This is a genomic window from Paenibacillus piri (assembly GCF_004354045.1).
In the GTDB taxonomy this organism is placed as follows: Bacteria; Bacillota; Bacilli; order Paenibacillales; family NBRC-103111; genus Paenibacillus_S; species Paenibacillus_S piri.
Genome location: NZ_SMRT01000022.1, coordinates 1 through 57,671, shown reverse-complemented (window position 1 = coordinate 57,671; position 57,671 = coordinate 1). Strand labels below are relative to the sequence as shown.

The following is a 57,671-nucleotide window of genomic DNA, read 5'->3' as shown; positions in this document are numbered from 1 at the left end:
ATAACGAACAGCATAGCACAAACCAACAATCTGACAAAAAATATAACGAACAATATTAATCAAAATTTGACGAATATCACCAATAATTTGACGGAAGTATTTGACATGTCAAATACGTATATCAAAAACAATTTCAATACAATAAACCAGCAGGTGATCCAGTTCGTCAAAGTTACGGAAGCCGCGGCGAAGGATGCGGCGGACAGTACAAATCAAACAACCACAAAATTTATGGAGCTAGGAAAAAAACTTTCTGGCGTTACAAGTGCAGTCATTTCAGGTGTTTCTTCCTCATTGATCGCTGTTGGAAAAGCAAGCTGGGGCGCAGCCGAACAAGCGCAAAAATCAATGAATATTATTCGTTCGGGGACCGGAGCGACAGGCGCACAGCTGGAAGGCCTCATGTCCACCTATGCGAATGTCGGCGCCTCTGTACCTGACAGTTTAGATTCGGTTGCCACGGTTATCGCGGACGTTCATCAGAAGACAGGAGCTACCGGACCAAGTCTGGAAGATATGGCGAAAAAAATAATGGACCTCGGTTCGTTAACCGGAGTAAGTTCTTCCACCATGTCGTCCTCGCTTATGGGAGCTATGCAAAGCTGGTCCATTAGCGCCGATCAAGGCGGACAGATGTTTGATAAAATGTTTTATTTATCGCAACAAACTGGTATCGGTGTCAACTCTTTAGCGGATAAGCTGACTAAATTCGGCGGACCGATGCGGGAGCTTGGCTTTGACTTTGATACTTCTGCTGCGCTTGTTGGTCAATGGACCAAGCAAGGGCTGGATGCAGACATGGTATTGGGATCATTCACGAACGCTCTCGGCAACATGTCGAAGGTCGGTGTAAAAGATACGAATCAAGCACTTACGATTGCTATCAATAAAATAAAACAAGCCGGATCAACCGCAGATGCTACCAAGCTTGGAATAGAGGCATTCGGCGAAGCATCGGGACCGGCCATGGCTGCTGCTATCCGTGAAGGACGCCTGGAATTAGGATCGCTGCTGCAGGAAATGTCCAGTAACTCTGCCGGAATTATTGATCAGACATCGGCAGCAACAGAAACTATTAGCGACAAGTATGGTACCCTGAAAAATAATATCAGCATGGCCCTCGCCCCATTGGGCCAACAATTAATGAGCATCGTAGAAAAGGCTTTTCCAGGTATTGAGAAAATCGTTAACTTATTGAAGGAAGGCCTCAGTAGCGCAATGCCTTACATTACAAGCTTCGCTAGTGTGCTGGGGGACGTTTTGCTGAGCACCTTAAATGCTGTCGCCGATGGGATCGCTTTCTTTATGGTGCATATCGATGTCCTGGGACCCGCATTAATCGGGTTGGCTGTCGGCATATTTGCCGGACTTGTTCCATCTCTATGGGCCATGGCAGTTGCAGGGTGGGCCGCAATTACACCGTTACTGCCGTTTATTGCGATTGGGCTTGCTTTGGCGGCGGTTATTGCCGGCATCATTCTGGTCGTTAAAAATTGGGGCAATATAATGAATTGGTTATCCAGTTTGTGGAAAGGGTTTTTGGATATTCTTCCCGATTCCGTAAAAAAGTTTTTTGGTATCCAGTCTACCTCCAATAGCAGCACAGGGGCCGCATCGCAGCCTCAACAAGCAGTGACCCAGAGTGCAACCAATTCGCCCGCTGCTACAATCACGCATTCTTCTTCACGAGGCTCTTTTCTGGTTCCAAATGCAAGCGCCGGTTCCACACAACCGATTACCAACTCGCCCGCTGTCACGGCTGCGCCTGCATCTTCGCTAAGCTCAGCCCTTCCGCCAAACGCAGCCGCTTTTGGCAGCGCTGGACCTGCGCAGAGCAGCAATATTTTGGGCGGCAATATAGCTATGCCAGCCGCTACTGCCCCAACTCCTGTGCCGAACTATACCGCACCGCCGCTTTCGGCTCCCAAATCTTCGGCGCCGCAGGCTCCTCCCGTTGCCACACCGGCAGCCAATGCTGCCGGCTCCAACGCATCGTTCAATCCGGTCATCAACATCACCATGAACGGCGACAGTCCGACAGCAGCTCAGGATATCGCGGATCGGGTAAAGCTGGCGATTCAGGATGTGTTCGAAAGCGCATCGCGAAGACAAGGAATAGCGAGGGTGTAGACGATGGCAACTATAAACGATAACTATATCACAGTCGAGTCGGAAGAGCCGTCACACGAAATCGATGTTACCGAGCAGCCGATCGAAGACGGTATCGACATTATGGATCATGTTAGGGCCAAGGCGAAAACCATGAGCATCAGTGGTTTCATCGTTGGGGACGACGCTGCACAGATCCGTCAAAACATTTTAAACCTGCACCAGGCGGGTTCTATCATAGAGTATATCGGACGCAACTATTTTGTCGGAATTATTACCAGCTTCCAAAGCACGCATAACCATCAGGTTGCCAACGGCTTGTCCTTCAGCGCGACGTTGAAGGAAGTGAGAGTGGCCAAAAGCTCCTATCTCGAAACGCTGCCTCCGTTCGTCCGGGCACAAGCCGCTCCTGTTATTCACGTAGGCCGAAAACAGCCTGCCCAAAAACCAAAACCCGAGGAGGAGAGCGTATTTGTCGACGCAGCTGGTAAATATCACTAAGGAGAAAATTCCGTACCGGTTCGAAATCCCCTTGGCCGATGTGCTGTATGAAATGGAAGTAAACTATAATACCGGGGCGGATTTTTTCACAATCGATCTGTACCGGAACAAAGAGCCGCTCGTATATGGAGAAAAATTGGTGTATGGCGTGCCACTTTTTCGGGATGTCGCCGACCGCAGATTTCCCGCCGTTACCATTACCCCGCTCGATGAGTCGGGACAAGATCAAGTCGTGAACTGGCAGACGCTCGACGAAACGGTATTTCTTTTTGTGGATGGTGATGTATGAGCATGAACAACTTCGGACGCGTAGCTGAAATCCAGACCGGTACGAAGTCTTTTTCCAGCAAAGATTTTACGATCGAATTTACAGTGCCTTTCGACAACGATTTGCTACCGAACGAGAGCGAGATCAAAATATATAATTTGTCCGACTCCACCTTGGCAAAAATCGAACTGAATCAGACACTGCTGATCAACGCCGGATATGAGGGCGATACCGGGATGATTTTGCACGGATATATTTCGGAGGTCAAAACCGCCTGGAACGGCGTAGACAAAGAAACGACGATCCATGTGCTCGACTCCGACGATCTGTCCAGCCGCAAGCTGGAGGATGTCGCCTATGCCGAGGGCACGCGGGCCAGCTTTATTTTACAAGAAATGGCCGGCCAGCTCGGGCTTCCGCTCGCCCAGTTTTATTTGAATCAGGATGTCCAATATGACGGCGGATACACGGCCAGCGGAGATGTCACGGACATTATCAAAAAAATCGCGGCTGACTGCGGAACAAGCGCCTACATCAACAAAGGGCAGCTGTATATCCGAAATCTACGGCACGGCGCGGACGATGTCATCGAGCTCTCACAGGATACCGGCTTGATCGGTCGGCCCGAGCCCTTTAAAGAGGAGAGTTTCAGCGGCATGAAACTGAAATCTCAGCTGCAGCACCGGATTACGACCGCTTCTGTCATCCGCCTGCTTTCTCGTCAAAAAGAAGCGACGCTCCATATCCGCAAAGGCTCCCACAAAATGACAAGCTCCGATTTCGTTACGGAAATGGAGGGGATTTATCCATGAGCACAGTCGATGCGGCGGGCACTTTAAATTCATTTGTTGCAGGGATGCTGGCAAAGGCATTGGATGATTTGTATGTATGCTTTTCCTGCAGAATCGTTTCTTTCCATGCCGAGAGCGGTACAGCCGTTATCCAGCCTCTGCTTCGGACAACGGACAAAGAGCCCGCTTTGATCCAGAACGTTCCCGTTCTCGGGCACAAATACATCGTCAAAGAGCATGAACAAACGGTCATCGATCAAGAAACGGAGCGGACGATTACAGTGAAGGAGCATGAGCAAATTCACGTTCCGAATTTACAGCCCGGAGACATCGCGCTGGCGGTTTGCGCCGACAAGGAAATCCGAAATACACTTTCAGGACAAGTCGCAACTCCGCTTAGTAAACGAACGCACAGCAAAAATGACGCGGTCATTGTGGGGGTGATGCCATGCAGTCTTTTAAGCTTGTAGACGGCGATCTGGTTCTGGAACACGGAGAACTGCAGATGATAGATGGAGCGGACGAGCTTGCCCAATGTGTAAAAAGCGCACTCGGTACCAATAAAGGGGAATGGTTTATGCAGCCTGAGCTTGGCATCAAATTTCGCGCTTTTGAGGGCAAGCAATGGAATGAAGAGGAAATGCGCGAGCAAATTCGGCAAGGATTGTTTCAGGAGACGCGCATCCAGACGGTGGATACGATTCACTTTGACTATGACCTGCCGAACCGGGCGATGAAGGTCCATTTTACCGCCACCGCCAAAGACGGCGCAACCATTGAAAGCGAGGTGACCCGGCATGTTGGATGAAAAAGGCTTTAAGCGCAAACGGTATGCCGATCTGATTACCGAGATGGAGGCCAAGGCGCGCGAGGTTTACGGAGAAACCGTTAATACGTCCGAGCGGTCGCCTCTCGGCATTATTCTGCGGATTTTTGCCTGGTTTCTGAGCAAGCCTTGGGAAAAAGCCGAGGATGTGTATTATTCGGCCTACATCAATACCGCCCAGGGGGTCCAACAGGACCGGCTTGGCCCTTATGTAGGAATTTCGCGCATACCGGAGCAATTTTCGACCGGTTTAGTCACCATTACAGGTACTCCCGGATACACCGTTGCCGCCGGATTTTCAGTCCGAGCCCGGACCGGGGTTTATTTTGCAACCATTATTCCGGTAACGCTGGATGAAAATGGGCGCGGGAATGTAGGCGTGCGGGCTACGAGCGCCGGAGTGCGCGGCAATGTCGCCGCCGGAATGATTTCTGAAATCGTGAATCCAAATCCAAATGTATCTGCCGTAATGAATGCATCACCCACCCTCGGAGGCCGGGAAAAAGAAACTGACGCCGAATTCCGCGAACGTTTTCAGCTCTCGGTGTCGGGCGGCGGCGCAGCAACATTGGACTCGATCCGCAGCGCTTTGCTGCGCACACCCGGCGTCAGGGCGGCAACGGTTATTGAAAACATATCGCTGGTTACGGATGCCGATGGCCGGCCGGGCAAAAGCTTTCAGGCGTATTTGCTGGGAGGCGATGCCGACGATATCGCTCGGGCGATTTTGGAAACGAAAGCCGTCGGGATCGAAACCTATGGGGACGTTTCCCGCACCGTTCAGGACCTGTCGGGTACGCCTCATGTGATCAAATTCAGTTATGCCGAAGAGATTCGGTTGAAGCTGAACATAGATCTGACCAAAAACGAGCAGTATCCGACCGACGGCGACGCTCAGGTACGAACGGCCATTATCCGCTATATTGGCGGTCAGGATGCGGATGGCTCGCTTTACAGCGGTTTAGGTATGGGAGACGACGTCATCTACACCAAGCTGATCAGCGCCATTTACAAAGTTCCCGGCGTCGAGGATATCGACGTTCAAATTGCCGTTGAGGACGAGTTCAGAGCCGGCAATGTTGAAATCCCCAGCAATAAAGTTGCCCAGATTCAGCACAGCGACATTGAGGTGACCAGTCATGCTTAATGTCCGCGACATGTTAAAAACATTGACCGATCATTATACGAAACGCCCGCAGAGCAACATCGGAAAGCTGCTGTCCATCTTAAGCGGCCAGTTGAACGACCTCGACCAAACGCTGGAAACGATGCTGCTTTGGCGGGATATCGATCTGGCGCGCGGCGCAACTTTGGATAACATCGGACAAAATGTGGTGCAGCCGCGCGGAGCGGCTACCGACGAGGTTTATCGGGTTTTAATTAAATCCAAGATTGCCCGCAATTTTTCGACCGGCGATATCAACACGGTTATTCAGGTTTTGGCGATCGCCGTTAGTGCCGATTATTCGGAGATTGAGATTAAAGAAAAGTTTACCCATCCGATAGCCCCGGAGCCGGCAGCGATCTCTTTGATACGCCTTCCGCTTAGCCGGCTTAGCGCTTCCGAAATCGATATCCGCCAATTTGCCCGGATTTTGCAAAAGACCGTGCCCGCAGGCGTACTTGTCGATGCGGTTGAACTGCAGGGTACCTTCGCCTTCGCCAGTGGCGAGGTGCCGGAAATGGACGCGGAGATCGGATTTGCCGATGTGGATCAAACGAGCGGCGGGCTGTTAGGTACTGTATTTACACCTGCCAAAAACATCGATTTGCCTATTTAAGAAAGGAGCTTGAACCATATGGCATTTAAAAAGGAACTTCCCGAATGGCGCTCACCTGGCGTCGAGCCTTCGGCATCGAAGAAAACCGAGGGCTGGAAGCCGGGAGAAAAGCCTCCGGCGGATTGGCTCAACTGGTCACAAAATCGCACATACGAAGCACTGAAGGAACTGCAAAGCCATCGACACAGCGGAGAAGACGGCGATGCGGAAAAGATTGACAGCAGCGGCCTTGCCGAGGGAGCGGCCACGGATGCAGCGATCGGGAACCGTACTGTCGACGATACCAAGGTGCCTGCCGGAAATTCAGGGTCGCCGACAAGCTTGTTTTCCTGGTTGGCTCATATGGTCAAATCGGTGACCGGTAAAAGTAATTGGTCTACGCCCCCCGCAACAACATTGGAAGCGGCGAATACGCATATGAATGCAACTGCAGGCGTCCATGGTTCTACTGCTGCTGCGACGGCTAATACGCTCATACAGCGAGATGCGAACAGTCAAGCGAGCGTTGGCGCGCCAACCGCAGCAAGTCATATCGCGCGTAAGCAAGATGTGGATGCGATAAGCGGGCGTGTCAATGGCGCGCTACCGAAAGATGGCAGCGAGGCAATGACGGGGAACTTGACTATGCGGAATAACTACCCCATTTTTGAAATGGACAATACCAACCAAACGCATAAATTTAAAATTATCAATGATGGTAATGGATTTTGGCTGGAGGGAACACGTAAAAGTGATAACGTGGTTACATCCCGCATGAGGTTCGACCTAACAACTGGAAATCTATTTGTCGGGAATAACAACTTAAAAGTATGGCATGAAGGCAACGATGGTGTAGGTAGCGGGCTTGATGCTGATTTACTGGCTGGAAAAACATTAGGACTTGGCGCTAATCAAATACCTTATAGGGATGGCAGTGGGAAATTAGGCGCTGATATTTTCCAGATTGTCGATACACGCAACATCAATGCAGCGCCTAATCAATATACGATTGGAAGATACAGCGAATTTAAATCTGGCAGCGTGATCGGATTAGCTGCCGAGTACTGGGTATTATTGGAAACCAACAGGCCATGGACGGATGACAGTGCTGGATTGACTTTTCAAAGAGCTTACGGGCTATCTACTGGCAAAACGTACACAAGACGCGGGGAAACTACAGCATGGCACCCTTGGGGAGAAGAATGGGCAGGCGGGTATACTCCAGCAAACAAAGCAGGAGACACGTTTACAGGAACTATAACCATGGATAACAACAAATGGATTGTTATGAAGGGAAACGATTATAAACTAATTGATTTTTATAACGCTGCTGGAGCGAGACTTGGATATATTGGTATGAGCGATAATAACGATGTCATTATGTACAATGTTATAACAGGAAAAGGCTTCAGTCTGGCTAATGACGGTCATTTATATTACAGTGCGTATAGAGTTTGGCATGGCGGAGTAGATAATACCGCACCTGCAAGCTCCTCTTACGGTTCGCGTGTAGTTAGAAATACAATCATTTCAACAGCAGGCCCTAGCGGTGGGCAAAACGGTGACATATGGGTCCAATATATATAAGGGGGATTCGCTATGGCACAAAGACAGATTTTATATGCAAGTGTTAGTGGCGGTGCCTCTGCTCTAACCGACTACAAACAATATACTGGGGCAATGAGGGGAAAGTATCGTTTTTTTAGTGGCGGGAGTTTCCAAAATGGTGGGGTTTGCCGCGCTAACTATAATGGTATGGAGGTATACCGCGCGAATATTGGAAACGGAACAGGCTCAGATAACCCTTCGAAGGATTTCATTGCGACTGCAGACGGTACATTTGATTGCTGGGTTGAAAGAAACAGCGGGCTAGGAGCTGCGGAACTAATCCTGTATCAATATCATGAATGGGTTAACGTTGATGGTGCTTGGAAGATGACTCCCGGAAAATGGGTAAAGATGGACGGCACTTGGAGGCAGGCCATTAATGCTTGGGTTAATGTTGACGGCATCTGGAGACAAACCTATTAGGGAGGAATTTAATTGAAGTTATAAAAATTGCGTCAAATGGCGATGGTTGTAACATCACATTCAAGTTACCATAACAGCTGGTAGTATAGTCGGCTAGGTTTGTGGAAGCATTTTCCAAAGGAACCGCTATAGCTCATATGCCGTCTATCCTTCCTAAAAAGGAAATAGATCCAATAAACAGGTATACAAGCTACTAAGGACGCTGTTTTGACTATTATGGATATTTAAAGGTGGTGATTGTGTATGTACTTTATTCTAACTATCAGAGGGGGAAAACCATATGCCACGTGATGACGATACAGGTGAAATCCTGCAGCGTTTGACCAGAGTAGAAACCAAACTGGACGCCATGGTTTCAGCCAGAGACACGGCTTATGAGGCGTTGCAATCTACGAAAGCTGCACATAAACGGTTAGACCAGCTTGAAGAAAATCAAACATGGCTCTGGCGCACCACCATTGCGGCTTTAATCGTCGGGGCCATCGGATTGTTATGGAAAGGGTTGTGACACTGGATGGATGGACAATTTTTTACATGGGAGGCTCTCTCCGCAATGGGGGGAGCTTCTTTGTTGACGTTTTTCATCGTCCAATATACGAAAATAACGGTAGAGCGATGGTTGCGGCTGCCAACCGACATCTTTGCATGCATGGTCGCATACGTTGTGCTGCTGGCCTCACAATTGGCCGCCGGCGCTGACGGTTCGGATTGGCGCTTATACGGGATTACTTTTGCGAATGCTTTTTTAGTAGCTGCGGCAGCAGGGCATCTTCAAGCCAAGTCGATCCACCCTCCTACACCTAAAAAGAAAGGGGATCTGTAACCTTGCTCCCAAAATCTTTTATCGAAGCGATAGCCCCGCTTGCGGTTGCCGAAATGCATCGCACCGGGATTCTCGCCAGCATCACGATAGCGCAAGGCGCGCTTGAAAGCGGCTGGGGAGCCTACGCTCCCGGCAACAACCTGTTCGGCATCAAAGGCTCCGGACAGCTGCAGACGACGCAGGAATTCATCAACGGTCGCTGGATTCGCGTCGTGAATGGATTTCGCGTGTACGATGATTGGACTGGCAGCGTCATGGACCATTCGCAGTTTTTAATCGAAAACAGCCGTTACACGAAAGCCGGTTTTTTCGACCGGTGCAAGGAAAAAGACGCCCAAGGTGCAGCCTATTCGCTGCAGCAGGCTGGATATGCGACGGACCCTGGATATGCTTCCAAATTGATTCGTATCATGGAAGATTGGAATTTGGAACAGTACGACATAACCGCAGCCGAGGTACACGAGGAGCCAGCCGAGGAGCTAGCCCCCTTCATGATCAACGCGGAAGATGCCAATAAAATGATCGGCTTTTTGAAAGCCTCGTATGAAGCATCCGCCTCCCAGGAGGCAAGAGATGATTTTCACCGGTTGGCCAACCAATTGCGCAAAGCATCCGGACAGCCCGAGGAATAAACGGACTCACCTTGTTTAATTTTCCCCTGCATGCAGTCCTTGGGACGCCATTTGCTTGCTTCCTCCAAGGGCTGCTTTACCATAGACGCCTGACTGTACATAAAATTACTTTGAACCGGAAGCAGCATGAAAATCACGATAGTTCCGCCAACCGCTTACTCTTTTTCAATTCGATTGAGCACCGGCGGATTTCTATATATCGTTCGATTGACGACCTCTGCCAACATAAAGAGAAGCACAATAGAACCATATACGCCGGCCATATAGCTTGTTGAATACGACAACCCCATTCCCTCATGGAAAGCAGCCGTGAGCATATGGATAAACATATTGGTGAAGCAGAACGCATAGCTGCGAACCATCCATTTGCGGTGATGATGGATCTGCTTCTTTTTAATTTTCACGATTGCTGCAGCCGTCAAGCACAGCCAAACGATATTTAACAGGTTGAATGCTATACTTACAGGCTTCCCTCCTGTCGCATACGGGGCCATATAACCGGAAGACACTATGACAATGACGACCGATATCAAATACGCATAGCCGTTAAATTTGTGAAACGTCCGGTGGTTTCTGTATACCGTGCTTGAAAAATTAGCCGCCCCCGAAACCATCGCCAAGGAGGCGAATGCCAGATGAACCTTCATTACGCTTAACCAAACGGGAAGCTGGATGGGGCGCTTGAGATTTAGCTTGTGACTCAAAAAGTCAACTGCTTGCGGATCGCGTATGTAATTCGTATACATGACATAGACGATAAACACGGTCATCACTACGAGCATGAAAAAATATGGCAGCTTCGTTCTCGACATTCATCTTACCTCACTCCAACGGTTATTTTGTGCTATGATTTATAGCAGATAAGTCATACATCCCAGACAACGGATGATCTACGAAAGGATTGTCGCCATGCGCAAAGGAGAACAAACCAGAATTCATATCATTATGAAGTCGGCGGAGCTGTTCAACCAAAAGGGATATGCCGCAACGACGATGCAGGATATTATGGATGCCACGGGACTGACCAAAGGCGGGCTGTACCGAAGCTTCCCCAGCAAGGACGACATTGCCATAGAAGCGTTCAAATATGCGGGGGAAGTGCTTTGGCGTCATTTTTCCGCAGCGATGGAGAACTGTCAGACGGCAACCGAAAAAATCGTAGCCATGTGCGATGTGTATAGCGATACCGTGCACAACCCTCCGATGAAGGGAGGCTGTCCTTTCCTCAATACGGCTGTCGAGAGCGATCACTCCTTCCCTGTGCTTCGCGATTATGCTTTGGCGGCTCACGGACAGATGCTTGCGCTTATTCAAGGTGTTCTTCAGCAAGGGGTTGCTGCTCGAGAATTCCGGTCAGATATGGACACCGAAGCGACAGCCTCCTTCATTTTTTCATCGATAGAAGGAGGCATTATGACGAGCAGATTGACCCGGGATAACAAGCATGTCCGCTACACGACTCGTCAAATCGAGCAATGGCTTGAGATATTAAAAAGCACCTGACTTTCGACCTGGACTCACAGCGCGCACGCTTGAAACTTTTGAAGCCGGGAGCATTCCGGCTTTTGCGCTGCCGCTCATCTCGTTGCCGCGAACGGCTACCTCGAACTTCAAATTCAGCCGCATCGGCTTCGACGCGCTGAGACCAAGACAACCGGGCGTCTTGAACGACTGGATCGACAAACTCGACTGCTTCATCACCCTGAACGGCTGTTCCTTGTGAGGCATCCAATAAATCAAATCCATCGTACAGCACAATTTGGGCTAACATAAACTGAAACACTCCTTTCATTTTCATTTTAAAAAACCGGACCGTCCGGTCTCTTTTTATGCTACTCTAAAATGATTGTCCGCGCAAACTAATTTTGTGTGTCACCGGATACCCGAAGATAAAATGCGCGCCGAATGAGAACGCAACATTTCAAATGTCGCTCTGTGCTATAACTGAAAGTGAAAAAAAACAGAGGAGATGAATATATGGGTACATTAGCTGGAAAAGTTGCATTGGTTACGGGTGCAAGCCGGGGAATCGGCCGCGGCATTGCGCTGCGGCTGGCACAAGACGGTGCTGTCGTTGCGGTTCATTACAAAAACAACCGTGAAGCCGCGGAGGAAGTCGTTCGCAAGATACAGCTCGACGGCGGGACGGCATTCAAAATCGGGGCCGACTTAACTTCTGCGGATGGAGTGAGCGCTTTGTTCGCCAACCTCGATGCATCGCTTGAACAATTAACCGGAAATAGCCGATTTCATATTCTCGTTAACAACGCGGGCATCGGGCAAGCAGCGACGATTGAGGAAACGACCGAACAATCATTGGACGAAGTTCTGGGCATCCACGTCAAATCTCCGATCTTTGTCATTCAGCAAGCTTTAACCCGTTTGAACGATGGAGGAAGAATTATCAATATTTCATCGGCCGTTACACGAATTGCATTCCCGAATCTGCTCGGGTACAGCGTTTCGAAGGGCGCAGTCAATACGCTAACCTATGTATTGGCCCAGCATCTTGGGAACCGGAGCATTACGGTAAATGCAATTTTGCCTGGATTTATCGATACCGATATGAATGCCGAGACGCTGCAAAACCCGGATGGCCAGAAATTCGCTGCCGGACTTTCCACTTTCGGCAGATGGGGGCAGCCTGAAGACGTCGCTGATATCGCCGCTTTTCTCGCCTCCGCAGAGAGCCGCTGGATTACAGGCCAATTGATCGATGCCAGCGGCGGATCACGCCTGTAAATTTTAATCGAATAGCAGATACGGTACTTTATCAGCATTAATTCAACATGCTTAAACGTTCAATCCGCATCCGCATGCCGCCGCAGCTCGGGCGGCTTTTAATGTATCAAGCATCCTAAAACAAAAATGCAAATGTTACGTATGCATTCCTTTCCCATTCAGTTCCATATAATCAACCCATGTATGACCATCCCGAAATTGCTTCACCAAAGCGGTTTTAAGCCATTCCTTAGCTTGTGGCGTTAACGAAGGAAAAACGGTTAAAAAATCATGATGATCTTTTTCCCTGATTGCGGAGCTTCCGCCTTTATAAAGAAGCTGTATTTCCGGTTTTAAATAAGGAATCCCTTTTTCCGTTCTTATCATTATCTCTTTCAATGATCTGCGGATACGCTTTTCCCTGTGATAAACCCAGGATTCCTGGTTTGTATCAATCAGCATGATTTGAAAAGCCCAGGGCGCCCCGCTGTCTCTACTGACCCATACGTCCTTGATAGAAGTGAGAAACTCGCCTTCTTCCCATAAATCAAGCTTCCCGTTCTCAGCCTTGTATAACTGCCAACCCCCATTTATTAGAGATGTGAGCAGGGTCGATTGTTCCTCGCGTAGTACGATAACGTCGATGTCTGCATGTTCTCTCGACTGTTTGCCTAAATGCAGATCCAAAGCCCATCCGCCTGCAATACACCACGTAATGGGGATTTCTGAAAAAATCGCGCAAATTTCAGATACGGACACAGGCTTCCAATTATAAATATCGGTTCTCAAAAAAATCATTCCTCCTCGGTTCCACGTGACCCGTTCAATCCTGCTTCCCTTCACACCTCGCGGATTTTCTATTTTGCAAGGCCGCCATTTATACGTACTGAACCCCAGAATTGCTCCCCCATTTCATTAAAAGAAAGCCCATTCCGGTAAAAATCAATATCGCATATTTTAGTTACATCGTTTCTGAAATCATACAAAATGCTGCCGTCATAAAAATCTACAGCAATATATCCTATTGATTTTACATGTTCATGAAAAGAAAAGATAGCTTCCAAAGATTCCAATCGTTTGTTTACCGGCAGAAGCTTGTACCGATAATATGGCGAATCCCGAATCCGAATGATTGTATTTGGCTGGGGGCGGAAAAGACCAGTGTGAGTGTAAACATTCGCCATCAAACCATTCGAATAGTGCCGCATATCCATTACCGAAAGCAAAGTGATCGACAAGCTTTATTAAATGAGGGTGTTCCAGCGACGTATATAACGGTAACTGGAAACCACGGTATACTAATGGTATAACATTGTTCATCCACATAGCGATGGACCAGTAGCGGTCCACATGTCGGGAGAGAGATCCTACTTCTGGAAAGACAGCCTGGATGATAAGCGCAATTGAGAGGCGGCAAAACAGCCTGGAGCATGAGGCTCCAGGCTGTTTCTTATTCATTCTTTTCAGCCATTATTGGCTTATGGTATACAAGTAGAAGCCAAAATCTGTCGGTGTACCGGGATGTCCAATCTGCCTGAGCATAGCCGTTACATTCCCGCGGTGATATGTCCCGTGATTCACAAGATGCTGAATAAAGTCGATATAGCGGGCTTTAAACTCCCCGGACGGACACAACGCTTCAATATCCTCGTGCTTCGCGATGTACTCCCTAAAACGATCACTCAACTCGATCATCATTTGATCAAGCTCTTCAATACGTTTGCCTTCGGTTTTGGCCACCAAACGATCTGTCGATTCCTTTAATTCCTGAAAATATTCGGATGACATGTCAGTGACTCCGCCTCTGGATAGGAACGTAAACCAATTGCAATCAATCACATAGATGTGTGTCATTGCATCGTAGATCGTTGGAAACGCGCTAATCATTTCCTTGCGATACACTTCCTCGGAAACTTCTTGTAAATGTGTGCATACCTTCTTGTTAGCCCAAACATGGTAATCATACTGCTGTAATGCATACTGCTTCACTTGTTTTTCCCCTCTCGATGGGGAATCACGCAGTTTATGGGCAATTATGCGCTAAGCCCCTCATGAGTTTGCCCGTGAATACTGTTTGTGTTCATATCAAACGCCTCCCGTTCTTGACCTAAGCATTATTCTATCATAAAGAATAGAACTTCGGGGCTACTACAACAATTTTGCAAGCTGTTGAACGAAAAGCCCGGGGAGGGCTGCAATTGAGATTTTCGGGGAATTGGAACACTTGATCGCATTACAGATATACAATAAAATAATCTTGTACAATTGAACCTTGGGTGGGCATGGGTTCCCTTCGAAAGGAGGTGAAGCCATGGATATAAAAGATGCAATTACGATCATGATTCTTTTTGGCACATTTATTATTGCTCTTTTAACATACATTGCAACTAACAACAGGAGAAAGTAAAAACCCACCCAAAGGTTGACCGCCGAAGGTGGGTTTTTGTCGCTCGTTAACTTGAAGGGACATCCCATCCAAGCCAGTTGTATAGGCCGAGTGTTACCAGCACTCGGTCTTTCTGACGTTATTTTAGCATATGCACTACGGGTTGAACAAGTGAATTGAAGATTGAAGATACTGTCACCCTCTACCGTCAAAGATGATCAGAAAACACTTTCCTCGGCTTCTTGTTTGCAAGTTGTTGAACGAAAAGCCGTAAAAGGGCTGCAGCAACCTTCCCATCTGCAATCTGTCGCAGCCCCCAAACCCGCGCCCCACACGGCTTCTCAGCCCTTACTCCCGACCCGTCGCGACCGGATTGTCCTTATACGAAACCCAATCGCTCCAGCTTCTTATCCCCCCACGACCCCCTATGTTTGAGGGGTTCCAACGTCAGAAAGTAGGGGGTCGGAGCAGCGCGGTGGGAATGTCTCGTAGGGTATGCCAGCGTTTATGTGCAACGACCTCCCTTGGCTACGCTTGGGAGGACTTGTGGAGCAAGAAGCCCGTGGACGACGGGGCTGGCAGAACAATATGGCTTGAGCCAAGGCGAGTCATCCACCTGTGGCTGGGTTAAGCCGAACGGAACGCCAACAAAAGGCCAAGTGAAGCAAGGGTAGCACCCGGAAGGATGGAAGGGGTGGGGTGTTATTGTTTGCAGTCTGTTGGTGGTTGTTTGCAAGCAATCCATCACAATAGAACTACCATACCTTTAGTTGAACTATATCCGATTTCTTAACCTTGCTTTTTGCTCACGCCGATCTCCCGGTATTCCTTACGTCTCTTTACAAGACGATGAAGACCTTGTTTTTGTTCTTTCCGCCAGCGTAGTAATCGACTCAATATCTTGATCGGTTAATTGATCCAAAAAATGCTTGCGTATGGCCTTTGAGACTATGGGAAGGGCTTCATCCAAGGCTGACTTTCCGCCGGGAGTAATAATAACTTCAACACCACGTTCTCTGTCCAATGGCTTTCTCAATACAAGTCCGCGTTTTTCCATCCGCGTTAGGTGATGTGACAATCGGCTCTTATCCCAGTCCATCAAGTCGGCTAATTCCTGTTGGCGAAGCTTACCGTTCCCAAATTGGACTAATCGATCTAATACTCCAAAATCCCCCTCTGATAGTCCTGTGTTTTCGGACATGTCTTTTACAACACGACCGAAGATTCTCTTAAAGGAACCTTTCCACATATTCCATATTCGCATTTCCTCTTCGTTCAGTTCGTTCTTATCCATAGGTACATTATAACACAGTTGACGTGTCAACTTAAAGGTGGTAAAGTGTTCACTGGTTGACACATCAACCCAATTGAGTGACAGTTGACCCGAGGTTAATGTGCCAGCCAGAGGCCGTATTACAAAGGTCGCAGTGGATACAAGAAAGAAAGGAGGGGTATTACTATGCAAGATAAACCCGTCGCCTTGGTCACCGGGGCCAATAAAGGAATCGGTCTTCAAATCGCGAAAGATCTCGCGGCGCACGGCTCACTGTGCTCGTCGGCTCGCGCAATCTCGAGAAAGGGGAGACGGCCGCGAAGAGCATCGGAGCGGATGCCCGTGCTCTCCAGCTCGACGTTACAAATCAGGATTCCATCTCCGCCGCGGCAGAACGCATCCGCAACGAGCTCGGCCGTCTCGACGTGCTCGTGAACAACGCGGGCATATCGCACGCGAGTCAGCCGGGCAGGCCTCTCGAGGAGGTCGGGAAGTCGGGGCGCCCAAGCGTCGCTTTTCTAGACGAGGTGCGAGCGGTGTTCGAGACGAACGTGTTCGGCGTCATCGCCGTCACGCAAGCGATGCTGCCGCTCCTTCGTAAAGCGCCGGCCGCACGTATCGTCAACGTGTCGAGCGGCTCGGGCTCACTGACGTTAAACGTGGACCGGACTAATTCGCATCGCGAGATGTTCAGCGCCGTTTACAGCCCGTCGAAGACGGCTCTCAACGCGATTACGCTCGCTTTTGCCATCGAACTCGAGTCGACAGGCATCAAAGTCAATGCGGTATGCCCGGGCTTCACCGCGACAGACCTCAACAACTTTGAAGGCACGGGCACCGTCGAGCAGGCTGCTCTTCATCCCGTACGCCTTGCAATGCTCGGCGAGGACGGTCCGACGGGAACATTCTCAAACGAGAGACGCCAGCTCCCTTGGTGATTTAATCTCGAGCACTGGCTCGCCAGAAAATGCGTGAACAACCTGAAGGCGTGATGCCTTCCCTATATAAACTTAAGGAGTGTGTCTTATCATATGGAATATGTAAAACTTGGACGCAGCGGATTGGAAGTTTCAAAGTTAAGCCTTGGAACCATGAGCTTCGGAGTACCTGAACGTGGCAATACCCCGTGGTCGTTAAATGAGGAGCAAAGCAGACCGATCATTAAAAAAGCACTGGAATTGGGCATCAACTTTTTCAGTACCGCCAATATGTATTCCGATGGAACAAGCGAAGAAATTCTCGGACGTGCCTTAAAGGAATTCGCTCGTCGTGACGAAGTCGTCATTGCTACAAAGGTATTTGTTCCGATGCGTAAAGGTCCGAATGCTATGGGACTTTCCCTTAAAGCCATCATGACCGAAATTGATAACAGTCTAAAACGGCTTGGAACGGACTACATCGATTTGTACCAGATCCATCGTTGGGATCCAAAAACGCCAATTGAGGAGACAATGGAGGCTCTTTACGATTTAGTTAAGGCGGGCAAGGCCAGATACATCGGAGCATCCTCCATGCTGGCATGGCAGTTTGCGAAAGCTCAGCATGTCGCGGAACGCAATGGCTGGACACGGTTCGTTTCCATGGAAAATAGACTTAACTTGCTCTATCGGGAAGAAGAAAGAGAAATGCTCCCCCTTTGCAAAGATGAGGGAGTTGGCGTCACTCCTTACCTGCCTTTGGCTGCAGGCCGGTTAACCCGGGATTGGAATGAGCAGACCTCGCGATCCGAGAATGACCAGGTAGCAAAGGCGTTGTTTTCAAGAACGGAAGAAGCTGATCGCAAAGTTGTGGCAAGAGTTGCGGAAGTTGCCGTTAACCGAGGCCTTCCACGCGCACAGATTGCACTTGCGTGGTTGTTGCAAAAGGAAGAAGTCACAGCACCGATTATCGGTTCGACCAAGATCAGCCATCTCGAAGATGCGGTTTCGGCGTTGTCGGTTAAATTGACTTCTGAAGAAATCACGAGTTTAGAAGAACTTTATGTACCGCATCCACTGGTATAACTTGGTATAAATGCACAACTGCTCTTCGGGCGGACACTCCTAAGGTGTTCGCTCTTTTATGTGGTTGTTTTTCTTAATGGTTTAAGGGGAAGCGGAGTCCTAGTTGAACAGGGCTCTTTTCGCCTTTTAAGGCGTGAACCGTATCATAGTTTCAAATCGAGTGGTCAAGTTATGCTGCCCGTTAGTTCAGCGTTCTTGCTTTAAGTAATATGTAGATACCTTGTCCGCTTGGATTTCCAATTTTTATAATTATTATAGATGACCAGGATTAATGCCGCCACAGCTTTGGCGGCTTTTTTGCATCCATTTTGAGAGGAGCGATTCATATGCCGACAACAACCGCAACACGCGAACGCTTGACTTCTGCTGAGGTCTCTTTGCATCATCCGCTCGATTATTACTATGGCTTGTTCCTTCGAGCCAAGGAAACAGAAGGATTAAAGCCCCGGACACTGAACGACCACAAAAGCCACTACCGCTACCTGCAACGCTGGCTGACCAAACAGTATCCTACACTCAAACTGGAACAACTGACCGCTGACCACGTTCGCCAGTACGTCGGGTACATGCTGACAGAACAAACCTTGTACACCGGACACCCAACGTTACAACATCGCCAAAGGCTTGTCTCCTGCGACCGTAAACATACGTACCAGGACGCTCAAGTGCTTCCTTCGGTTCCTCCACGACGAAGGCTACCTGCAAACCGACCTTGCGTCCCGCATCAAGCTGCAAAAGGTTGCAGAGGACACCATCGGCGCTTTCGAGAATGAACAAGTGCTGCAACTGCTTGCTGCACCGAATCAACGAGAGTACACAGGCTTCCGTGATTATGTGTTGCTCACCATGCTTTTCGACACCGGACTTCGGATCAATGAAGCGCTGAACCTGACCGTGGACGACTTGAACCTGACCGGCAAAACGATCACCGTTCGCGCCAGCGTTGCCAAGAAAGGTAGCTCGCGGGTTGTCCCTATAACCAAACGTACAGCGGAACTTCTTGCCGCGCTGGTCAAAGAGAACCGAAAGCAATTCGCCGGCCGGAGGGGATGGGCAAGGTATGGGCAAGGGGGTGGACAAGTATGCTCCCGACCGTTCTGGACGGCTCTGCTTCCTATGGACAAGATGGACAAGTATCTAAATATACCCCAAGAGGAACAAAATGCCGACCCCTGCAACCAAACCCAAAGGTATAGTCGTCTGACCTTGCCCATCTTGCCCATTATTATCGCCGCCGCTCCCTACGGCTCAGGTTTACCTTGCCCATACCTTGCCAGAACCTCGTCCACCTTGCCCACTATTAACCTCAAAACAGCAACAAAAGCGCTGCCTTGCAGGGGGAGTGGCTGAATAATAACTCAAGAGCAAGCAAGAGAAGCCAAGCGAGTCCCCATGCTCTGGCTGAATCTATGCTTGCTCTGGCTGTTCCTGTACTCTATGCTGGCGGGTGTTCGACTGTTGGGCAACTTGACCCGACTGCTGGGCTATGGTTGGTTCCGGGCCGCTTGCAACTGCTTTCTTCAATTTCTTGTTTGCAAGCTGTTGAACGGAAAACCCAAAGAGGGCCGCAACAGGTCACTTGCTCCCAACCTGTCACAACCCCCAAACCCGCGCCCCACGCGGCCTCAGCCCTTACTCCCGACCCGTCGCGACCGGATTGTCCTTATACGAAACCCAATCGCTCCAGCTGCCGGAGTACAGCTTCACATTCGGGAAGCCCGCTTCCTGCAGCGCAAGCACGTTCGGGCAGGCGGTCACGCCGGAACCGCAGTACACAATAATTTCATCGGCATCCCGCAGTTCCGCGAATCGCTCTCGCAGTTCCGCCTCGTTTTTCCAGTTGTTGCCCTGCTCATCCAGGCCGCCCTTCCAGAAATACGACTTCGCGCCCGGAATATGACCTGCTATCGGATCAATCGCTTCTTCCAGCCCCATATAACGGCGCTCCTCGCGCGAATCGATCAGGACGGTGCCCGGGCGACCGATTCGGCTTTTGACATCCTCCATACCGACCACGATATGCTCCAGCGGCTTCGGCTCGAACAAGGTCGGGTGCTCGTTCGCCGGCCCGTCGCTTACCGGATAGCCGGACTCCTTCCACCGGGCGTAGCCTCCGTCCAATACAAAAACCCGCTTGTGGCCGAGATAATACAGCATCCACCACAATCGCGATGCCATCGCGCCGCCTTGATCGTCGTAAGCGATTACAGTCGTTTCGTTATGAATGCCTGCCTCGCCGAGCTTGATCACGAAATCATTCCAATCCGGCAGCGGATGCCGGCCTCCGTGCTCGCTCTTGGGTCCGGACAGATCGCGTTCCAAATCGAAATAAACGGCGCCCGGAATATGATCGACAGCATAGGCCTCCTGGCCTGCGGCCGGGTTTCCTAATTGAAAACGGCAGTCCGCTATGACGACATCTTCGTCCGTTCCGTGCTCGAACAGCCAGCTTTGACTTACAATATGCCGCATGAATTTCACTTCCTTCTCTATGGTAGGTATATGTACTTAGTATACAACGGAATGTCCGCCTGGCAAAATGATAAAAACGTTCAAATGGGAAAACGAATCGACAAAATCATTCCATGCAGGTACAATGAGGGTGAAAATGAGCTGAACAAACCGTGCATGCGACAAGGGAGTTGTTTGACAATGCTGAACGCGACATCTTTGAGGATCGTCCCTTTAATCGAAGACCACTGCCGCGACATTTGCACCTGGTCCTACCCGCCCCCTTACGACGTTTACAATTGGCGTCCATGGGAGACGATGTTGTCCGAGCAGGAGGAATTTGCCGACCCTGAGCTGAGGGAGAAACAGTACCGCGCAGTTGTGGACGAGCAAGGATTTCTATTGGGGTTCGCCCAGTTTTTTCCGATGCAGGGTGTGACACGGCTTGGCTTGGGCATGCGCCCGGACTTGTGCGGGCAAGGGCTCGGAGTTGAATTTGTACGCGCAATAGCAGCCGAAGCCAAACAAAAAGCACCTGCCAACGAAATCGATCTGGAGGTGCTCAGCTGGAATATTCGCGCCTTCCGCGTTTATCGGAAAGCGGGGTTCGTGCATACCGACACGTACGACCGGATGACACCGACCGGCCGGAATTTATTTTACTGCATGGTATGGCGTCCGAAATATGCAGCCAGGTAAGCGTTTGCCGTGACGGACAAGCATATGTGAATGAGCGCTGCCGTCCGAGCGATTTACGCAGCTCATAATCCTTCATCCCGCAGCATTAAATCCAACGAACGGCCAGCCGAATCGATAAGAGGCAGGAGGATTGGCCTGCCCCTGTGCCAGCATCCCTGACCGTCCAAGCGTTCCGCAAGCGGCAGCTTACATGAAAAAGGATGCCCTGCTTTTTCCCGCTAGCCGTTCCATACTTCATCGAAACGGGCCGCCGCTTCAAAATCAAGCGCGGTCAATCCGCCGGCATGCCATGAGGTAAGCCGCAGCGTCACCAGCTTATAATCGATGCTGATCATCGGGTGATGATTCAACTCGAGCTCGGCGATTCGCGCCGCGCGTTCCACGAATGCGATACCTGCCAAATAATCGGAGAACCGGTATTTTTTGACGATCCATTTACCGTCCGCTTCCCGGCTCCAGCCCTGCAGCTTCTCCAGCCCCGATACGATCTCCTCTTCCGTCAGCTTCCCTTTCATCGCGCTCATACCAAATAAATAACGCTGATCAGCTTTTCCTTATGGTAAATCACAATGACGTGCTTATCCTTATCATGACTGATCGTACAGGTGCCGACCAACATTTTCGGATCGCTGCCCAGCCCGTAAAACAAATCGTCCGCCAACGTTTTAATACACTCCTGCTGCTCCTCGCGTCCCAGCCCGTTCCATTCCTCCGGGGTCATCTCCAAAAAAGAGTAGCATTCGTCAATACTGTGCAAAGCATCCGTGAAATCGTTAATAATGTCAGGATATTCCCGACCGAATTTAACTCCCATTACCATCAGTCCTTCCAAAATGGAAATCGTTTGGAAACGCTTATTAAGCATTTTAACCCGAAAAAACAGTTCCATGCAACCGCGCGAAGGAAGCATTTAAATCCAAAATCTGTTACACTATAAGGATAGACAACGAGTTCGGAGGCGGAATGTTTCTCATGCTGAAGCTGCAAATCCCGAAAAACCGAATAAATTATTTAATTGAGCGGATGCAGCACGACTTTGAACTGCCGGATCTGGAGCGCGGTTGGGAGTATCATCATAAAAGCTGTGTGAATGAGATCGAGCTGCGCCATGGAGTGGAAATTCACGCTTACGTGAGCGGCGAGGAGATCTATGACGTCAGCCTGGATATGGAGCAGTTCGCCAAAAGCGAATGCAGCTGCGGACAGCAAACCTACTGCGAGCATATGGCTGCCGTTATTTTCACATTGTATGCATCGTTTGCACGCCCGGAACTGCTGCTGCAGCAGTTGAAGCAGGCCATTATGGTAAAAAGCCGCCAGCAGCAAAACCGGACCGCTGCGACCGACGCCAAATCCGTGAAAAAAACGGAACGGCTCGAAGCGCCGCAGGCGGATCAGGCGCCTTCGACTTGGCAGCGCTATTTTGACCAGCAGTTTTACGGTTATTCGCTGTCGCAGCAGCATTCGATCGAGCTGTTTTACAATGCGGCCAAAGATTCGCTGACGCCGATCGCCGCGGACTGGGAAGAACCGCTGCGCAGTCTGTACGGGCTTCACGTGCTGCTGTTCATCATGCGGAAGGTCGAGCAGTTTTACAGCGATACGAAGACGTCCTACTTGTCCTATTACATCGAAACCGGCAGCAAGACGGTCGCCAAGCAGTGTATCGAGCAGCTGCAGACCAGCCTCCCCGCCATCGATTTCGAGGCGATTCAGCAGCTGCATGCAGCCGCAGTCGACGATACGCTGGCGTTCATCGGAGAAGGGGCGCTGGCCGGCAAAGACTCGCCGATGGACTGGTTGCTCGTTTACCGGATCGTCTGGTGGCGGCTCGAATCCCGCACGGAACGGCTGGAACGCGAACGCAAGCAGCTTGCGTTTATTTTGTCCAAATCGAACGTAATGCCGCGAAGACGGGACGCAGTGGTGATAGCGCTCGCGCATTTTGATATTATGGACGGCCGGGACGATCGGGCACGCATAGTACTGGAGCAGCTTAACAAACGGGAAGCGCGCGATTTCTTCATTTATTTGCACCGCTTTTACGACGAGCAGCAATGGGACCGCATGCTGGCATGGCTGCGCTGGCTGCTTCCGTCCGTACAGCGAGCTCAGCAGGAGGAGCTGCGCATGTTTTGCACCTATTGGATGGAGGCGGTCAACCGTCAGCCCGACGATGGCGAATGGGTCGATGTTATGATCGCCCTGCTTCCGCGAACGTACTTTTTTTATACCGCTTATTTATTGAAGGCGAACCGGTTCAAGGCCTGGGTCGATCTGCAGCTGGCAAACCGGGTGTCGCCGCTTAATTTATATACGATGGATTTGAAAGCCGTGGAGGCGCATGACCCCTCCCTGCTGCTGCCGCTGTATCACCAAGCGGTCGAGCGCTGCATTGCCGAGAAAAACCGCAACTCGTACAAAATGGCTGTCAGGCTGTTGAAGAAGCTGCAGGCCTACTATAAAAAGCTGGGGAAGCCGAATAGCTGGGAGGCGTACATTTACCGCCTGGCTAACCGGTATTCCCGCTTGCGCGCGCTGCAAGAAGAGCTCCGGAAAGGGAAATGGATTCCATGATCGACACGACTGCAATTACCGTTCATACCCGATGGGTCGCTCCCGGCTGCTTTTTCATTTGGGGCGCGCGGTATAACGGCGGCATCAGCGATGCGCACGACTTGAAGCACCTGCTGTTCGCCTGGCATCAGCCGTCGTTTTACGGCACGTTCATCGAGGTCGTCGAGTCGATGAACGTCGAGGGGCTGCAGCTGCCCGCTTTGGAGGCGCTGGACTATTTCTGCAGCCCGGACGCCGTCCAGCACGTGAAGCTGGACTGGAGCGGCGAGCTGCGGGAGCTGATACGCCTGGCGCCTCATATCAAGGAGGCGCTGGTACAAGGCCGCTGCATGCCCGATTTCACGAAGTGGAAGGCGGGCGAGCTCGGCTGGAAGCTGGAGCTGCCGGACAGCGTGACGGCGGAAGGCTTGTCGCCGCTGGCGCAGCAGTGGATGGACCGGCTCATCCCCGAGTGGAGCGAGGAGGACGGCACGCTGCGCGATAGCATTCGCAGGCTGGAGCAGACATATCCGCTGCTGCAGCGCGGGAAGCTGCCGGCCGACCTGTGGATGGACGAGGAGGATTGGCTCGTGTCCATCGGCTGGCAGACGGACGGCACGCCGTTCAGGACGTGCCTGCAGCTGATCGAGCCGACGCACAGCCGCGGCGGCTGGCCGCTGCGCGTGATCCTGCAGGACCGCGCAGACAAGGACGTGCTGCGCGAGGTCGACGCGGAAGCGCTGGAGCAGGCCGCGCGGCTCGTCGCCGCACCGCAGGAGACGGCGCTGCCGCAGGCCGACGCGGAAGAGGCGCATAGCGCAGCCGGGGCCGCTGCGGCTGCGCCGCCCGTTGATGCCGACGCTGCAGCCGTCGGCGGGACCGGCATCGCGCCGGAACGCGATGCCCTGGCGCCCGGCGCCGCCGAGGCGGGCGCGGCGGACGCCGGCGCGCTGCCGCAGGCGCTGGCGGCGCTGCCCGCGGCGTGGCAGCCGCATCTGCACCGCGCGGCGAAGGACCTCGCCAAGTGGCGGCGCATTCAGCCCTCGCTCCAGCAGAGCGAGGACAGTCCCGTCCTGCGCTCCGAGCTGTCGCAGGAGGAGGCTTGGCAGCTGCTTACGCAGGGCAGCCTGCGCCTGATGGAGGCGGGCTATTCCGTCTTCCTGCCCGCCTGGTGGGAGCGGATTCGCCGCTGGCGGCCACGGCTCAAGGCGAAGATCAAATCGTCGGTCGGCTCCGGACCACAGGCGATGTTCGGCCTGCAGCAGCTGATGCAGTTCGATTGGAAAATCGCGCTCGGCGATATCGAGCTGACCGAAGACGAATTTCGTACGCTGCTCGAAGAGAAGCGCAAGCTTGTGCAAATCCGCGGCCAGTGGATTCAGCTCGATCCCGAGCAGCTCAGGCAGCTGGAGCAGGTCATGCAACAGGTGCAGAAGAAGCAGGGACTTTCGTTCCGCGACGTTCTGGAGCTGCACTTGCTCGGCTCTCAGGAGGGCGAGGAAGAATACGGCTTCGAGCGTTCGCTGCAAATGGAAGTTGAGCTCAACGAGCATCTGCAGGAAATGGTCGCACTGCTCAATCATGTCCAGCGGCCGCCGCTGATCGAGCCGCCGGTCTCGTTTCATGGGACGCTGCGCCCCTACCAGCTGGAGGGCATTTCCTGGCTGCTGTTTTTGCGCAGCGCAAGCTTGGGCGGCTGCCTCGCCGACGACATGGGTCTCGGCAAAACGATTCAGATGATCACATACCTGCTCTATATGCGCGAACAGGCCGCGCAGGACGGACAGGACGACGGCTTATCCGCGCCGTCGCTGCTGATTTGCCCGACCTCCGTGCTCGGCAATTGGCAGAAGGAGCTGCAGCGGTTTGCGCCGATGCTGAAGGTTCATCTGCATTACGGGCCGAACCGCGCCAAGGGCGAGGCGTTTAAAGAAGCATGCGAAGGCTATGATCTCGTGCTGACGACTTATACGCTGTCGCATTTGGACGAAGCGGAGCTGACCCAGCTCGAATGGAGCTCTATCTGTCTCGATGAAGCGCAGAACATCAAAAACGCCTATACCAAGCAGGCCACTTCGATCCGCAGCCTGAAAGGGCAGCACCGGATCGCGATGACGGGGACGCCGATTGAGAACCGCCTTACCGAGCTGTGGTCGATCTTCGACTTCTTGAATCCCGGCTATCTCGGGACGCTGCGCGAATTTACGCACCACTACGTGAGCGCTATAGAGAAATCGAATGACCCCGAGCTCATAGCGAAGGTCCAACGGCTCATTCGTCCGTTCCTGCTGCGCCGGGTGAAGAAGGACCCGGCGATCCAGCTCGATTTGCCGGATAAAAACGAATACAAAACGTTTGTTTCGCTAACGGCGGAGCAAGGTATCTTATACGAAAATTATATTAAGGATATGTTTGAGCGGCTGGACAGCCTGAGTCCGATGGAACGCAGAGGGCTTATATTGGCAGCATTGACAAAGCTTAAGCAAATCTGCAACCACCCTTCGCTGATGCTCAAGGAACCGTCCGGCGCCCCATGGCAGCAGCGCTCCAACAAAGTCGAGCGGCTCATTGAAATGGTGCAGGAGCTGCGCCAGGAAGGGGATAAATGCCTCATTTTCACGCAGTTCGTGGAAACCGGCCATTTGCTCCAGCGCATTTTGGAGCAGGAGCTGGAGGCGCCGGTGCTGTTCCTGCACGGCGGCACGCCGAAAGTGGGCAGAGACCGGATGATAAGCGAATTCCAGGACGAAGCGCCGCCGTCCGGGGGACGGCAGCCGGGCATTTTCCTGCTCTCGCTGAAGGCGGGCGGCACCGGGCTTAACCTGACCGCGGCCAATCATGTGTTCCACTTTGATCGCTGGTGGAATCCGGCCGTGGAGAACCAGGCGACCGACCGGGCTTTCCGCATCGGCCAAACCCGCCATGTGCAGGTGCATAAATTCGTCACGCTGGGCACGCTCGAGGAACGGATCGATGAAATGATCGAGAAGAAGCAGAGCTTGAGCCAGCAAATTGTCGGCAGCGGCGAGCAATGGATCACCGAGCTGTCGACCAACGACTTGAAGGAACTGTTTGCGCTCCGCAGCGAGTGGGTTGAAGGTTAACCCGCTCGCTTTTTTTATAGGCAATTCCCGATTTCCCTACCCTTTCAGACGCTCAAATCCAAAAAGATATAATGCGACTCTCCCACCGGACATGAGTACGTTTGCATCGGCTGCGCCGTATCGAGGTCTGTATACACTTGAGACAGAATGCCCTGCTGCTGATGATCCATGCGCATCATATTCGGTATGAAGTAGGGCCGCCATATCCAGTTCGAGCCTTGAAAGCGGGCGTCTCTTTTCCAGCCTTCAGCCTGATCGCGGGTGTAATTCGACGATACTTGGCAGCCGTCATCGCGGCATATGTACATCCTCATTACATTGTCGCCCACGCTGCCCAGCAGGCTCCCGATCATCGCATCGGCATCGCCGGCGGACGCCACCCGCAGCTCGGACGAAATAAGCTCCTTCAACGTTTCCTGAACGGAGAACAACGCACGGTACCGCGCCACCTCCAGCTCGGTATAAAGCCGGATTTCTTCCTTCAGCAGCGGCTCGTAAGCCCGCTCGGGCTGGAACTCCGCCTTCGCCTCGGAAAACAAAAACCCTTGCACATAACGTGCGCCTGCTTTTAACGAATGATACAGATCCTGCTTCGTTTCTACGCCTTCGATCAGGAGCGACGACCCCATTTGCGACGACAAAATCGAAAATGAATTCAAAAGCGCATTATACCCCTCATGATGCTTGCTTTTTTTCAGCAGCTTCAGATCGATTTTTAAAATATTAGGCTGAATCGAGGCGATCCGGTCATAATTGCTGTAACCGCTGCCGATATCGTCAATTGCAATCAGGCAGCCCTGCCGCCGGTATACATCAACAATGGCGGATAGCTCATCCAGACGCCCGTGAAATTCCTCTTCCGTAATTTCGATCACGACCCGCGACGGGTCCAGTCCATGCTTTTCCACCAGCTGCAGCGTCGGCAATATGCCGGTTTCCTTATAAATTTTGTAAATCCACGACGGCTTTAAGTTGATAAAAAGCATCGCATCGCCTTCCGATCGGGCGAAGGTCGCAATCGATTTTTCGCGCAACAGCCGGTCCACCTGCAAATGCTGCTGCACATCGACGGACGGATCGTGGAAAAACGAACCCAAGCTATAAATGTTCCCCCCTGTCACCCGCCGGCCCAATGCTTCATAGGCGATAATTTTTTGATTTTGGAGCGATAAGATCGGCTGAAAGAACGGCTTCAGCTCCTCGGTGCAAAAAGTTTCGTTAGCTTGCAATCTCATTTCGCCTCCTGCTGCCCCAACGCGTAAGTTTAATGTTATTATTGCTTACAATCTTATTGCTATTGTAAGCCAGATTAAAAAAACTGGCAAACATTTCTTGTCAGCTTTCGACTTTCACGCTATGTCGTTCGCCGGTTCTCCCGCTTCCGATTAAATATGTGAAAAATCGACCGCATCCGACGAGCCAAATAAAGGAATTTGTCGATAAAGAGTCGAAATGATTACCGTCAGCTGCATACGGGCTTGGCATCAACTTGTACAAGGTGGTTATCCGATGAATATTACGCGATCCAAAGTATCGCTGCTGTACGTCATTATGATCATTTCCCTGCTCGCTTTCGTCAGCGTGTCCAGCTATTTGGCCTCGAACAATATGGAGAATGCAATGAAAGGGATTGTTAACGATATTATCCCCCTGTCTGTTGTTGCGGAAAATATATTGGAAGACGTCATCAATCAGGAGAGCGGTCTGCGCGGTTATGTGGTGTCGGGCGATGAGAAATATTTGGAGGCCTACGAGTTGGGCAAGCAGCAGCTTGCACCCGATTTGGAAGTGATGGCCGATTACCAGAAAAAGTACCCCGCTCTGAAAAGCCTGATGGAGGGCGATCTGCTGCCGCTGTTGAAACGGCTCGACGAGTACTACATCTCGCAAATCGCCCTGGTCCGCAGCGGCAATCTGGATGAGGCACGCACTCGGATCACGAATGGAAAAACGATGATGGACCGGTTTCGCCAGCTGCATATCAAAGTCCGTACGGAGATCGAAACGATCGCCGAAAATTCGTATCAAGACGCCTACCAGGCCGGACATCTGACCAGAATCATTATCTCGACAGGCGGCGGACTGGCCCTAATAATCGGTCTCCTGTCGGCCTTCATCTTCAGCCGCGCGAACCGGGCGGAAGCAGCGCTGCGCAAGAGCGAGGAAACGTACCGTTATATGGCGGAAAGCCTGGAGTCGCAGAACGAAGAAATCATCGCCCAGCAGGAGGAACAGGAAGATACGCTCGAGAAGCTGTCCCAGCGCGAGCAGGAGCTCGAGGCGATCAGCATGTATCAGGAAAAATTGACCGGCGCTTTGAACATGGACCATTTCCTGCATGCCTCCATCCCCGCTCTGCTTGACTCGCTCCGAATGGATGCGGCTATGCTTGTGATCCGGACGCCCGCGGAAGACGCCGGTTCAGGCGGAGCGGACAAGGAGCCCGGAGCATCCGACTATACGGTCTTATATGCCATCGGCTACCCGCAGCAGCCGCCGACTCAAGTCCGATCCGTTCTGTTCGGGCCGGCGCTCCGCGTGTTTCAGGAAAAAGAGCCCGTCGCCTGCCGAAGAGATTTATCTCCGTTGGAACAGGGCCTGCACCAATCCGTCAGCTTTGCGTTGGATCAATATTATCCGCTGTTCGATGATAACGGCGATACGATCGGCTTCCTGCTGTTGACCAGCTACCTGACGTCGCGCAGCGAACAAAGAAACCGGCTGACCATAGGATTGGCGCGACAGTTCGGGCTCGCCTTTCTGGCGCAGTCGATGAATGAGGAGAGGCACAGGCAGGCGCAGCGTCTGGAGCAATTGAACGAGCAGCTCACCCAGGAAAAGCAGCTCATCGCCGAGCAGCGGGACTTGATCGAAAATATATTGGAATCGACGCACGAAGGGATGATGCTGTGCGACGCGAACGGCAACCTGCGGTTTGTCAATGAGCGGATGGGCGATTATTTGCCTTTAGACGGACAGATCGGGGTAAATTGGAAGGATCTCGATGTATATATCGACGAGATCAGCCCGTCGTTCAAACCGATTCATTTATCGATTGCCGGCCTGCTCAACGGGTCGTTGGACAAGCTCACGGAACGCTTCGTTTTCACCGGTCAAGACCAGCAGCCCCGGTATTTGGAGCTGTACGCCACCAAGGTAGGGGACAAGCAGCAGCAGGCGGAACAAGGCTATTTGTTCGTGTTCCGGGACCGGACTGAAGAAGAAAAGGTCGACGAGATGAAAAACGAGTTCGTCAGCATCGTCTCCCACGAGCTGCGGACGCCGCTTGCCAGCGTGCTCGGCTTCATTGAAATTTTGCTGCACCGCCAGCTTCCGCCGGACAAGCAGCGCAAATATATGGAAACCATCTACAAGGAAGCGAATCGGCTGTCCACGTTGATTAACGATTTCCTCGATTTGCAGCGAATGGAATCCGGCAAGCAGGTGTACCACTTTGCGCCCGTCGATCTGGTCAGCTTGCTGGAGGAGGCTGCCTACCAATGGAAAGGCAAGCAAAGCCATCGGATCGAGCTTCATCTGCCTGATCGCGAGGTATGGATTCGGGCCGATGCCGACCGTTTCAAGCAGATCATTCACAACCTGCTGAGCAACGCCATTAAATATTCGCCGCAAGCGGACACGGTCGATGTCACGATCCGGCAAGACGGCGAGCAGGTTCAGCTGCTCGTAACCGACTATGGGCTCGGCATTCCGGAGGAGGCGCACGGCAAGCTGTTCTCCAAATTTTACCGCGTCGATAATTCGGACCGCCGCCAAATCGGGGGGACCGGTCTGGGGCTCGCCATTGTAAAGGAAATTGTCGACGCGCACCACGGCTCCATCACGTTTGCATCGCAGATGGGCGAAGGTACGACGTTTACGATCGGGCTGGAAGCGCACAAAGTCGCGAATGCGGAAGGCAGTGTCATCATTCTTGAGGACGACGATAATTTGGCTAAGCTGATTCAGGTCGCTCTCGCCAAGCTGAATCTCCCTACCGTTCATCTCCGTTCAGCGGAAGAAGGCATGATGGCCCTGCATCAGATTCGTACTCATATGCCCCGGCTTTGTATTGTCGACATTCATCTGGAAGGAGCGAAAACCGGCTGGGATTTTATCTCTGAGCTCTACCGTCATCCCGTCTTTTTCCGTACCCCGGTCATTGTGTCAACAGCTTTGGAGCCGCCCATGAACTATCATGAAAAAGATTTCGAAAAGTTTTTGCGCAAGCCTTTCTCGATGGAAAAGCTTCTGGAGGTTGCCGTAAATCTGCTCGACGGTACGGGAAACCAGCCTTCCTACGTATTCCCTATGCAGGATGAGTCGCTGATCAAAAACTCGCTGGAGAAAAACGGCATCCGCATTAACGAAATGACCCGCGATCGCGATACCATTCAGGTCGAGCTATCGCACGACCCCGGACGGGACGGCGATCCAAGGTAGGACAACCTTTTTCCCATCCTGTAAGCACATATAAATAGCCCGCGCCTTCCTGCTCTCAATTTCACAGGAGGCCGGGCTTTATTCAATCTATCCTGCAATGCAGCAGATAAACCTGTGTCCGCCTGAAGCCCCGTCCGCATATCGCAGCGCAGCACGCCGCCGGCAAGCTCACTCTTCCAGCTTCCTTACGTCTACGGCCACATCCAACGTTTGTCGCGAGGTGCCGCGATACACGCCTTTGACCGGAACAATATCTTTATAATCCCTTCCGTGACCGAGCTTCACGTAGCGCCAGCCAACCTCCGCCCGGTTCGTGGGATCGAAGCCAAGCCAGCCGGTGCCGGGCACGTGAACCTCTACCCAGGCGTGCGACGCCTGCTCGAAGTCGGCGCTCCCCCCCTGCAAATCGCCGACAAAGTGATACCCGCTCACATATCTCGCAGGAAGCCCGATACTGCGGCACGCGGCAATCATCAAATGCGCATAGTCCTGACAAACGCCCCGCTTCAGGCGCAGCGTATCGCTAACCTTCGAATGAACATGCGTGGCGTCCGGATCGTAGGTGAAATCTTGATGAATGCCCTCGGACAGACGCTTCGCCCATTCATAGTAGCCTTCGGGTCCGACCTCGAAGCCGGTTGTATACGCGGACAGCTCTTCCGTAATTTCCGTATATGCGGTAGGCAGCAAATACTCGATATAGCGGTTTTGCAGCCGTTCGCTCCGCATCAGCTCCTGTTGTTCCCGGAGCGACACCTTGGGCAGCGAGTCCCGGTTTTGATCCTGCGTCACAACGGTCGCCTTCGTCCTGATCGCAAGCTCGCGATGCGGCTTGCTGACCGAAAAGGAATGGACCCTGTTGCCGAAGTAATCTTCATACGTAAATAACGAAGCCACCGGTTCGATCCATACCTCATGATGATAACACGATTGCCGGTAATTGGTGCGCGGCGTCAAACGTATTTCGTTGACGCTGTCCGATACCGGCTCCGCGTACGAATAGCGGGTCACATGGTTGATTTCGATCTTCATGCGGTAGCCCCTTCCAGTTGGAAAAAGGCCGCCGCCATCGTCTTGCCCAGTTTTTGGCACGAGACGGTCAGATGCTCCAGCAGCGCCGTGACCTGCTCGCCGCCGAGTTCGTCCTGCTCCAGACAAGCTAGCTCCGCCTTTACTTTCCCGGCCTGACGGATTGCCTTCTCATGCGGGAGTCGGTGGTCCTTTGCATCCAGCTCGATTCCTTTCAAATGCGTTTCCAATGCGAAGAAGGAGAATTGAACCGACCGCGGAAAGCTCTCATTTCGGATCATAAATTCCATAATCGGCTCCACGAGCACGCCATCCCCGTATAACCGGCGAAACGCCTGGTAGCCGCTCACCGATTTCAATACGGCCAGCATGTTCGGATAAGGAGTCGAGATATCCCGTGCCTCCTGCAGCGTACCGGCCACCGAATGAAGAATGCGGACCGTATTTTCGGCTCTTTCGAGAAATCTGCCACTCTCCATGAAATGCCATTCGTTTTGCCGCGGCATAACGGAATGCCCGACACCCAGAAACATCGCCATCCGTTCTTTAATTTGCCGGTAAAACGCATTGGGCGACTCTTGCAGTATATCGTCCACCTGCTTGTCGCCAAGCCACAAGTAAAAGGCGTTAAGCACGTCCCACAGCTCGCTCGGCAGCTTCTCGCGAAGCGTCCGCAAATTGTTTCTCGCCTGGCTGATGCACGAAAACAGCGAGTTCGCATAGCCCCGATCGAGCGTAATAAAAGACAGCACATCTTTTTCGGTAAAAGCTTCGAACTGCTGCTCGTAAGCAGCCCGCGCACCCAGCGCATCGATCAGCCGGGCCCACTTATGCTCCGCATGCAGGAAGTCGGCCTCCTGTTGAATGTGATAATGCACATCGATCAGTCTTGCATGGTTTTCCGCACGTTCCACATACCGCCCCAACCAAAACAAAGCTTCCGCATTACGATTGAGCATAGCTATCACCTCTTCTTTTTTTACGCAAGCACCCAAGTATCCTTGCAGCCCCCGCCCTGCGACGAATTTACAACGAGCGAGCCCTCCTTCAGCGCCACCCGCGTCAGCCCTCCGGGAATAATATGGGCGCTTCCGCAGCCCATCAGGACAAATGCCCGCAAATCGATATGGCGCGGAACCATCTGCCCGTCCTGCATGACCGGAGCGCGCGACAGCTGCATCGTCGGCTGGGCAATATAGCGTTCCGGTTCGAGCCGGATTTGTGCGGCGAATGCCGCAATCTCCTCCTCGGAAGCCGTCGGTCCGATCAGCATCCCGTAGCCGCCGGACAGCGATGTTTCCTTGACGACCATTTCATGCAGCCTCCCGAGCACATATTCCCTCTCTTCCGGCCGGGAGAGCAGGTAGGTGGGCACGTTATTCAATATGGGCTCCTCATTCAAGTAGTAACGGATCATGTCGGGCACATAAGCGTATATCGCTTTATCGTCCGCAATCCCCGTTCCGGGGGCGTTCGCGATCGCAATATTCCCGGCACGATAGGCATTCATAATACCGGCCACGCCCAGCATGGAATCCGGCTGGAAGGCGAGCGGATCGAGGAAGTCATCGTCGATGCGCCGGTACAGCACGTCGACCTGCTGCAGACCTTTCATGCCGCGGATATAAATTTTGTGGTCGATGGCTACCAAATCCCGTCCTTCAACAAGGTGAATCCCCATCTGCTGGGCCAGGAAAGCATGCTCGTAATAAGCCGAGTTATACTCCCCCGGCGTGAGCAGCGCGACAACAGGCTCGGACTTGCGGGATGGCGACAAACTGCGCAGCGACGATAAAAAGTGGTTCAGGCTATGCTCGACATCGCGGAGCGAGCTCGCGAGAGTCAGCTCGGGAAACAGCTGGTTCATGATCGATCGGCCTTTGAATAGATAGGAAAATCCGGATGGCGAGCGCAGATTGTCTTCCAGTACATAATAACGTCCGTCCGCGTTGCGGATCAGATCGATGCCGGAAGTCGTCATATACACGCCGCCGGGGACGTCAATGCGCATCATCTCCGGCCGGAAGTAACGGTTGGCCACGATCATTTTGCGGGGAATGAGGCCGTCGGAAATCATCTGCTGCTGGTGGTACGTATCGTATAGAAACTGGTTCAGCGCCCGGACCCGTTGGTACAGCCCGCGCTCGAGCACAGCCCACTCGTCGGCCGGAATAATTCGCGGAATCATATCGAAAGGGATCGTCCGCTCCAGCGGCTGCGGTTGCTCGGGCTGATACAGCGTGAACGTAATCCCTTCCTCCAGCATGCGGCGGTTCATCGCCTGCTGCTTTGTCGCCAATTCCTCCGCCTTCATAGCCGAGAAGCAATTGTACGCCTGTTTGTAGTGGGGACGTACCGGCAAATCCTGCTCAAACATTTCATCATAAAACGATTCCAGCGGATACGGCGTGCGGCGGGAACGGCCGATTATCTCCATCCGATGTCCGGTGCCGCAGCGGCGATAGCCTTGCAGCACCAGTCCCTCCCCTCTTTTTCTGTTATTATGTTAGATTATATGACAAAAAGAAGCTGAAAGTACCTGAAAATCCGAATATTTCAAGTCTTTATACCTAATATCATATGCCTTGACCCAATTAATGTCAATATACATAACATATAATTAACAAAAAGTAGTCCCAATGTCCAAAATCCGGATGAAAGACAAATATGGCTGGGCTTTGCACGCTTTGTTTCGGAAAGGAAAGCCGCGCCCAAGCGGATGCTTGCTGCGCATTCCGGCGCCGACTATGAAAGAAACCAACAAATAAGCACGGCCGTCCCGAACCGGATTCATTCGCCCGGGACTGCCGTGCTGATCGTATCGCTTAACTATTCCGACCGCTATCTTCTACGTGTTTCCGTCAAACGGAATTGATCCACCAGATGCTGCAAGAAATCCGTGATCGCCTCCACATGACTGGACGTATGTCTGACGTTGACGATGTCCGCCAGCAGCTCCTGTACCTTCGCTTCCACCTCCGTGGAAATTTGCCGGTTTTCCATACTGACCTCGGCGATTTTCTCCATCAGGTCAACAACCTCGTCAACTACTTGCGTCTTTAACGATTCCTCGGCGCTGGCCCCGCTTAATATTTCCGATGCCGCGGCAACAAGCTGGGTACCTTCAGTTACCACCAGCGTACCTTCCTCCATCGATTGGAACGCTTCCTGCGCATTTTTATAAATTAATTGCACCGTTTCATTGATTTCCTCCGTCGACTTGCGCGTCAAATCAGCCAATTTGCGGATTTCACCGGCAACAACGGCAAAGCCTTTGCCGTGCTCTCCGACACGCGCCGCCTCAATCGAAGCGTTCAGCGACAGAAGGTTCGTCTGTGCCGATATTTCCTCGATAACCTGCAGCACATTTTTAATTTTTTGCGTTGTGTCCATGAACGTCAAAATGGTCCGGTTCGTATCTGCAACCTTGCGGGAGATTTGATCCATTTTCTCGCCGATCCGCTCCACTTCGCTCTGAGCCACCGCGATTTGCCCGGATGCCTTGTCCTCCAGAACGCGCAGCGTACCCTGCATATCGTTAACGACATCTTTGGCGACGTCGATATCTTTCAACTGCCTGCGGATGCTTCGGATCATATCATGGATCTTGCCGCTCATCCGCTCCGTCGACCCTTCCGTCGTCACCGTCGAAACGGTCAGTACATGCTGACTCGACAATACGTCGGAGGCCGCCTGCTTCACCTGCAGCATAATGCCTTCCAGCGAATCGATCATATTGTTGATCCACTTGGCCAGTTCCTTCGTCTCGTCATGGGCGAATTGCCCGTGCCCCAGCCGCTGCGTCAAATCCCCTTTACCCTCCGCATTAATGCGGATAAAGCGGTTGATTCGGCGCAGGTTGTCGACAACCGGTTGCGCGCCTTTCTTTTGCACGATGCGGGCGATCAACAATCCGCACAGCAGTTGGAAGCCTCCGGCCGCGCAAGCGGTTAGCCATGCCGGCGACTGTCCGAGCAGCCCGTATACGAGAGCTGCCGACAATACGGCAGAGACGATCAGCAGCGGGAGCTGCAAGCGCAGCAGCTTCCAGCGGATGCTGCGAACCCGGTATACTTCCTCCAGGTCTCCTTCGCACATCATCCCCCATAAGTCGGGGCAATGCGGCAGCTTGAACGTCACTCCTTTGCCGATAACGGGAATATGCCGGTAGTCGGAGTAACCCGGGAACGCCACGAACAAATTGCTGCCGTTGGCGATCGTGTTGGCTACGCCGGGATGCAGCTTGCCGGTCGCCGGATCGGTGAACATCAGCTCCAGCTCCGTATGCTCCTTCACGCTCACCGTCCCCCAATCGGTCGTGACACCGTCCTTCAAATTTTCGCCGTGGGTAAACGTACGGTCCTCGAAACGGCTGCGCGACAAGGCGGTGCCGGGGGCGATATGCGTATTCAGGACCGGTTTGGCCATGAATATGTAGTTATCTCCGGAGTCGGGATACACATGTCCGGATTCCCGCTGAATCAGATCGCCGATAACATCGTTCGGCACCCGACCGCACAACGCCCCTCTCCAACGTCCGTCCTTCATGATGGGAACGATATAAAGCAGCGTCATTTTATCGTGAAATGCCGATGTGCTGGGCCCGATCTGCTTTGTCAACAGGTCCGCATAAGGGCCGAACAAACATTTATCGCCGTCCTTCGTGTACACCAATCCTTTGTAAATATGCCCCTCCCCTGCATAGCTCACGCCGATATGCGCAGGGTAAGACGAAAATACGACGGAAGATGTTTCGTCCAGCAAAAATAATTCCGAAAAGTCGGAGGCCCGGTTTCTGGCTGCGATAAACAACTTTTCGATCGCAGCCCGCCAAAGCTCATGAGCTTCGCCCCGTTCCGCCTCCAGCGACCGAATCTGCTCCAGCAGCCGGTCCAAATGGGACCAATATTCGTCGGTCCAGCTTTTCAGCAGCTCCATACGGGTGTTGGCGATACCTTCAAATATGTCCTCGACATCCTCCTTCAGCCCGCGGTTTAATCGGCAGGACCACCAAAGCGGCAAACCTTTCTTAAACCCCAACCAATCAAACATAGCATCTCCCCCTGCCCCTAGTCCTACTTATATATGTTAATGTGAACAATTATAACACAGACTTTGTGCCTGTGAGGTGAGAAACAAATTTTTTTACAAAAATTCACATAAATTTTATATATACAAGAGGAAATCCCGGCCATTTGTCGATCGACAAGTCAATTTCGTTCGTTATTTGGACGAATTTTGCGCTCCTTCCCCTTTCACGAGTAAGATAAAGTGACTGCTTTTGGCACGTTTCTGCAAAAAGTCCCACCGTCCCCTCTTCCCCTCTAATCACTCGCGGAAGCGGTTTGTCTGTGCATGAGCAAATAAGCCCCCGTCCCCGCTATACGGCGGTTACGGAAGCTTCTGTTCGGCTGCTTTATCCGATTACGACTTTATCGGGTTAAGACCCCACCTCTAAGGTGGGCCTTGAAACGGGTGGAGTAGAGTCCCATCTGATTCCCCGATGTTCAGCAAAGCTGAACGAGTTCACTAGGCTTCGGCCATTGCGGGAGCTTCGGTCGGTTTGCTTAATCGGTGCGGCCGTTACGGATGCCTGAGCCGATCTGCATCATTTAACCGCAGCCGTAACGAGAACCGCAGTCCGCCTTCTTCAACCGGCCGCGGCCGGTCTGCTCCAAATAGTCCGCGTCGGCGCTACGCCCGGAAGCCCACCGCTCCCAGGAATGCGGTAAAACCGGACATTCCCTGCTCGTTGCGCTTGTAAACACCGGCATCATGGAGCACAGCGGCAAACTTGCGGCCGACCTCGGTTTGCAGCGCCCGTTCGGCTGCCGGGGCGGTCAAGCCTGTTCCGTAGCTTGCCAGCAGCTCGCCGATCCAGATGCGGTGCTTGTGCAGCAGGTGATCCGGCTGCTCGGCAATATGCCTGTCGAACGCGAGCTTGCCGGTCAGCACCTCCGCGAGCAGCTCCAGCTCCTCCTTGAGGCGGCCCGGCAGCACGGCCAAGCCCATCACTTCGATCAGACCGATGTTTTCCTTCTTGATATGATGCAGCTCCTGATGCGGATGGAAAATGCCGTCAGGATGCTCCTCGTTCGTGCGGTTGTTGCGCAGTACAAGATCGAGCTCGTACTCGCCGCTCGCATTATTTCTGGCGATCGGCGTGATTGTATTATGCGGGACGCTGACGCCCGCCTGCTCGGTGAAGGCTACAATGCCGTTAAGCTCGTCGCTGTACTGTTTCCAGGCGTTCAGAATCGTATCGGCAAGCTTCAGCAGCAGCATTTTATTATGGCTCGACATCCGGATGACCGACATCGGCCATTTGACGATGCCCAGGCGGACATTCGGGTAATCCGGATGCGTAAAGCTGCGCTCCACAGGCGCCTTCTCCATTGCGAACCGGTGCTTGCCGCCCTGAAAATGATCATGGTTCAGAATCGAACCGCCCACAATCGGCAAATCGGCGTTCGAGCCGATGAAATAATGCGGGAACTGGTCGATAAAATCAAGCAGCCGGTAAAACGTCTGAATCGACGTTTTCATCGGACGGTGCCGCTCGTCGAAAATAATGCTGTGCTCGTTGTAATACACATAAGGCGAATATTGAAAATGCCATGGCTCGCCGTCAAGCTGCAGCGGAATGACCCGGAGATTTTGCCTGGCCGGATGATTCAGCCTGCCTGCATAGCCGATATTGTCAATGCAGAGCAAACATTTCGGATAATGGCTTTGCGGTGCCGTCTTCAGCAGCGCGATTTCTTTCGGGTCCTTCTCCGGCTTGGATAAGTTGACCGTAATTTCCAAATCGCCGTATTCGGTCGGCGCCAGCCAGTATTGATTTCTGGCAATCCGGTCCATCCGGATATAGTTGGAATCGATGCACAGCCGGTAAAAATCATCGGTCGCCCGCTGCACGCCTTCCTGCCGGGCCGTGCTCCAAAACCGGTTCGCGATCTCCGACTGGCGCGGCATCAGGCTGCCCATGATTTTGGCATCCAACAAATCGCGGAGCGTCGTATTGTTATCCTCAAGGATGCCGGCGGAAACCGCATAATCGAGCAGCGGCTCCAACAGCTCGGCGACCGTTTCGTGCTGCGGCTCTTCAACCTCTTCCTCGCAGGGCTCGGCGATGCGCAGCAGCTCCAGCAGCGCATTGCGCGACGCATAACAATCTATCGGCTCCAGCAGTCCGCGGCGGACGCCGAACTTCAGCAGCCGCTCGATCGCTTGCGCGGCCGCCTGCGTCTGCTGCCCGCGGTCATCGGCGGATTGCATCTCGGTTGCTTCTTTCATTCGTACTGCTCCTCCTATCGTTCCTAAAAATCCGGTGAATCGATGCCCGCAAGGCGATATTCACCGGACTTCCGAAAACAGCTGCGCCTTAATCGGCATAGCCGGCCGGATGGCTCTGATGCCATGTCCATGCCGATTCGATAATTTGCTCCAGGCTGTCTCGCCGCGGCTTCCAGCCAAGCTCCGCTCTTGTACGCTCGGACGAGGCGACGAGTATCGCGGGGTCGCCGGTGCGGCGGGCTTCCATCACCGCCGGAATCGGATGCCCGGTTACCCGGCGGGCAATCTCGATCACTTCCTTCACCGAGAAGCCTTTCCCGTTGCCGAGGTTGTAGATGCTGCTTTCTCCGCCGCCGCGCAGCTTTTCGACGGCGAGGATATGCGCATCCGACAAATCGGTTACGTGAATGTAATCGCGGATGCAAGTACCGTCCGGAGTGGCGTAATCATCCCCGAAGATCGATATATGCGGCCGCTGGTTCAGCGCCACCTGCAGGATGATCGGGATCAGATGCGTCTCCGGCTTGTGATCCTCGCCGATCCGGCCGCTTTCGTGAGCGCCGGCGGCATTGAAGTAGCGCAGCGACACATACTTGATGCCGTGCGCGGTGTCGAACCAGCGCATCATTTTTTCCATCGCGAGCTTCGTTTCGCCGTAGGCGTTGGTCGGCAGCGTGCGGTCGCTTTCGACAATCGGCACGTTTTCCGGCTCCCCGTACGTTGCCGCCGTCGACGAAAAGACGATCTTTTTGACGCCGTATTCGTTCATTTTCTCCAGCAGGCACAAGGTGCCGTACACGTTGTTATGATAATATTTCGCCGGGTTCTGCATGCTTTCCCCGACCAGTGAATGGGCCGCGAAATGAATCACCGCATCGATCCGGTTTTCCTGAAATACCCGATCCATGAAAGCCGCATCGCGAATGTCGCCTTCATACAGCTTGCCGCCCAGCACCGCCTGTCGATGTCCCTGCTGCAAATTGTCGGCCACCACCACTTCTTCGCCGCGGGCCAACAGCTCCGCCACCGTATGAGAGCCGATGTAGCCGGCCCCGCCTGTTACTAAAACCGCCATTGTATAACCTCCCATGAAGATTTGAATCAACCTTTACGGCATGCCGCTTCCATCGCATTTCCGGATGTTTCATGGCTGCCGCAACCTTTTATCATCATCGTTAGTTCGCCAGTTCCTTCACGCCGTCGCCAATTTCGCATACATAGAAATCGGCGCTCAAGCCGGTTCTCTCCCGGTAGGCAGCTCCTACCTGTTCTATGAAAGCCGCTATGCTATCCTGATGCACCAACGATACCGTACAGCCGCCGAAGCCCGCTCCGGTCATCCGCGAGCCCAGCACGCCGCGCACCTTCAGCGCTTCCTCCACCATGACGTCGAGCTCCAGGCAAGTTACCTCGTACAGATCGCGAAGCGAATTGTGGGAACCGACCATCAATTGCCCGAAGGCGGCCAAATCGTCGTTTTCCAGCACCTTCATCGACTGCAGCACACGATCGATTTCCTCAACGACATGCTGCGCCCGGTTGCGTACGATATCATCGGGAATGAGATGCTTCGCTCCATTGAACTGCTCCAGGCTGAGCTGTCCGAGCAGCGTCAGCTGCGGAAACTGTGCCTGAAGATAGGCTACCGCCCGCTCGCATTGCGACCTTCTTTCATTATAGGCCGAGTCGACCAGACCGCGTTTCTTGTTCGTATTGCCGATGACCAGCTTGTAATCGCCGCTGCGGAACGGCACATGCTTGTATTCGAGCGTATCGCACATCAGCAGAATCGCATGGTCCTCCTTCCCCACCGCCACCGCAAACTGATCCATAATGCCGCAGTTGACGCCCATGAATTCATTCTCGGCTTTTTGCGACAGCAGCGCGATCTGCACCTTGTCGGCCGGCTGCCCTTCCATCGTCAGCAGTCCGAATGCCGTTACGACTTCAATCGACGCCGAGGACGATAGTCCCGAGCCGTTAGGAATGGCGCCGCTGTATAAAATATCGTAGCCTCCTAGTGCAACGCCCCGTTCCCGCAGCTTGGCGACGATCCCTTTCGGATAATTGATCCAATCGTCGGCCGCGTCAAACGCAATATGCTGAATGGAAATATGTTTGTGCAGGTCAAAGTTGGTGGATGCGAAGCCGAGTTGATCGTCGCCGCGTTTGCGGATGAGCATCGTCGTGCCGAAGGTAAGCGCCGCCGGGAATACGTAGCCTCCGTTGTAATCCGTATGCTCGCCGATCAGGTTGACCCTGCCAGGCGCGTGAAATACGTGAACCGGGCCTGCGCCGCCCCGTCCGTAACGCTCTGTGAATGCTTGCTGCAATGCTTGTAAATCTGCCATGGATACACCGCCTCTACCAAAATGAAATGAGTTGCTATCGCCTTGGATGTAAGTCCTATCTTACTGTATAGTATAAGGCCGGGACGCTTATTCCGCTATGGAACGATGTAAGCAGTGCATGGATAAATGTCAGATTTACTGGTTGACGCCATGCCGGCATGGTATACTGGTTCCAATCATCCTGACGTTAAGAGCGGGATCAAGACGGCAATCGAATCGAAGACCGAAGAGATGGAAGGAGCGGGCAGCATGTCCGAAAGCACCGGCCGCAAGGACAGCTATTACGTCGTATCGAATCCGCAGACGACCGAGGACGAGCTGGTCGTCCTGTTCACAGGCAGCAGCCAGACAAAGCCCGGACATAAGCCCGGGCCGAAGGTGGTCGACTATTACTTGCTTCATCATATCTTGTCGGGCAAGGGCACTTATACGTGCCAGGGCGTGACGTACCGGCTCGGCCCCGGCGACAGCTTTCTGATCGAGCCGGGCAAGCTGATCAGCTATATAGCCGACGAGCAGGACCCGTGGCATTATTGCTGGCTTGCCTTCGAAGGGGAGCGGGCGTCCCGGCTGCTCCGCCAGATCGGCCTTTCCTCGCGCCGGCCGGTCGTACATACGGAGCCCGGTCGCAGTGTCGCCGAGTTGTACCGCCATGTACAGACCGCCTTTCAGGCGCGCGGTGCAGGCGCCAACCTGCAGGCGGTCGGCTGCCTCCATCTGCTGCTGGCCGAATATGCGGCCGCGCTGCAGCCGCAGCAGCAGAGCGACCCGCGGCAGGCGAGCCGCTCGGAGCACATCGTCCAGCAGGCCATCCAGTTTATGACCACGCAGTATGCCGAGCCGATCACCATGGAGCTGATGGCCGAAGCGCTCGGCTACAACCGCGCTTACTTGTCGACGCTGTTCAAAAAACAAACCGGTCTGACGCCGGTTTCCTTTCTATTGAAGCTGCGGACGGACAAAGCCCGCCTGCTGCTTAGAGAACGGCTCGAGCTGACCGTGGAGCAGATCGCTTCCTCGGTCGGCTTCCAGGACCCGCTTTATTTTTCCAAACAATTCAAGCGGCTATACGGCGTGTCGCCTACCGAGTACCGAAGCGCTATGAAGCAGCTTTAGGCCCGAACCCCGTCGCCCGGCGCCGGCTGCACGTTATGCAGGGGCAGCGCGAAGCTCAGGCATGCGCCCTGCCCGACCCGGCTTTCCGCCCAAATGCGCCCGCCGTGGAAGTCGATAATTTCCTTCGCGATAGCGAGCCCCAGGCCGCTGCCGCCTTCGGACGTATTGCGCGATTTGCTTTTTTTATAAAACCGGTCGAATATGTACGGCAAATCTTCCGGATCGATGCCTTCGCCGTTATCATGCACCCTCACCATCATAGTCGTGCTGTCGAGCACGAACTGCAGCCGGATCAAGCCGTCCTTTGGCGTATGCTTGGTCGCATTATAAACAATGTTCGTCAGCACCTGATCGATGCGGTCGAGATCGATTATGACCGCAGCGTCCGGCGGCTCCATGCGAGGCAGAATCGAAGCGTCCAGTCTGAAGCCGATTCCGGCGTTTTTCACCTCAAGCCCGTACCGTTCGCCATAATAGTCGACAAATTCGCCGATCGGCATGGCCCGCATCGAAAAATGAATTTGCCGCGCCTCCAGCTTCGACAGCTGAAACAAATCCGCGATCAGCCGGTTCAGCCCGTTAATCCGGTTCAAAATAAGGCGCAAGTAGTTATGCTGCTGCTTCGGATCGGTTACAACCTGATCGATCAGCGCCTCCACATAGCCTTGAATCAGCGTCATCGGCGTACCCAGGTCGTGGGATATATTGCTGAGCAAATGGCGTCGGGACGTTTCGAGCCGACCCAGATCCTCATTCATTTTCTCCAGCCGTCGATTCGATTTTTCAAGCTCGGACGTCCGTTCCCGAATTCTTTGCTCCAGTCCCATATTCAGCTCCCGAAGCTGGAACGATAACGATTCCACCGCCGCAAACGCCTTGAACGATTTCATGCTTATAATCAACGAGGTCATGAGAATCAGGAAAAAAAAGCCGAACGATGAATATCCGCCTGCGGAAATCCAACCGTTAAGCTGGGCTATATCCGCAAATATAGTAGTTGTAAACACAATATAGCCGATCAAGGCAAACGCGGCCCTATCCCGCTGACGAAATCTGGCCTTGATCAGACTGCCGAGCAAAATCAGGCCGATCAGCACGATCAACACTTGATACGCCAGCAGCGTCCATGTGTAAATCCGCGACGGGAGCAGTACGACTGTCACCAGACACAAGCACCCGAACCATTGGATTACCCGTACGGTCCTTTGTCCCAGTTCATGCGGGTACAGGCTTCGAAAAAAGAGTACGCCGATCGGCAAGCTGGAATAAAAGCAAATGTACTCCATACGCAGCCCCGCCTGCCACGGTATGCCCGGAAACAGCTGGTAGATCGCCTCTTGGCCAATAAATAATGCCCGCAGGGCGGCGATGAGGCAAAATAAGCCGAAATAGAGCGATGCCCGCTCCCTGATGCGGAACAAAAACAGCACGAAATGATAGCAGCCCATCAGGAAAAAACCGCCCCCGAGCGACATCTCCAGGGCGAGATGCCGATTATGACCGGCGCTCAGCTGCCCGGCTTCACCCAGCCGCAGCTCGCGCCACACGCCCCCCAGCCTGTGGTCGAAATTGGAAACCTGCAGCACAATATCAAGCGCCGTCACGCCCTCTTGCGGAAAGTAAACGATCTGCGGGCGGTATCCCGGCTTTGCCGTATCCGCGCTCGCGCCTACCGTTCCTGCCTGGGCCAGCTGCTTGCCGTTGACCCATAATTTAAATGCCGTCCGGACGACCGGCAATTCCAACGCCAGTACGCCGGAGCGAGTATCCAGCAGCACGCGCAGATGAAAGGTGGCGCTTCCACTGCCGGAAAGCGCCTGCGCTTGACCGGCCGGCCGGTAACCGTTCCAGGAGCGGGGAAGCGGGATCCATTCCCGCCCTGCTCCTCCCGCGCTCAATGGAGCGGCTTCCTCCGGACCGAGCAGCCGGTCCCAATAGAAATCCCACTCGCCGCTCAGCGGGACGATCCCCGCTCCGGCGAAGTCCCAATCGCGCAGGTCGATTGTGCCCTGCACCGCTTCCGGCGCCGGGTGGCGCGGTTTGTCCGGCGCACCGGAAAACCCGCTGCAACCGCTTAATAAAAGGATAGCGAAAATAAGCGCGATCCATATATAATAAAGGTGTGTTTTGGGAATCAATACCACTTTCTTTCTTGCAAAGATTGATTTATTCTTTCACATAGTATCGCAACTTGGAAGATTTGGGAACTAAGCGAAGCAAACAAGACAGCATTGAAGGGGGTTCTTATAATTGATGTCAGGGGAAAAAATATTGATCGTCGACGATGAGCCGGAAATTGTCGAACTCATCCGGTTATATTTGGTCAGAGAAGGCTATGAAGTATGGAGCACGGACAATGGACCCCAGGCATTCGAATATATGGAGCAGTTCGCTCCGGATCTCGTCATCTTGGACATTTTGCTTCCCGGTATGGACGGCATTGAAATTTGCCGGCAGCTGCGGAAATCATACAGCATCCCGATTTTGTTTATCAGCTGTAAAACCGAGGATATGGACATTATTTTGGGCTTGAGCATCGGCGGCGACGACTATGTGACCAAGCCTTTCAGCCCGGGCCAGCTCGTGGCCCGTGTGAAGGCCCATTTGCGCCGCAAACAGCAGTCCGAGCAGCAGAAGGAAGAGTTGCGTCAGCTCACCTTCCCGGGCCTGGATATCGATCTGCTCACGAGAAACGTATGGATGGGCGGATCGCTCGTTCCCCTTTCCTCCAAAGAGTTCGATCTGCTCGCGCTGCTCGCCAAAAAGCCGAACCGTGTCGTGCCGATTCAGCATCTTTATAAGGAAGCGTGGGGAGTGGACAGCAACGGCGATACCCGTACATTGCTCGTCCATATCAGTAATCTGCGTAAAAAGATTGAGAAAGATCCCGCCGAGCCGGCCTATATCCATACCGTGCGGGGAGTCGGCTACAAATTCAACAGCCCTTTATAGCCGGCTTCTCCCTCACCGCCGGTCGTGAGAGATCCGCTGCAGCAGCTCGTCCAGCTCCTGCTTCGATAAATCGCGCCATTGTCCGGTCGCAAGCTCGCCAAGCTTGATGTTCATGATGCGCACCCGCTTCAGCCTCCGCACCTCGTAGCCGAAAGCGGCGCACATCCGGCGAATTTGGCGGTTCAGCCCCTGGGTCAATACAATCCGAAATACCCGTTCCCCAAGCCGGTGCATTTGACAAGGGTTCGTTATCGTGCCCAGGATGCGAACCCCGCCGGCCATTCCTTCCAAAAACATCGGCGAAATCGGCCTGTCTACGGTTACGATATATTCCTTCTCGTGATCGTTCTCCGCCCGCAATATTTTATTCACGATATCTCCGTCATTGGTCAATAAAATAAGACCTTCCGAATCTTTGTCCAACCGGCCGATCGGAAAGATCCGCTCCTTATGGCCGACAAAATCGACGATGTTGCCGCGCACATGAAGCTCCGTCGTGCTTGTGATGCCAACCGGCTTGTTCAGGGCGATATAGACGCCGGGTTTTTTGGCGCTGACCGGCCGGTCATCCACGCGCACCTCGTCTCCGTCCCCGACCTGACTGCCCAGCTCGGCCAGCCGGCCATTAATCGTAACCCGGCCCGCTTCCACCAATTTATCCACTTCGCGTCGCGAACAGAAGCCCGTTTCGCTAATAAATTTATTAATTCTCATGTCCGTCACTCCGCTTATCCGAATACTGCTCCTAGTATACCACGACGTCCGGCCGCAGCAAAAAAAAAGACCATATATGTCCGTCAAACTGCCGGTTCAAATTGCCCGCAGTCGGTTAATAATGATTACCCGAGCAAGTACGGGTCATGCAGCGGCATGCCCAGACCACAACCTTAAGGAGTGTGAAGGCAATGACACGCAAAAAAACGTATCGAACCGTAACCCGCCCCTTTAACCATGTCCATTCGACGTTGACGGCACTTGGCTTTACTCAGACGGCCACAAAGGACGGCTGCTGCTATGCGCTGACCTTCCGCGATCCGCGGACGGATCAACAGTATATGTTCGGCATACCGACCCGTACCGCCGACAACGGATGGACCGAAGTGCTTTTGCATGAAGCCGCTTTCAAGGACAAGGGCGAAATTCCCTCATCGGCGATGGAAATCGCGGTAAGCGTGATGATGGAGACGAAGCAGTATTTGTCCAGCCATGAACCGAAGCCGGCGAGCATTCCGATCGAAATTGCCCAAAACGGCAGGATGGCCTCCAACAATGCCTCCGAGCTCAAGCGGCTCGGCAAAGAAATGGCGAATATGCCGACCAACGCTCAGGTCATTGAGAACGGAATGGTCCCGGATCCGATCCAATAACCTCATCTTTTTACGAATATTGTAGGAAAACCCGGAAGCCCCGGCCTGTCTGCTGCAGCGGCATGCACGGGGCTTTGTGCGGTAATGTATCCGTATACACGGTTTCAAACGCCAGCCTGAGCCCGTTAGCGCTGATGTTTCCGGTATTCGTGGGGCGTCTGCTTGCTCAGTTTTTTAAACATGCGTCCGAAATGCGCGATATTTTCAAAGCCCACCGCATCGGCGATATCGATAATTTTCCGGTCCGTCTCTCGCAGCAGCTTCTGCGCCTCTCGGATGCGCGTCATATTGACGTATTCGATGAACGTAAATCCCGTGATTTCCTTAAATGTTCGGCTCATGTAATACGGGCTCATATAAAATTGCTCGGACATCCCGGAAAGCGTCATCGGCTGCTGATAGTGGCAGTTAATATGTTGCACGATTTCGGAGATCTTTTTATGCAGCGGGCTCGCATGTTCGAACACGACGGCATCGTTGCGCTCCGCGTAACGGCTGGAAAACAGCAGCAGCTCCACGAGCAGCAGCCTGATGTAGGTTTCGAAGCCGGTCGCCTTCTCCTTCAGCTCTTTATGCAGCTTGCCGATAATCGTCTGCGTAAATATTTGATCCTGCAGCTTTAGGCTCAGCACATGCGCCGGTTGGCGGAACACATTGAACAACGACGGATCGGACAACGGATGATCCTTGCCGATAAACGTATCGCTGAAATTAATAACGACCCGTTCATGGCCAGGCTGCCCGACATCGGATGTTTTATGCACATCGTGGCGGTTTATAAAAACAAGATCCCCCGGGGAAATCAAATAGGTGCGGTCCTTAATAAAATAGGCGCGCTGCCCGGACAATAAATAATAAATTTCGTATGTCCCGTGGAAATGATTCGTCCGCTCGAACGGCTCCGTCCGCTTAATATGCTGCATGTAAAAGTCGCCTTCCTCGGACCCGTAGGTAAGGGAGACCGTCTCACTCATGCTGATCCACCAGCTTTCCTTTACATTTTGGCCTTAAACCACGATTGCACACGTTAACAATGCATGCTATGATGAACCTTGAAAGCATACTCATCGAACGAGTCTTATCTCACCTCTTCATTATCTATTGTAGCAGAGAAGGAGGCGGTTTCATAGCAAGATACGCATGTAAAAGTGCAAAATGGACAAAATAGGCGAAGAAACTGGTATGATTTTGCGTTATGATTGAGGTATCAATGTTGAGGAGGCTTTATTCAATGAGTAAATTTCAAGCGATTGCCGAAGCTATGAAACAAGGCGACGTAACCGGTATTATTGCAACAGACAATGTAAAAGTGTATCCGCATTCATTCGCGCAATCAGGTGACGTTACACTGTTAATGGTTAAAGCTGACAACGCCAAATACATTCTCGCAACAGGCGAGGGCCCATTGTTTGACGAATTGCATGGCGATAACAACAATGGAGTTAAATTATGCCCGCTCGTGACCGCCAACCGCTTGGTTTTAAATAAATATTTCGACTACACTGTGCCCCGCGCGTTCGGTACGCAGGTGGCAACCATCGGTCTGGGCGACCGTCTGGGCATCGCTTCTCCCGGACATATCAAAACCGTAGCCGGCAAAGACGTCCGCCCTATTTTGGCACAGCAAAGCATCCGCGAAATTACGCTGACCAACCGCGATTACAACGATGTCCTTAACGGAGCGGTGTTTGCCGTGTTCCAGGAAGGCTACAAAGACGGCTTTGGCGCCGACGGCGACCATCTGAAGGTCGAAGCCGATATTAAAATGTCGCTCGATCTCGGCTTCACCATGATTACGCTTGACTGCTCCGAGAAAATCGACAACAGCGTAGAACAAATTTCCGCATCCGAGCGCGAAGCGAAGTATAACCTGCTGCCGGAAGCGACACGTAGCCACTACGAGTCCCGCTACCTGAACCAACAGTTTGAAGTAGCCGGCAATTCGATTGCGTTCAACAAAGAAAATTTGCAGGAAATCGTGCTCGTCTACGGCGCAGCGATCGATTTCATGGAGCATATTTTCGTCACGTACATCAAAAACCTGGGACGCGATGTAGACTTCGAAATTTCGATTGACGAAACGCCGTCGCCGACCGCTCCCGAAGCGCATTTCCTGATCGCCAAAGAATTGTACAGCCGCGGCGTTACCGTGTACAGTATGGCTCCGAGATTTATCGGCGAGTTCCAGAAAGGGATCGATTACATCGGCGACATTGTGCAGTTCGAGAAAGAAATGGTCATCCATGCGGGTCTGGCCGACGATTTCGGATACAAGCTCAGCATCCATTCCGGCAGCGACAAGTTCAGCGTATTCCCGATTATCGGCAAATACACGAAAGGCCGTTTCCACGTGAAAACCGCCGGAACCAACTGGCTGGAGGCGGTAAGAACCGTCGCCAAGGTAAAGCCGGACTTGTACCGCAGAATGCATCAATATGCATTGGAGCATTTCCAGGAGGCGGCCGCTTATTACCATGTAACGACCGATTTGAGCAAAATCGTGCCGCTCGATCAAGTGAAAGACGCCGATTTGGCCGATACGTACATGAATGAGGATAACGCGCGCCAATTGATTCATATTACTTACGGAATTTTGCTGCAGGCGAAGGACGCTCAGGGCAATTCGCTGTTCGCGGACGAATTTTTCCGCACGTTGAGCGAAGAAGAGGAAGCTTATGAGCAATCGCTCATTTCCCACATCGGCAAACATATCCGGCTGCTCGGCAAATAATCGTTTTTCAACATAACCGAACTATATTTTTAATTGGGTGGTGCACATTTTATGAAAAAGTTTTTGGACGACAACTTCCTATTGTCCAACGAAACGGCCAAACGTCTGTACAACGACTACGCAAAGCAAATGCCGATCATCGATTATCATTGTCATTTAAGTCCGCAGGAAATTTACGAAAATAAAACGTTCAAAAATATTACCGAAGCCTGGCTGTACGGCGACCATTACAAATGGAGAGTTATGAGAGCGAACGGCGTGGAAGAAAAATACGTGACCGGCGGCGAAGGCGCAAGCGACTACGACCGCTTCCTGGAATGGGCCAGAACGGTTCCGGAAACGATCGGCAACGCGCTATATCATTGGTCCCACCTGGAGCTGCAGCGCTTTTTCGGCGTATACGACCTGATCAGCGAGAAAACAGCGCCTGCCATCTGGGAAAAGGTGAACGCCCAATTGAGCGGCGAAGGCTTCGGTGCGAGAGACTTGATCAAAAAATCGAACGTGCGCGTCATCTGCACCACCGACGACCCTACCGATTCATTGGAATATCATATTAAAATTAAAGAGCTCCCCGATTTCGACGTCGATGTGCTGCCTTCGTTCCGTCCCGACAAAGGGCTTGAAATCAACCGCGCCACTTACTTGCCGTGGATTGACAAGCTGGGTGAAGTATACGGTGAAAAAATCGGCAGCTACGACACGTTGTTGGCGGCTCTCGAGTCCCGGATCCGTTTCTTCCACTCGATCGGCGGCAAAGTGTCTGACCACGCGCTGGATTATGTCGCTTATGCCGACACGACCAAAGAAGAAGCTGCCGCTATTTTCGAAAAAGCATTGCAAGGCAACGGCGTTACATTGGAAGAAGAAATGAAGTACAAAACGTATACATTGGTATTCATGGGTAAGCTGTATGCCGAGCTCGGCTGGTCGATGCAGTTCCATATCAATGCCCACCGCAACAACAATACCCGGATGTTCAATCAAATCGGCCCGGATACCGGATTCGATACGATCAATGACAACCCGGTCGCTTACCCGATCGTAAAGCTGCTCGATGCGCTTGATGCAGAAGACAAGCTGCCGAAAACGATCCTGTACTCCTTGAATCCTAAGGACAACTATGTGCTCGGTTCCATTATCGGCGCGTTCCAGGGCGGAGGCATTCCAGGCAAAGTCCAGCTGGGTGCGGCCTGGTGGTTCCTCGATACGATCGACGGCATGCTGGCGCAAATGAAAGCATTGGCTAATCTGGGCTTGCTGAGCCGTTTCGTCGGCATGCTGACCGACTCCAGAAGCTTCCTGTCGTACACGCGTCATGAATATTTCAGAAGACTGCTGTGCGATATGATCGGGCAATGGGTGGAAAGCGGAGAAGCTCCGGACGATATGGAGATGCTGGGGCGTATGGTGCAGAACATTTCATTCAACAATGCCAACCAATATTTCGGCTTCGGTAAATAAACTGAGTCCCCCTAAAGTGACGTGGTGCTCTGAAGCCGATTTCGGTTAGGGGCGCACGGTTATCCAAGATAGCCGCGAATCATGTCCTGAAGTAAGAAAACCTCTATCGAGGCCATTCAAGGATGAGCGACCGCGATTTAAATGTAGGTTTTCTTGAAATATCGGAATTGTTCAGCTTCGCTGAAAACTTATAAATTCGGATATTATAAAAAAAAGGCCATCCTTCGTCATTTGACGTCGGACGGCCTTTTTCATATGGCGGAAACGGGCGCTGCGCGTCGCCCGGCGACGGATGGCGGAGCCGATCGGGATGCCCGTATGAGCTCCGTCCCGCGCTAGACAAGCGGCTGCATCCCGCGCTCGATCCAATCCTCGCGGGTCGGCCCGTAAAAATCTGGTACACGCAGCCCCGCCTGGCGCATAAGCACCGTCATTTGACCGCGGTGATGCGCCTGATGCAGGATCAGCAAATGCAGCGTCAGGCCGTTCGGCCAATCTTCGCCGTACAGATTAACGACGCGGGCCAAATCGCTGTCCGTCCACTGGCTCTGGACGGCGTCCAGCATCGCCGCGCCAACCTGACGGTACGCCTCGGCGATCGCAGCGGCGGAGGCCGGAGCGGGCGCGTCATCCGCCGGAGCGGCAAATTCGAGCCCGGTTCGCGACAGCATTTCATGCAAAGTAATAACCAGATGCCAGGCAAGCTGCCCCAGGCTGCGGTGCTCCGCAGTGACGGTTTGATTTAAAGACGCATCGGTTAAGCGCTCCATAACGCGCCGGGTAGCGGCAAATTCCTGCTTCCAGGTCGACTCAAATTCAGATACGGTTTTGAACATAACAACGATCTGCCTCCTTCTATCGATTCAGGTTTACTCCTTTATCATAAACGAACAACCCTGACAGCATTATGTCAAGGTTGCGAATCGGGTTTCATACAGCTTTACAATTTTTCGGGCTTCCTCCACCACCGCGTCCCTGACGGAAGCCGGCTCCAATATTTGGAGATCGGCGCCGTAAGCAAGCAGCATCCGGTACAGCCACGGTTCTTCCGGCTGAACGGAAGTCACAAGCAGCGTGCCATCGGGCTGAGTCGCAATCTGCTCCGGTTGAAAGTAGTCCTGCAGCCTCGGTTTGAGTCGCGGGCTGGCGAGCAGCACAAGCTTGATCAGCTCCCGGTCTTCCCGATTGCGGCCCTGGCGGTAATCCAGCTGCTCCAACGTTTTCTCACGGCGCACGAACGTTTCCGGCAAAATGGTCAGCCGTTCGATCCGCGACAGTCGAAATACCCGAAAATCGTCGCGCAGCCTGCAGTAACCGTGCAAGTACCATACATAACCTTTCAGCACGACGCCTATCGGTTCACACAGCCGCTCCAACGTCTCCCCTTGCGAGCTCGTATACGCGAAGCTTGCCAATTGCGTCTCCCGGATCGCCGTCCGCAGCATGCTCAGTTTTTCCTTATCGGCTTGGCCGCCCTGCCACGGATTCAAGTCAATCATCATCTGCTGACTCATGGCGTCCACCGCACTATGCTCGGTACGCGCAATTAACGTCCCAACCTTGTCCATCAAACTGCCGATATCCATCTCCTCGAACGTGGAACGCACGCCGCGCAGCGCTATAATAATCGACTGCAGCTCGTCGAGCGATAGAAATTGCCGTTCCAGCCGGTACTGATCCATAATTTCATATCCGCCCGACGCCCCGGCGAACGAAACGATCGGTATGCCCGCCTGATTCAAGCTTTCCAAATCGCGGTAAATGGTACGCAAAGAAACCTCGAACCGTTCGGCGAGCTCGGCGGCGCCGACCCGTTTGCGGTTCAGCAGCAGCATCGTAATCGCCAGCAAGCGATCCAGCTTCATCGGTTTTCCTCCCTATTCGCCTTGCGCCGACCGAACCGGCCGCGCAAGCTGATGTTTAGTTATTCCGCTTGCTTATTACTTCGATCCGCGAGGGCTGTTTTCCTTGTACATAGTCGACATCGGGACAACGCTTCGCGAAAATTACAGGCTGTTTGCGGCAATGCTCTCTAAAAACCGGGTCGGGCTACGAATACATTAGCATAAGCCAAAATGAACAGAGCGATGCGGCATCATGCAGGGGTGGCATTATTGATGAACAGAGAACCGAATAAAGAATGGAATCGAAACCGAATGACAACGGCCCGACCCGGACCAAGCGGACTGCCGCCGAAACCGGACGCCAAGCCGAACGTTGCGGACCGTACAGCGCCGACAGCACGACAATCCGGATTCAAACAACGGCTCAAGGCATTGAATAAAAAGCGTACTTGGCTGTGGTTGGGCGGCACGCTGCTGCTGTCGGGGCTGATCCTGACAAGCGCGGCCGCGCTGTGGATCCGGACGCTCGACATCAGCAAGCTGGAGCACCCGCTGCCGGAGCCGACCTTGATCATGGACCGCGGCGGCAAGCCGGCTTCCCAGCTGTCTTCGTCACGCATAATTCCTGTGCCGATTGAACAAATTCCGCTGGAGCTGCGCAACGCCGTTATCGCGGTGGAGGATCAGCGCTTTTATGAGCATGCGGGCATCGATCTTTGGTCAATCGGACGGGCGCTGCTCCGCGATCTGCGTTCCGGCTCGCTGCAGGAAGGCGGCAGCACGCTGACACAGCAGCTGGCCAAAAATATGTTCCTGCAGTCCGACAAAACGTTAAGCCGCAAGCTGAAGGAAGCCGGCTACGCGCTCAAAATCAATCTTACGTACAGCAAGGATGAAATTTTGGAACTGTACTTGAACAGCATTTATTTTGGCGAAGGCCGCTGGGGCGTAGAGGGCGCGGCCCAGGAATATTTCGCCAAGCCTGTGCAGGAGCTTACGCTTGAGGAGTCGGCACTGATCGCCGCGCTGCCCAAGGCGCCGACAGCTTATTCGCCGGCTAAGCATAAGGACAAGGCGCTGGAACGCCGCAATCTGGTGCTCAGACTGATGAAAGAGCAGCAGTTTATAAGCGAGGCGGCTTATAACGAAGCAACGGCGAAACCGATCATGCTGAAACAAAACAGTCAGGAATCGCTCAAAGGCAAATTCCCTTCCTACGTCGATTACGTCATCCAGGAAGCTGCCGATTTGTATGGCTTCACCGAGGAGCAGGTACTAACTTCGGGACTGCGCATATATACCGAGCTGGACCCGCAGGTGCAGCAGGCGATGCAGGAGGTATACGCGAACGACAGCCTGTTCCCGGAAAGCAAGCCCGACCAGCTGATGCAGAGCGGCGGAGTCATTCTCGATCACCGCACCGGCGGCATCCGGGCGATGGTCGGCGCACGAGGGCCGCAGGTATACCGCGGCTTCAATCATGCGACGCAGCTGCGACGCCAGCCGGGCTCTTCGTTCAAGCCGCTCGCGGTGTACGGCCCGGCGCTCGAGCGCGGCTATAACGCAAGCTCCCCGCTGTACGACGGGGAGCTGAATATCGCGGGCTACCAGCCCAGAGACTGGGATGGGCGGACGCGCGGACAGGTGACGCTGCAGGAGGCGCTCCTCCGTTCATGGAACATTCCCGCCGTCTGGCTGCTGAACGAAATCGGCATCGACGCGGGCATCGATTTCGTCCGCCGGTCGGGGATTGCGCTGCCGCAGGCCGACCGCAGCTTGAGCATTGCCCTCGGCGGCTTGTCCGAGGGCGTGTCGCCGCTGCAGATGGCCCAGGCTTACAGCGCCATCGCCAACCTCGGCGTGCTGCAGCCGGCGCACGTCATCGTCAAGGTGACGACCAAGGACGGTCTCCCCTTGGTCGAAGCCCAGCCGCAGCCTGCGAAGGTGACGCAGCCTGCGGTCGCATACAGCCTGACTCTGCTCCTGCAGGAGGTCGTCAAATCAGGCGGAGGCCAGGCCGCCGCGCTGGGGCGGCCAGCTGCGGGCAAGTCGGGCACGACCCAGCTCCCCGCCACCAAGGAATTTGCCGACATCGGAACGAGCGGCTCCAAGGATGCATGGTTCGTCGGCTACACGCCCGAGCTGACCGCAGCCATCTGGCTCGGCTACGACCAGACGGACCGTAATCATTATTTGACCACTTCAGGCGGGGCGGTGCCGGCGACCCTTTTCCGTGAAGTAATGGGCCGCGCTTTGCGCGATACGCCCGCTGTTCCGTTTCCGGTGCCGCTCGACTACACGCAGCGCAACCCGGTGCCCGCGAGCGAGCCCCAACAGCAGGAGAGGGATCAAGGCAAGCCGGAAAAAGGCAAGAAGAACAATACCGATATCCGCGAATGGATTAAAAACAAAGGCAAAAAAAATCACGATTGAACCGCAAACAACCCGCTCGGAACGGCATATCAGCCAATCCCTGGCGGGTTGTTTGCGCTAAAGAAAGTACAGACATAGCGAGAACCGGTTTGTGCGCGCGTCCCTCCCGGCGCTCGCAGAGGTACGCTGCATGGCCGCGATGTCTCCCGGACGCTTTTGCTTCTTGCGGCACCGGAGCGGCGAACGTTAGGTGACGGCTTGTATCATACACTTTCCCTCACCGAACTGCCGCCGGCGAAGCTACGCAGTGATCCGTTCCGCGGCGCTGGGCTTACGGCAGAGCGACGGCATTTCCGCCGGCTCGCTATTCACACCGTTCACCTTCGGGAACTGCCGCTCGCAACGCCGTGAAGCCCGGCAAGCGGCTAGTCATCTTCGCGGTCATGGCCTTTGCCATGACCCGCTTTTTTATCCCGTTCTTTACCTTTTTCATCATCCTTGGTTTTTTCTTCTTTTTGTTTATTTTTATTTTTCTCCTGCACATTCCCTTTCCCCTGATCGGAGGAAAGTGCCGGGGCGGAAGCATCCCGCCATTTAACATCCATCTTCCATTCCGGCTTCGACTCGTTCACTTGGAACTCGTCTGCGATTTTTTGCTTCAGCGCCTGCTCGAATGCCTGCCGTTCTGTCGGCAGCCCTTTCAGCAGCAGTTGAATGAACGGCTCCGCCGACGGACCGGTCAAATGCATAACCGTACGGTCCTTCGCCTGCACATACAGCTCGCTGCCGCTTTTTCCCGGCGCGGACGGGTCCAGCTTGATCCGCAGCTGCAGCTCCCGGCTCTTCCATTCCATCGCCAGCTTATCGATAGCTTTGCCGGACGAAGCGGAATTCGCAGACGCGACCGACTGCTCTTTGGGTGCTGCAGAAACTTGACCCGCCGTCAGTGTCGAGGTATTTCTTTGCAGCTGCGTAGCGGATGCCGATCCGGCTGCAGCCGCATTCGACTGCGCTTCCGAGGCGGGCGCCGGCGGTCCCGACGGCACGCCTCCCGACACATCCGTCGGAGCCGGCGTCCCTTCGGACGCCGCTTTCCCCTCAGCCGGGGAGCCGCCCTGCGCCGGGCTTTGCGGCTGCGCAGCCGTCTGCGGGCTGGAAGCTTTTATATACGCCGCCTGCTCCTTGCTGTTCAATATCAAATCGAGCGAATCGCCCGGCTGCAGCTCATCGAGCTTTGATTTTTGCATATTGCGGTATACCCAGGCTGTCGCCGACAGCGAATATACGGTTTCTTTACCGTCCGCCATAATAACGATTTTTTTGGCTCCATCCTCCAGCCGTACGAAGCTCCCCTTCGATTCCTTCGATTGTTCGGCGGAAGCCGGGCTGTCGTTAAAAGCCGTCACCCCGTAAGCGACCAGACTGATACATAAACACCCGATAACGATCCATGTCCACTTTTTCATATAGTCCCCTCCTCGTATAATCAGTTTAGAAGCTCATTTTGAGCGAATTTCCAGTTGATCCGGACAACGGGAAAGAGCCTAAATGAATTTCCAATATATAAGTGATGGTGGCACCTCTACTTGATGGGGGATGTGGGCGTAGCCGAACCCGTACCGCAGCCCGAAGGGCGAGGAACGGAAGTCGGGGAAGCGAAGCCTTCTTCCTTCCACTCCAATCGATCCGGACGATCAGAGAGCCCCACCTTCACTTGGAGAAAGCCCCGGTTTCCTCGTCCACATGGTTTTGTTTCACCCCGTTTTACCCC

52 protein-coding genes (1 of these 52 running past the window's edge) are annotated in these 57,671 nt (G+C 53.2%); 29 read left to right on the top strand and 23 right to left on the bottom strand.

Annotation, left to right across the window (positions count from 1 at the left end):
* The 13 genes from E1757_RS30680 to E1757_RS30620 form a co-directional block, all read left to right on the top strand.
* Nucleotides 1-2,130, top strand: the 3' portion of a protein-coding gene (locus tag E1757_RS30680) for a phage tail tape measure protein (protein WP_133235482.1). The gene continues 72 nt to the left of window position 1, outside the view; the window shows 2,130 of its 2,202 coding nt (coding positions 73-2,202); its start codon lies off the left edge, out of view; its stop codon occupies nt 2,128-2,130.
* A gap of 3 nt (nt 2,131-2,133) precedes the next feature.
* Nucleotides 2,134-2,610, top strand: a complete 477-nt coding sequence (locus tag E1757_RS30675; protein ID WP_133235480.1) for a phage baseplate protein — start codon at nt 2,134-2,136, stop codon at nt 2,608-2,610.
* On the top strand, nt 2,582-2,899 hold the full coding sequence (locus E1757_RS30670; RefSeq protein ID WP_133235478.1) for a phage baseplate plug family protein: 318 nt from the start codon (nt 2,582-2,584) through the stop codon (nt 2,897-2,899). The genes E1757_RS30675 and E1757_RS30670 overlap by 29 nt, the downstream gene beginning before the upstream one ends.
* Nucleotides 2,896-3,690: a phage protein gene (locus E1757_RS30665; RefSeq protein WP_246079657.1), complete on the top strand. Its 795-nt coding sequence runs from the start codon at nt 2,896-2,898 to the stop codon at nt 3,688-3,690. Before E1757_RS30670 ends, E1757_RS30665 begins: the two co-directional genes overlap by 4 nt.
* On the top strand, nt 3,687-4,139 hold the full coding sequence (locus E1757_RS30660; protein ID WP_133235476.1) for a hypothetical protein: 453 nt from the start codon (nt 3,687-3,689) through the stop codon (nt 4,137-4,139). The genes E1757_RS30665 and E1757_RS30660 overlap by 4 nt, the downstream gene beginning before the upstream one ends.
* Nucleotides 4,118-4,477 (top strand): contractile injection system sheath initiator, encoded by a 360-nt coding sequence (locus E1757_RS30655; protein ID WP_133235474.1) that lies wholly within the window; start codon nt 4,118-4,120, stop codon nt 4,475-4,477. The genes E1757_RS30660 and E1757_RS30655 overlap by 22 nt, the downstream gene beginning before the upstream one ends.
* Complete coding sequence (locus E1757_RS30650) at nt 4,467-5,642, top strand: baseplate J/gp47 family protein (protein ID WP_133235472.1); 1,176 nt, start codon at nt 4,467-4,469, stop codon at nt 5,640-5,642. The genes E1757_RS30655 and E1757_RS30650 overlap by 11 nt, the downstream gene beginning before the upstream one ends.
* Nucleotides 5,635-6,276, top strand: a complete 642-nt coding sequence (locus E1757_RS30645; RefSeq protein ID WP_133235470.1) for a hypothetical protein — start codon at nt 5,635-5,637, stop codon at nt 6,274-6,276. The genes E1757_RS30650 and E1757_RS30645 overlap by 8 nt, the downstream gene beginning before the upstream one ends.
* 18 nt (nt 6,277-6,294) lie before the next feature.
* Nucleotides 6,295-7,842: a hypothetical protein gene (locus tag E1757_RS30640; RefSeq protein WP_133235468.1), complete on the top strand. Its 1,548-nt coding sequence runs from the start codon at nt 6,295-6,297 to the stop codon at nt 7,840-7,842.
* Nucleotides 7,843-7,854: 12 nt separating this feature from the next.
* Entirely contained in the window at nt 7,855-8,286 is a 432-nt protein-coding gene (locus E1757_RS30635) for a hypothetical protein (RefSeq protein ID WP_133235466.1), read from the top strand.
* Between the two features lie 280 nt (nt 8,287-8,566).
* On the top strand, nt 8,567-8,794 hold the full coding sequence (locus E1757_RS30630) for a hemolysin XhlA family protein (protein WP_133235464.1): 228 nt from the start codon (nt 8,567-8,569) through the stop codon (nt 8,792-8,794).
* A 45-nt stretch (nt 8,795-8,839) separates the two neighbouring features.
* Nucleotides 8,840-9,109, top strand: coding sequence for a hypothetical protein (locus E1757_RS30625; protein ID WP_246079656.1), 270 nt, complete (start codon nt 8,840-8,842; stop codon nt 9,107-9,109).
* A gap of 2 nt (nt 9,110-9,111) precedes the next feature.
* On the top strand, nt 9,112-9,741 hold the full coding sequence (locus E1757_RS30620) for a glycoside hydrolase family 73 protein (protein WP_133235460.1): 630 nt from the start codon (nt 9,112-9,114) through the stop codon (nt 9,739-9,741).
* Nucleotides 9,742-9,896: 155 nt separating this feature from the next.
* Here E1757_RS30620 and E1757_RS30615 read toward each other — a convergent pair whose 3' ends face one another.
* Nucleotides 9,897-10,553 carry a DUF2306 domain-containing protein gene (locus E1757_RS30615; protein ID WP_133235458.1) on the bottom strand — a complete coding sequence of 219 codons (657 nt, stop codon included), beginning with the start codon at nt 10,551-10,553 and terminating at the stop codon, nt 9,897-9,899.
* Between the two features lie 97 nt (nt 10,554-10,650).
* Between E1757_RS30615 and E1757_RS30610 the strand changes: the two genes are divergently transcribed.
* Nucleotides 10,651-11,244, top strand: a complete 594-nt coding sequence (locus E1757_RS30610; RefSeq protein ID WP_133235456.1) for a TetR/AcrR family transcriptional regulator — start codon at nt 10,651-10,653, stop codon at nt 11,242-11,244.
* On the opposite strand, the gene E1757_RS30605 is transcribed toward E1757_RS30610, so the two are convergent.
* Nucleotides 11,230-11,487 carry a hypothetical protein gene (locus tag E1757_RS30605; RefSeq protein ID WP_133235454.1) on the bottom strand — a complete coding sequence of 86 codons (258 nt, stop codon included), beginning with the start codon at nt 11,485-11,487 and terminating at the stop codon, nt 11,230-11,232. The two genes, E1757_RS30610 and E1757_RS30605, sit on opposite strands and share 15 nt — an antisense overlap.
* 231 nt (nt 11,488-11,718) lie before the next feature.
* Between E1757_RS30605 and E1757_RS30600 the strand changes: the two genes are divergently transcribed.
* Nucleotides 11,719-12,483 (top strand): SDR family oxidoreductase, encoded by a 765-nt coding sequence (locus E1757_RS30600; protein WP_133235452.1) that lies wholly within the window; start codon nt 11,719-11,721, stop codon nt 12,481-12,483.
* Nucleotides 12,484-12,618: 135 nt separating this feature from the next.
* Here E1757_RS30600 and E1757_RS30595 read toward each other — a convergent pair whose 3' ends face one another.
* The 3 genes from E1757_RS30595 to E1757_RS30585 all read right to left on the bottom strand — a co-directional run bounded on the left by E1757_RS30595 (nt 12,619) and on the right by E1757_RS30585 (nt 14,451).
* On the bottom strand, nt 12,619-13,260 hold the full coding sequence (locus tag E1757_RS30595) for a nucleotidyltransferase domain-containing protein (protein ID WP_342774614.1): 642 nt from the start codon (nt 13,258-13,260) through the stop codon (nt 12,619-12,621).
* Between the two features lie 59 nt (nt 13,261-13,319).
* Nucleotides 13,320-13,535, bottom strand: a complete 216-nt coding sequence (locus E1757_RS37130; protein WP_133235448.1) for a hypothetical protein — start codon at nt 13,533-13,535, stop codon at nt 13,320-13,322.
* Nucleotides 13,536-13,932: 397 nt separating this feature from the next.
* Nucleotides 13,933-14,451, bottom strand: coding sequence for a DinB family protein (locus E1757_RS30585; protein WP_133235446.1), 519 nt, complete (start codon nt 14,449-14,451; stop codon nt 13,933-13,935).
* Nucleotides 14,452-14,773: 322 nt separating this feature from the next.
* Between E1757_RS30585 and E1757_RS36275 the strand changes: the two genes are divergently transcribed.
* The gene (locus E1757_RS36275) at nt 14,774-14,869 is read left to right on the top strand and encodes a putative holin-like toxin (RefSeq protein ID WP_220446558.1); all 96 of its coding nucleotides are present in this window, start codon (nt 14,774-14,776) and stop codon (nt 14,867-14,869) included.
* A gap of 808 nt (nt 14,870-15,677) precedes the next feature.
* Here E1757_RS36275 and E1757_RS30580 read toward each other — a convergent pair.
* Nucleotides 15,678-16,388: a MarR family winged helix-turn-helix transcriptional regulator gene (locus tag E1757_RS30580; RefSeq protein ID WP_246079655.1), complete on the bottom strand. Its 711-nt coding sequence runs from the start codon at nt 16,386-16,388 to the stop codon at nt 15,678-15,680.
* Nucleotides 16,389-16,396: 8 nt separating this feature from the next.
* Here E1757_RS30580 and E1757_RS30575 point away from each other — a divergent pair, with 8 nt between their 5' ends.
* From E1757_RS30575 to E1757_RS30565, 3 genes are all read left to right on the top strand, one after another.
* The gene (locus E1757_RS30575; RefSeq protein ID WP_246079654.1) at nt 16,397-17,059 is read left to right on the top strand and encodes an SDR family NAD(P)-dependent oxidoreductase; all 663 of its coding nucleotides are present in this window, start codon (nt 16,397-16,399) and stop codon (nt 17,057-17,059) included.
* A 93-nt stretch (nt 17,060-17,152) separates the two neighbouring features.
* The gene (locus E1757_RS30570; protein WP_133235442.1) at nt 17,153-18,124 is read left to right on the top strand and encodes an aldo/keto reductase; all 972 of its coding nucleotides are present in this window, start codon (nt 17,153-17,155) and stop codon (nt 18,122-18,124) included.
* A 624-nt stretch (nt 18,125-18,748) separates the two neighbouring features.
* The gene (locus E1757_RS30565; protein WP_165972367.1) at nt 18,749-19,474 is read left to right on the top strand and encodes a tyrosine-type recombinase/integrase; all 726 of its coding nucleotides are present in this window, start codon (nt 18,749-18,751) and stop codon (nt 19,472-19,474) included.
* 282 nt (nt 19,475-19,756) lie between these two features.
* Here E1757_RS30565 and E1757_RS30560 read toward each other — a convergent pair whose 3' ends face one another.
* Nucleotides 19,757-20,596 (bottom strand): sulfurtransferase, encoded by an 840-nt coding sequence (locus tag E1757_RS30560; RefSeq protein WP_133235438.1) that lies wholly within the window; start codon nt 20,594-20,596, stop codon nt 19,757-19,759.
* A 180-nt stretch (nt 20,597-20,776) separates the two neighbouring features.
* Between E1757_RS30560 and E1757_RS30555 the strand changes: the two genes are divergently transcribed.
* Entirely contained in the window at nt 20,777-21,274 is a 498-nt protein-coding gene (locus E1757_RS30555) for a GNAT family N-acetyltransferase (protein WP_133235436.1), read from the top strand.
* 218 nt (nt 21,275-21,492) lie between these two features.
* Here E1757_RS30555 and E1757_RS30550 read toward each other — a convergent pair whose 3' ends face one another.
* Nucleotides 21,493-21,789 (bottom strand): 4a-hydroxytetrahydrobiopterin dehydratase, encoded by a 297-nt coding sequence (locus E1757_RS30550; RefSeq protein ID WP_133235434.1) that lies wholly within the window; start codon nt 21,787-21,789, stop codon nt 21,493-21,495.
* Between the two features lie 5 nt (nt 21,790-21,794).
* Nucleotides 21,795-22,088: a hypothetical protein gene (locus tag E1757_RS30545; RefSeq protein WP_133235432.1), complete on the bottom strand. Its 294-nt coding sequence runs from the start codon at nt 22,086-22,088 to the stop codon at nt 21,795-21,797.
* Between the two features lie 158 nt (nt 22,089-22,246).
* Here E1757_RS30545 and E1757_RS30540 point away from each other — a divergent pair, with 158 nt between their 5' ends.
* Together E1757_RS30540 and E1757_RS30535 are read left to right on the top strand one after the other, a co-directional pair.
* Nucleotides 22,247-23,851 carry an SWIM zinc finger family protein gene (locus E1757_RS30540; RefSeq protein WP_133235430.1) on the top strand — a complete coding sequence of 535 codons (1,605 nt, stop codon included), beginning with the start codon at nt 22,247-22,249 and terminating at the stop codon, nt 23,849-23,851.
* A complete protein-coding gene (locus E1757_RS30535) occupies nt 23,839-26,934 on the top strand; it encodes a DEAD/DEAH box helicase (RefSeq protein WP_246079653.1) in 3,096 nt (1,031 codons plus the stop codon). The genes E1757_RS30540 and E1757_RS30535 overlap by 13 nt, the downstream gene beginning before the upstream one ends.
* Before the next feature lie 44 nt (nt 26,935-26,978).
* Here E1757_RS30535 and E1757_RS30530 read toward each other — a convergent pair whose 3' ends face one another.
* Entirely contained in the window at nt 26,979-28,169 is a 1,191-nt protein-coding gene (locus tag E1757_RS30530; RefSeq protein ID WP_133235428.1) for an EAL domain-containing protein, read from the bottom strand.
* A 274-nt stretch (nt 28,170-28,443) separates the two neighbouring features.
* On the opposite strand from E1757_RS30530, the gene E1757_RS30525 reads away from it, so the two are divergent.
* Nucleotides 28,444-31,377 carry an ATP-binding protein gene (locus tag E1757_RS30525; RefSeq protein WP_133235426.1) on the top strand — a complete coding sequence of 978 codons (2,934 nt, stop codon included), beginning with the start codon at nt 28,444-28,446 and terminating at the stop codon, nt 31,375-31,377.
* Between the two features lie 168 nt (nt 31,378-31,545).
* Here the strand turns inward: E1757_RS30525 and E1757_RS30520 are convergent, their stop codons facing one another.
* The 7 genes from E1757_RS30520 to E1757_RS30490 form a co-directional block, all read right to left on the bottom strand.
* On the bottom strand, nt 31,546-32,409 hold the full coding sequence (locus tag E1757_RS30520; RefSeq protein WP_133235424.1) for a transglutaminase family protein: 864 nt from the start codon (nt 32,407-32,409) through the stop codon (nt 31,546-31,548).
* Nucleotides 32,406-33,365 (bottom strand): alpha-E domain-containing protein, encoded by a 960-nt coding sequence (locus E1757_RS30515; protein WP_133235422.1) that lies wholly within the window; start codon nt 33,363-33,365, stop codon nt 32,406-32,408. Before E1757_RS30515 ends, E1757_RS30520 begins: the two co-directional genes overlap by 4 nt.
* A gap of 20 nt (nt 33,366-33,385) precedes the next feature.
* Nucleotides 33,386-34,843 carry a circularly permuted type 2 ATP-grasp protein gene (locus E1757_RS30510; RefSeq protein WP_133235556.1) on the bottom strand — a complete coding sequence of 486 codons (1,458 nt, stop codon included), beginning with the start codon at nt 34,841-34,843 and terminating at the stop codon, nt 33,386-33,388.
* A gap of 404 nt (nt 34,844-35,247) precedes the next feature.
* The gene (locus E1757_RS30505) at nt 35,248-37,458 is read right to left on the bottom strand and encodes a methyl-accepting chemotaxis protein (RefSeq protein WP_133235420.1); all 2,211 of its coding nucleotides are present in this window, start codon (nt 37,456-37,458) and stop codon (nt 35,248-35,250) included.
* Between the two features lie 642 nt (nt 37,459-38,100).
* Nucleotides 38,101-39,702, bottom strand: coding sequence for a UDP-glucose--hexose-1-phosphate uridylyltransferase (locus E1757_RS30500; protein WP_220446557.1), 1,602 nt, complete (start codon nt 39,700-39,702; stop codon nt 38,101-38,103).
* A gap of 88 nt (nt 39,703-39,790) precedes the next feature.
* Nucleotides 39,791-40,777: a UDP-glucose 4-epimerase GalE gene (gene galE / locus E1757_RS30495; protein ID WP_133235418.1), complete on the bottom strand. Its 987-nt coding sequence runs from the start codon at nt 40,775-40,777 to the stop codon at nt 39,791-39,793.
* A 100-nt stretch (nt 40,778-40,877) separates the two neighbouring features.
* A complete protein-coding gene (locus E1757_RS30490) occupies nt 40,878-42,053 on the bottom strand; it encodes a galactokinase (RefSeq protein WP_133235416.1) in 1,176 nt (391 codons plus the stop codon).
* A 249-nt stretch (nt 42,054-42,302) separates the two neighbouring features.
* Between E1757_RS30490 and E1757_RS30485 the strand changes: the two genes are divergently transcribed.
* Nucleotides 42,303-43,169 carry an AraC family transcriptional regulator gene (locus E1757_RS30485; RefSeq protein ID WP_133235552.1) on the top strand — a complete coding sequence of 289 codons (867 nt, stop codon included), beginning with the start codon at nt 42,303-42,305 and terminating at the stop codon, nt 43,167-43,169.
* Here the strand turns inward: E1757_RS30485 and E1757_RS30480 are convergent.
* Nucleotides 43,166-45,313 (bottom strand): sensor histidine kinase, encoded by a 2,148-nt coding sequence (locus E1757_RS30480; protein WP_246079652.1) that lies wholly within the window; start codon nt 45,311-45,313, stop codon nt 43,166-43,168. The genes E1757_RS30485 and E1757_RS30480 overlap by 4 nt on opposite strands.
* A gap of 109 nt (nt 45,314-45,422) precedes the next feature.
* Between E1757_RS30480 and E1757_RS30475 the strand changes: the two genes are divergently transcribed.
* A complete protein-coding gene (locus tag E1757_RS30475; protein WP_133235550.1) occupies nt 45,423-46,121 on the top strand; it encodes a response regulator transcription factor in 699 nt (232 codons plus the stop codon).
* A 12-nt stretch (nt 46,122-46,133) separates the two neighbouring features.
* Here E1757_RS30475 and rluF read toward each other — a convergent pair whose 3' ends face one another.
* Complete coding sequence (gene rluF / locus E1757_RS30470) at nt 46,134-46,835, bottom strand: 23S rRNA pseudouridine(2604) synthase RluF (RefSeq protein ID WP_133235412.1); 702 nt, start codon at nt 46,833-46,835, stop codon at nt 46,134-46,136.
* Nucleotides 46,836-47,026: 191 nt separating this feature from the next.
* Here rluF and E1757_RS30465 point away from each other — a divergent pair, with 191 nt between their 5' ends.
* Nucleotides 47,027-47,488: a hypothetical protein gene (locus E1757_RS30465; protein ID WP_133235410.1), complete on the top strand. Its 462-nt coding sequence runs from the start codon at nt 47,027-47,029 to the stop codon at nt 47,486-47,488.
* A 125-nt stretch (nt 47,489-47,613) separates the two neighbouring features.
* Here the strand turns inward: E1757_RS30465 and E1757_RS30460 are convergent, their stop codons facing one another.
* Entirely contained in the window at nt 47,614-48,462 is an 849-nt protein-coding gene (locus tag E1757_RS30460; protein WP_133235408.1) for a helix-turn-helix transcriptional regulator, read from the bottom strand.
* A gap of 257 nt (nt 48,463-48,719) precedes the next feature.
* On the opposite strand from E1757_RS30460, the gene E1757_RS30455 reads away from it, so the two are divergent.
* Both E1757_RS30455 and uxaC read left to right on the top strand, forming a co-directional pair.
* Nucleotides 48,720-50,219 (top strand): tagaturonate epimerase family protein, encoded by a 1,500-nt coding sequence (locus tag E1757_RS30455; protein WP_133235406.1) that lies wholly within the window; start codon nt 48,720-48,722, stop codon nt 50,217-50,219.
* Between the two features lie 51 nt (nt 50,220-50,270).
* Nucleotides 50,271-51,683, top strand: coding sequence for a glucuronate isomerase (gene uxaC / locus E1757_RS30450; protein WP_133235404.1), 1,413 nt, complete (start codon nt 50,271-50,273; stop codon nt 51,681-51,683).
* Between the two features lie 335 nt (nt 51,684-52,018).
* Here uxaC and E1757_RS30445 read toward each other — a convergent pair whose 3' ends face one another.
* Together E1757_RS30445 and E1757_RS30440 are read right to left on the bottom strand one after the other, a co-directional pair.
* Nucleotides 52,019-52,519, bottom strand: coding sequence for a DinB family protein (locus tag E1757_RS30445; protein WP_133235402.1), 501 nt, complete (start codon nt 52,517-52,519; stop codon nt 52,019-52,021).
* Between the two features lie 69 nt (nt 52,520-52,588).
* Nucleotides 52,589-53,548 carry a helix-turn-helix transcriptional regulator gene (locus E1757_RS30440; RefSeq protein WP_133235400.1) on the bottom strand — a complete coding sequence of 320 codons (960 nt, stop codon included), beginning with the start codon at nt 53,546-53,548 and terminating at the stop codon, nt 52,589-52,591.
* Between the two features lie 252 nt (nt 53,549-53,800).
* Here E1757_RS30440 and E1757_RS30435 point away from each other — a divergent pair, with 252 nt between their 5' ends.
* Nucleotides 53,801-55,960: a transglycosylase domain-containing protein gene (locus E1757_RS30435; RefSeq protein WP_246079651.1), complete on the top strand. Its 2,160-nt coding sequence runs from the start codon at nt 53,801-53,803 to the stop codon at nt 55,958-55,960.
* A 365-nt stretch (nt 55,961-56,325) separates the two neighbouring features.
* Here the strand turns inward: E1757_RS30435 and E1757_RS30430 are convergent, their stop codons facing one another.
* Nucleotides 56,326-57,366 carry a hypothetical protein gene (locus tag E1757_RS30430; RefSeq protein WP_133235396.1) on the bottom strand — a complete coding sequence of 347 codons (1,041 nt, stop codon included), beginning with the start codon at nt 57,364-57,366 and terminating at the stop codon, nt 56,326-56,328.
* Between the last annotated feature and the right edge of the window lie 305 nt (nt 57,367-57,671).

Coding starts and splice junctions, on each gene's coding strand:
- E1757_RS30675 (WP_133235480.1), top strand. CDS start 2,134: ATGGCAACTATAAACGATAACTATATCACAGTCGAGTCGGAAGAGCCG.
- E1757_RS30665 (WP_246079657.1), top strand. CDS start 2,896: ATGAGCATGAACAACTTCGGACGCGTAGCTGAAATCCAGACCGGTACG.
- E1757_RS30660 (WP_133235476.1), top strand. CDS start 3,687: ATGAGCACAGTCGATGCGGCGGGCACTTTAAATTCATTTGTTGCAGGG.
- E1757_RS30655 (WP_133235474.1), top strand. CDS start 4,118: ATGCAGTCTTTTAAGCTTGTAGACGGCGATCTGGTTCTGGAACACGGA.
- E1757_RS30650 (WP_133235472.1), top strand. CDS start 4,467: ATGTTGGATGAAAAAGGCTTTAAGCGCAAACGGTATGCCGATCTGATT.
- E1757_RS30645 (WP_133235470.1), top strand. CDS start 5,635: ATGCTTAATGTCCGCGACATGTTAAAAACATTGACCGATCATTATACG.
- E1757_RS30640 (WP_133235468.1), top strand. CDS start 6,295: ATGGCATTTAAAAAGGAACTTCCCGAATGGCGCTCACCTGGCGTCGAG.
- E1757_RS30635 (WP_133235466.1), top strand. CDS start 7,855: ATGGCACAAAGACAGATTTTATATGCAAGTGTTAGTGGCGGTGCCTCT.
- E1757_RS30630 (WP_133235464.1), top strand. CDS start 8,567: ATGCCACGTGATGACGATACAGGTGAAATCCTGCAGCGTTTGACCAGA.
- E1757_RS30625 (WP_246079656.1), top strand. CDS start 8,840: ATGGGGGGAGCTTCTTTGTTGACGTTTTTCATCGTCCAATATACGAAA.
- E1757_RS30615 (WP_133235458.1), bottom strand. CDS start 10,553: ATGTCGAGAACGAAGCTGCCATATTTTTTCATGCTCGTAGTGATGACC.
- E1757_RS30610 (WP_133235456.1), top strand. CDS start 10,651: ATGCGCAAAGGAGAACAAACCAGAATTCATATCATTATGAAGTCGGCG.
- E1757_RS30605 (WP_133235454.1), bottom strand. CDS start 11,487: ATGGATTTGATTTATTGGATGCCTCACAAGGAACAGCCGTTCAGGGTG.
- E1757_RS30600 (WP_133235452.1), top strand. CDS start 11,719: ATGGGTACATTAGCTGGAAAAGTTGCATTGGTTACGGGTGCAAGCCGG.
- E1757_RS30595 (WP_342774614.1), bottom strand. CDS start 13,260: ATGATTTTTTTGAGAACCGATATTTATAATTGGAAGCCTGTGTCCGTA.
- E1757_RS36275 (WP_220446558.1), top strand. CDS start 14,774: ATGGATATAAAAGATGCAATTACGATCATGATTCTTTTTGGCACATTT.
- E1757_RS30570 (WP_133235442.1), top strand. CDS start 17,153: ATGGAATATGTAAAACTTGGACGCAGCGGATTGGAAGTTTCAAAGTTA.
- E1757_RS30560 (WP_133235438.1), bottom strand. CDS start 20,596: ATGCGGCATATTGTAAGTCAAAGCTGGCTGTTCGAGCACGGAACGGAC.
- E1757_RS30555 (WP_133235436.1), top strand. CDS start 20,777: ATGCTGAACGCGACATCTTTGAGGATCGTCCCTTTAATCGAAGACCAC.
- E1757_RS30550 (WP_133235434.1), bottom strand. CDS start 21,789: ATGAAAGGGAAGCTGACGGAAGAGGAGATCGTATCGGGGCTGGAGAAG.
- E1757_RS30545 (WP_133235432.1), bottom strand. CDS start 22,088: ATGGGAGTTAAATTCGGTCGGGAATATCCTGACATTATTAACGATTTC.
- E1757_RS30540 (WP_133235430.1), top strand. CDS start 22,247: ATGCTGAAGCTGCAAATCCCGAAAAACCGAATAAATTATTTAATTGAG.
- E1757_RS30535 (WP_246079653.1), top strand. CDS start 23,839: ATGGATTCCATGATCGACACGACTGCAATTACCGTTCATACCCGATGG.
- E1757_RS30530 (WP_133235428.1), bottom strand. CDS start 28,169: ATGAGATTGCAAGCTAACGAAACTTTTTGCACCGAGGAGCTGAAGCCG.
- E1757_RS30525 (WP_133235426.1), top strand. CDS start 28,444: ATGAATATTACGCGATCCAAAGTATCGCTGCTGTACGTCATTATGATC.
- E1757_RS30520 (WP_133235424.1), bottom strand. CDS start 32,409: ATGAAGATCGAAATCAACCATGTGACCCGCTATTCGTACGCGGAGCCG.
- E1757_RS30515 (WP_133235422.1), bottom strand. CDS start 33,365: ATGCTCAATCGTAATGCGGAAGCTTTGTTTTGGTTGGGGCGGTATGTG.
- E1757_RS30510 (WP_133235556.1), bottom strand. CDS start 34,843: ATGGAGATAATCGGCCGTTCCCGCCGCACGCCGTATCCGCTGGAATCG.
- E1757_RS30505 (WP_133235420.1), bottom strand. CDS start 37,458: ATGTTTGATTGGTTGGGGTTTAAGAAAGGTTTGCCGCTTTGGTGGTCC.
- E1757_RS30500 (WP_220446557.1), bottom strand. CDS start 39,702: ATGAAAGAAGCAACCGAGATGCAATCCGCCGATGACCGCGGGCAGCAG.
- galE (WP_133235418.1), bottom strand. CDS start 40,777: ATGGCGGTTTTAGTAACAGGCGGGGCCGGCTACATCGGCTCTCATACG.
- E1757_RS30490 (WP_133235416.1), bottom strand. CDS start 42,053: ATGGCAGATTTACAAGCATTGCAGCAAGCATTCACAGAGCGTTACGGA.
- E1757_RS30485 (WP_133235552.1), top strand. CDS start 42,303: ATGTCCGAAAGCACCGGCCGCAAGGACAGCTATTACGTCGTATCGAAT.
- E1757_RS30475 (WP_133235550.1), top strand. CDS start 45,423: ATGTCAGGGGAAAAAATATTGATCGTCGACGATGAGCCGGAAATTGTC.
- rluF (WP_133235412.1), bottom strand. CDS start 46,835: ATGAGAATTAATAAATTTATTAGCGAAACGGGCTTCTGTTCGCGACGC.
- E1757_RS30465 (WP_133235410.1), top strand. CDS start 47,027: ATGACACGCAAAAAAACGTATCGAACCGTAACCCGCCCCTTTAACCAT.
- E1757_RS30460 (WP_133235408.1), bottom strand. CDS start 48,462: ATGAGTGAGACGGTCTCCCTTACCTACGGGTCCGAGGAAGGCGACTTT.
- E1757_RS30455 (WP_133235406.1), top strand. CDS start 48,720: ATGAGTAAATTTCAAGCGATTGCCGAAGCTATGAAACAAGGCGACGTA.
- uxaC (WP_133235404.1), top strand. CDS start 50,271: ATGAAAAAGTTTTTGGACGACAACTTCCTATTGTCCAACGAAACGGCC.
- E1757_RS30445 (WP_133235402.1), bottom strand. CDS start 52,519: ATGTTCAAAACCGTATCTGAATTTGAGTCGACCTGGAAGCAGGAATTT.
- E1757_RS30440 (WP_133235400.1), bottom strand. CDS start 53,548: ATGAAGCTGGATCGCTTGCTGGCGATTACGATGCTGCTGCTGAACCGC.
- E1757_RS30435 (WP_246079651.1), top strand. CDS start 53,801: ATGAACAGAGAACCGAATAAAGAATGGAATCGAAACCGAATGACAACG.
- E1757_RS30430 (WP_133235396.1), bottom strand. CDS start 57,366: ATGAAAAAGTGGACATGGATCGTTATCGGGTGTTTATGTATCAGTCTG.